The organism is Aldersonia sp. NBC_00410 (genome assembly GCF_026342035.1).
Classification (GTDB): Bacteria; Actinomycetota; Actinomycetes; order Mycobacteriales; family Mycobacteriaceae; genus Aldersonia.
Window position 1 is genome coordinate 56266 of the sequence record NZ_JAPENM010000006.1, and the last position, 57671, is coordinate 113936.

At 67.8% G+C, this 57671-nt stretch carries 56 protein-coding genes (2 of these 56 only partly in view); 32 read left to right on the forward strand and 24 right to left on the reverse strand.

Features of this window, described 5'->3' with window-relative positions:
• Both OG921_RS15105 and lat read left to right on the forward strand, forming a co-directional pair.
• Positions 1-191, forward strand: partial view of an Lrp/AsnC family transcriptional regulator gene (locus OG921_RS15105; RefSeq protein ID WP_266113596.1) — the end only. Its footprint begins 295 nt before the window's first position; 191 of the gene's 486 nt are visible here — the last part of the coding sequence; the start codon falls outside the window, past its left edge; it ends in the stop codon at positions 189-191.
• Between the two features lie 68 nt (positions 192-259).
• Positions 260-1582 (forward strand): L-lysine 6-transaminase, encoded by a 1323-nt coding sequence (gene lat / locus OG921_RS15110; RefSeq protein WP_266113298.1) that lies wholly within the window; start codon positions 260-262, stop codon positions 1580-1582.
• 18 nt (positions 1583-1600) lie between these two features.
• Here the strand turns inward: lat and OG921_RS15115 are convergent, their stop codons facing one another.
• The 15 genes from OG921_RS15115 to OG921_RS15185 form a co-directional block, all read right to left on the reverse strand.
• Positions 1601-1942 carry a hypothetical protein gene (locus OG921_RS15115; protein ID WP_266113299.1) on the reverse strand — a complete coding sequence of 114 codons (342 nt, stop codon included), beginning with the start codon at positions 1940-1942 and terminating at the stop codon, positions 1601-1603.
• Between the two features lie 57 nt (positions 1943-1999).
• Positions 2000-4711 (reverse strand): molybdopterin cofactor-binding domain-containing protein, encoded by a 2712-nt coding sequence (locus OG921_RS15120; protein WP_266113300.1) that lies wholly within the window; start codon positions 4709-4711, stop codon positions 2000-2002.
• Positions 4708-5520: a xanthine dehydrogenase family protein subunit M gene (locus tag OG921_RS15125; protein ID WP_266113301.1), complete on the reverse strand. Its 813-nt coding sequence runs from the start codon at positions 5518-5520 to the stop codon at positions 4708-4710. Before OG921_RS15125 ends, OG921_RS15120 begins: the two co-directional genes overlap by 4 nt.
• 5 nt (positions 5521-5525) lie before the next feature.
• A complete protein-coding gene (locus OG921_RS15130) occupies positions 5526-6872 on the reverse strand; it encodes an 8-oxoguanine deaminase (RefSeq protein ID WP_266113597.1) in 1347 nt (448 codons plus the stop codon).
• A gap of 62 nt (positions 6873-6934) precedes the next feature.
• Complete coding sequence (gene pucL / locus OG921_RS15135) at positions 6935-7855, reverse strand: factor-independent urate hydroxylase (protein ID WP_266113302.1); 921 nt, start codon at positions 7853-7855, stop codon at positions 6935-6937.
• A gap of 2 nt (positions 7856-7857) precedes the next feature.
• Complete coding sequence (gene uraH, locus OG921_RS15140) at positions 7858-8178, reverse strand: hydroxyisourate hydrolase (protein WP_266113303.1); 321 nt, start codon at positions 8176-8178, stop codon at positions 7858-7860.
• A 5-nt stretch (positions 8179-8183) separates the two neighbouring features.
• Positions 8184-8714, reverse strand: a complete 531-nt coding sequence (gene uraD, locus OG921_RS15145) for a 2-oxo-4-hydroxy-4-carboxy-5-ureidoimidazoline decarboxylase (RefSeq protein WP_266113304.1) — start codon at positions 8712-8714, stop codon at positions 8184-8186.
• A 13-nt stretch (positions 8715-8727) separates the two neighbouring features.
• Positions 8728-10632: a solute carrier family 23 protein gene (locus tag OG921_RS15150; protein ID WP_266113305.1), complete on the reverse strand. Its 1905-nt coding sequence runs from the start codon at positions 10630-10632 to the stop codon at positions 8728-8730.
• A 132-nt stretch (positions 10633-10764) separates the two neighbouring features.
• Positions 10765-11703, reverse strand: a complete 939-nt coding sequence (locus OG921_RS15155) for a patatin-like phospholipase family protein (RefSeq protein WP_266113306.1) — start codon at positions 11701-11703, stop codon at positions 10765-10767.
• 230 nt (positions 11704-11933) lie between these two features.
• Complete coding sequence (locus tag OG921_RS15160; protein WP_266113307.1) at positions 11934-13727, reverse strand: acetyl/propionyl/methylcrotonyl-CoA carboxylase subunit alpha; 1794 nt, start codon at positions 13725-13727, stop codon at positions 11934-11936.
• Positions 13728-13904: 177 nt separating this feature from the next.
• A complete protein-coding gene (locus OG921_RS15165) occupies positions 13905-14318 on the reverse strand; it encodes a SufE family protein (protein ID WP_266113308.1) in 414 nt (137 codons plus the stop codon).
• Positions 14315-15214: a sulfurtransferase gene (locus tag OG921_RS15170; RefSeq protein ID WP_266113309.1), complete on the reverse strand. Its 900-nt coding sequence runs from the start codon at positions 15212-15214 to the stop codon at positions 14315-14317. The genes OG921_RS15165 and OG921_RS15170 overlap by 4 nt, the downstream gene beginning before the upstream one ends.
• A gap of 90 nt (positions 15215-15304) precedes the next feature.
• A complete protein-coding gene (locus OG921_RS15175; protein ID WP_266113310.1) occupies positions 15305-15946 on the reverse strand; it encodes a nucleoside triphosphate pyrophosphatase in 642 nt (213 codons plus the stop codon).
• Positions 15943-16275 carry an acyl-CoA carboxylase epsilon subunit gene (locus OG921_RS15180; protein WP_266113311.1) on the reverse strand — a complete coding sequence of 111 codons (333 nt, stop codon included), beginning with the start codon at positions 16273-16275 and terminating at the stop codon, positions 15943-15945. The genes OG921_RS15175 and OG921_RS15180 overlap by 4 nt, the downstream gene beginning before the upstream one ends.
• 129 nt (positions 16276-16404) lie before the next feature.
• Positions 16405-18045 carry an acyl-CoA carboxylase subunit beta gene (locus OG921_RS15185; RefSeq protein WP_266113312.1) on the reverse strand — a complete coding sequence of 547 codons (1641 nt, stop codon included), beginning with the start codon at positions 18043-18045 and terminating at the stop codon, positions 16405-16407.
• A 91-nt stretch (positions 18046-18136) separates the two neighbouring features.
• On the opposite strand from OG921_RS15185, the gene OG921_RS15190 reads away from it, so the two are divergent.
• From OG921_RS15190 to OG921_RS15205, 4 genes are all read left to right on the forward strand, one after another.
• Positions 18137-18958, forward strand: a complete 822-nt coding sequence (locus OG921_RS15190; RefSeq protein ID WP_266113313.1) for a biotin--[acetyl-CoA-carboxylase] ligase — start codon at positions 18137-18139, stop codon at positions 18956-18958.
• Positions 18959-19021: 63 nt separating this feature from the next.
• Positions 19022-19573, forward strand: a complete 552-nt coding sequence (locus tag OG921_RS15195; protein ID WP_266113314.1) for a PH domain-containing protein — start codon at positions 19022-19024, stop codon at positions 19571-19573.
• Between the two features lie 40 nt (positions 19574-19613).
• A complete protein-coding gene (locus OG921_RS15200) occupies positions 19614-20285 on the forward strand; it encodes a response regulator transcription factor (RefSeq protein WP_266113315.1) in 672 nt (223 codons plus the stop codon).
• Positions 20286-20297: 12 nt separating this feature from the next.
• Complete coding sequence (locus tag OG921_RS15205; RefSeq protein ID WP_266113316.1) at positions 20298-21656, forward strand: HAMP domain-containing sensor histidine kinase; 1359 nt, start codon at positions 20298-20300, stop codon at positions 21654-21656.
• Here OG921_RS15205 and OG921_RS15210 read toward each other — a convergent pair whose 3' ends face one another.
• Positions 21657-22184 carry a GtrA family protein gene (locus tag OG921_RS15210; RefSeq protein WP_266113317.1) on the reverse strand — a complete coding sequence of 176 codons (528 nt, stop codon included), beginning with the start codon at positions 22182-22184 and terminating at the stop codon, positions 21657-21659.
• A 138-nt stretch (positions 22185-22322) separates the two neighbouring features.
• Here OG921_RS15210 and OG921_RS15215 point away from each other — a divergent pair, with 138 nt between their 5' ends.
• The 4 genes from OG921_RS15215 (at position 22323) to OG921_RS15230 (ending at position 26115) form a co-directional block, all read left to right on the forward strand.
• Entirely contained in the window at positions 22323-23648 is a 1326-nt protein-coding gene (locus OG921_RS15215) for a 5-(carboxyamino)imidazole ribonucleotide synthase (RefSeq protein ID WP_266113318.1), read from the forward strand.
• A gap of 23 nt (positions 23649-23671) precedes the next feature.
• Positions 23672-24151, forward strand: a complete 480-nt coding sequence (gene purE / locus OG921_RS15220; RefSeq protein WP_266113598.1) for a 5-(carboxyamino)imidazole ribonucleotide mutase — start codon at positions 23672-23674, stop codon at positions 24149-24151.
• A gap of 9 nt (positions 24152-24160) precedes the next feature.
• Positions 24161-24826 carry a TetR family transcriptional regulator gene (locus OG921_RS15225; RefSeq protein ID WP_266113319.1) on the forward strand — a complete coding sequence of 222 codons (666 nt, stop codon included), beginning with the start codon at positions 24161-24163 and terminating at the stop codon, positions 24824-24826.
• A gap of 128 nt (positions 24827-24954) precedes the next feature.
• The gene (locus tag OG921_RS15230) at positions 24955-26115 is read left to right on the forward strand and encodes an acyl-CoA dehydrogenase (protein WP_266113320.1); all 1161 of its coding nucleotides are present in this window, start codon (positions 24955-24957) and stop codon (positions 26113-26115) included.
• Positions 26116-26192: 77 nt separating this feature from the next.
• Here OG921_RS15230 and OG921_RS15235 read toward each other — a convergent pair whose 3' ends face one another.
• The 3 genes from OG921_RS15235 to OG921_RS15245 form a co-directional block, all read right to left on the reverse strand.
• Positions 26193-27026 (reverse strand): DUF559 domain-containing protein, encoded by an 834-nt coding sequence (locus OG921_RS15235; protein WP_266113321.1) that lies wholly within the window; start codon positions 27024-27026, stop codon positions 26193-26195.
• 147 nt (positions 27027-27173) lie between these two features.
• Positions 27174-27887, reverse strand: a complete 714-nt coding sequence (locus OG921_RS15240) for a TIGR03089 family protein (RefSeq protein WP_266113322.1) — start codon at positions 27885-27887, stop codon at positions 27174-27176.
• Positions 27875-29257 (reverse strand): LCP family protein, encoded by a 1383-nt coding sequence (locus tag OG921_RS15245; RefSeq protein WP_266113599.1) that lies wholly within the window; start codon positions 29255-29257, stop codon positions 27875-27877. The genes OG921_RS15240 and OG921_RS15245 overlap by 13 nt, the downstream gene beginning before the upstream one ends.
• A gap of 243 nt (positions 29258-29500) precedes the next feature.
• Here OG921_RS15245 and rfbD point away from each other — a divergent pair, with 243 nt between their 5' ends.
• Genes rfbD through OG921_RS15260 form a run of 3 tightly spaced genes read left to right on the forward strand, consistent with a single transcriptional unit; the run spans position 29501 to position 32358 of the window.
• Positions 29501-30334, forward strand: coding sequence for a dTDP-4-dehydrorhamnose reductase (gene rfbD / locus OG921_RS15250; RefSeq protein ID WP_266113323.1), 834 nt, complete (start codon positions 29501-29503; stop codon positions 30332-30334).
• A gap of 48 nt (positions 30335-30382) precedes the next feature.
• On the forward strand, positions 30383-31273 hold the full coding sequence (locus OG921_RS15255; protein ID WP_266113324.1) for a glycosyltransferase family 2 protein: 891 nt from the start codon (positions 30383-30385) through the stop codon (positions 31271-31273).
• 5 nt (positions 31274-31278) lie between these two features.
• On the forward strand, positions 31279-32358 hold the full coding sequence (locus OG921_RS15260; protein ID WP_266113325.1) for an NDP-sugar synthase: 1080 nt from the start codon (positions 31279-31281) through the stop codon (positions 32356-32358).
• Positions 32359-32510: 152 nt separating this feature from the next.
• On the opposite strand, the gene OG921_RS15265 is transcribed toward OG921_RS15260, so the two are convergent.
• From OG921_RS15265 to cofD, 3 genes are read right to left on the reverse strand one after another with little or no spacing between them, the layout of a single operon-like run.
• Positions 32511-33059: an NUDIX hydrolase gene (locus OG921_RS15265; RefSeq protein WP_266113326.1), complete on the reverse strand. Its 549-nt coding sequence runs from the start codon at positions 33057-33059 to the stop codon at positions 32511-32513.
• Positions 33056-34399, reverse strand: a complete 1344-nt coding sequence (locus OG921_RS15270; RefSeq protein ID WP_266113327.1) for a coenzyme F420-0:L-glutamate ligase — start codon at positions 34397-34399, stop codon at positions 33056-33058. The genes OG921_RS15265 and OG921_RS15270 overlap by 4 nt, the downstream gene beginning before the upstream one ends.
• On the reverse strand, positions 34396-35391 hold the full coding sequence (gene cofD / locus OG921_RS15275) for a 2-phospho-L-lactate transferase (RefSeq protein ID WP_266113328.1): 996 nt from the start codon (positions 35389-35391) through the stop codon (positions 34396-34398). Before cofD ends, OG921_RS15270 begins: the two co-directional genes overlap by 4 nt.
• A gap of 463 nt (positions 35392-35854) precedes the next feature.
• Here cofD and OG921_RS15280 point away from each other — a divergent pair, with 463 nt between their 5' ends.
• Entirely contained in the window at positions 35855-36088 is a 234-nt protein-coding gene (locus OG921_RS15280) for a WhiB family transcriptional regulator (protein WP_266113600.1), read from the forward strand.
• 66 nt (positions 36089-36154) lie between these two features.
• Here OG921_RS15280 and OG921_RS15285 read toward each other — a convergent pair whose 3' ends face one another.
• Positions 36155-36646, reverse strand: coding sequence for a metallopeptidase family protein (locus OG921_RS15285; RefSeq protein ID WP_266113329.1), 492 nt, complete (start codon positions 36644-36646; stop codon positions 36155-36157).
• Between the two features lie 150 nt (positions 36647-36796).
• Between OG921_RS15285 and OG921_RS15290 the strand changes: the two genes are divergently transcribed.
• From OG921_RS15290 to secA, 18 genes are all read left to right on the forward strand, one after another.
• A complete protein-coding gene (locus OG921_RS15290; RefSeq protein WP_266113330.1) occupies positions 36797-37195 on the forward strand; it encodes a DUF3499 domain-containing protein in 399 nt (132 codons plus the stop codon).
• Positions 37196-37279: 84 nt separating this feature from the next.
• Positions 37280-38701, forward strand: a complete 1422-nt coding sequence (locus OG921_RS15295; protein WP_266113331.1) for a phosphomannomutase/phosphoglucomutase — start codon at positions 37280-37282, stop codon at positions 38699-38701.
• A 96-nt stretch (positions 38702-38797) separates the two neighbouring features.
• Positions 38798-39958 (forward strand): tobH protein, encoded by a 1161-nt coding sequence (locus OG921_RS15300; protein ID WP_266113332.1) that lies wholly within the window; start codon positions 38798-38800, stop codon positions 39956-39958.
• Positions 39958-41205: a mannose-6-phosphate isomerase, class I gene (gene manA, locus OG921_RS15305; protein WP_266113333.1), complete on the forward strand. Its 1248-nt coding sequence runs from the start codon at positions 39958-39960 to the stop codon at positions 41203-41205. The genes OG921_RS15300 and manA overlap by 1 nt, the downstream gene beginning before the upstream one ends.
• Before the next feature lie 98 nt (positions 41206-41303).
• Positions 41304-42236, forward strand: a complete 933-nt coding sequence (locus OG921_RS15310) for a cation diffusion facilitator family transporter (protein WP_266113334.1) — start codon at positions 41304-41306, stop codon at positions 42234-42236.
• Positions 42237-42405: 169 nt separating this feature from the next.
• Positions 42406-43902: an amino acid permease gene (locus tag OG921_RS15315; protein WP_266113335.1), complete on the forward strand. Its 1497-nt coding sequence runs from the start codon at positions 42406-42408 to the stop codon at positions 43900-43902.
• A 95-nt stretch (positions 43903-43997) separates the two neighbouring features.
• Positions 43998-45227 carry an alkane 1-monooxygenase gene (locus OG921_RS15320; protein WP_266113336.1) on the forward strand — a complete coding sequence of 410 codons (1230 nt, stop codon included), beginning with the start codon at positions 43998-44000 and terminating at the stop codon, positions 45225-45227.
• On the forward strand, positions 45224-45400 hold the full coding sequence (locus OG921_RS15325; protein WP_266113337.1) for a rubredoxin: 177 nt from the start codon (positions 45224-45226) through the stop codon (positions 45398-45400). Before OG921_RS15320 ends, OG921_RS15325 begins: the two co-directional genes overlap by 4 nt.
• Entirely contained in the window at positions 45397-45579 is a 183-nt protein-coding gene (locus OG921_RS15330) for a rubredoxin (RefSeq protein ID WP_266113338.1), read from the forward strand. The genes OG921_RS15325 and OG921_RS15330 overlap by 4 nt, the downstream gene beginning before the upstream one ends.
• An 18-nt stretch (positions 45580-45597) precedes the next feature.
• Positions 45598-46257 carry a TetR/AcrR family transcriptional regulator gene (locus OG921_RS15335; protein WP_266113339.1) on the forward strand — a complete coding sequence of 220 codons (660 nt, stop codon included), beginning with the start codon at positions 45598-45600 and terminating at the stop codon, positions 46255-46257.
• A gap of 33 nt (positions 46258-46290) precedes the next feature.
• A complete protein-coding gene (ahcY, locus tag OG921_RS15340) occupies positions 46291-47772 on the forward strand; it encodes an adenosylhomocysteinase (RefSeq protein WP_266113340.1) in 1482 nt (493 codons plus the stop codon).
• A gap of 25 nt (positions 47773-47797) precedes the next feature.
• On the forward strand, positions 47798-48451 hold the full coding sequence (locus OG921_RS15345; protein ID WP_266113341.1) for a dTMP kinase: 654 nt from the start codon (positions 47798-47800) through the stop codon (positions 48449-48451).
• Positions 48452-48539: 88 nt separating this feature from the next.
• The gene (gene mtrA / locus OG921_RS15350) at positions 48540-49217 is read left to right on the forward strand and encodes an MtrAB system response regulator MtrA (RefSeq protein ID WP_068270432.1); all 678 of its coding nucleotides are present in this window, start codon (positions 48540-48542) and stop codon (positions 49215-49217) included.
• A complete protein-coding gene (gene mtrB, locus OG921_RS15355) occupies positions 49214-51010 on the forward strand; it encodes an MtrAB system histidine kinase MtrB (RefSeq protein ID WP_323182794.1) in 1797 nt (598 codons plus the stop codon). Before mtrA ends, mtrB begins: the two co-directional genes overlap by 4 nt.
• A complete protein-coding gene (gene lpqB, locus OG921_RS15360) occupies positions 51007-52776 on the forward strand; it encodes an MtrAB system accessory lipoprotein LpqB (protein WP_266113342.1) in 1770 nt (589 codons plus the stop codon). Before mtrB ends, lpqB begins: the two co-directional genes overlap by 4 nt.
• A 31-nt stretch (positions 52777-52807) precedes the next feature.
• Positions 52808-53467 carry a ComF family protein gene (locus OG921_RS15365; RefSeq protein ID WP_266113343.1) on the forward strand — a complete coding sequence of 220 codons (660 nt, stop codon included), beginning with the start codon at positions 52808-52810 and terminating at the stop codon, positions 53465-53467.
• Positions 53468-53644: 177 nt separating this feature from the next.
• Positions 53645-54313 (forward strand): ribosome-associated translation inhibitor RaiA, encoded by a 669-nt coding sequence (gene raiA, locus OG921_RS15370; RefSeq protein ID WP_266113344.1) that lies wholly within the window; start codon positions 53645-53647, stop codon positions 54311-54313.
• A 230-nt stretch (positions 54314-54543) separates the two neighbouring features.
• On the forward strand, positions 54544-57390 hold the full coding sequence (gene secA, locus OG921_RS15375) for a preprotein translocase subunit SecA (RefSeq protein WP_266113345.1): 2847 nt from the start codon (positions 54544-54546) through the stop codon (positions 57388-57390).
• Positions 57391-57412: 22 nt separating this feature from the next.
• Here the strand turns inward: secA and OG921_RS26625 are convergent, their stop codons facing one another.
• On the reverse strand, positions 57413-57671 hold the 3' portion of the coding sequence (locus OG921_RS26625; RefSeq protein WP_323182805.1) for an Rv3235 family protein. It continues 62 nt past the right edge of the window; only the last 259 of its 321 coding nucleotides appear in the window; its start codon lies beyond the right edge, outside the window — the gene reads right to left on this strand; its stop codon occupies positions 57413-57415.

Here is a 57671-nt window from a genome sequence, read left to right on the forward strand (position 1 = left end):
ACAGTCCCGCCAGGCTTGCTCACATCCCGGCGATCGAATCGTGTCACTCGGTGGCCGGCGAGGAAAGCTACGTGCTGATGGTCCGGGTTGCCTCGCCTCAGCACCTCGAACAGCTGCTGCGTGAGATCAGGTCCACTGCGTCGGTGAAGACCCGCAGCACGATTATCCTGCAGACATTTTACGACAGATAGCGAACGTCGCTTAATTGTTCCGGTTGTTGGGTTGTCACGCCGACAATTTGACAGGTATCTTCGCGAGTATGACCGCCGTTGTGCCTGCCACCCCGATCGCTGCGGCGCGCGTCCACGACGTGCTCGCCGCGCACCTCCTCGTGGACGGATTCGACCTCGTTCTCGACCTCACGCGCTCGCGCGGCGTGCGGTTGTTCGATGAACGCGACGGAACCGGCTATCTGGACATGTTCGGCTTCTTCGCGTCCTCGGCGCTCGGGATGAACCACCCCGCGCTCACCGACGACCCGGAGTTCGTGCGTGAGATCGCTGCTGTCGCGATGAACAAGCCGAGCAACTCCGACGTGTACACCGTGCCTATGGCCAGGTTCGTCGACGTGTTCGCGCGCGTGCTCGGCGACCGTCGGATGCCGCACCTGTTCTTCGTCGACGGTGGTGCCCTGGCCGTCGAAAACGCGCTCAAGGTCGCATTCGACTGGAAGAGCAGGCACAACGAGGCGCACGGCCACGATCCCGCGTTGGGCACCAAAGTGCTGCACCTGACCGGGGCGTTCCACGGACGCAGTGGCTACACGATGTCGCTGACCAACACCGATCCGGTGAAGGTCGCGCGCTTCCCGAAGTTCGACTGGCCCCGGATCGAGGCGCCCTTCCTCGCCGATGGACGCGATGTCGTCTCTGCCGAAGCGCGTGCGCTGGCGCAGGCCGAGCGGTCGTTCATCGAAAATCCCTACGACATAGCCTGTTTCATCGCCGAGCCGATTCAGGGCGAGGGTGGCGACCGGCACCTGCGAGCGGAGTTCTTGCAAGCGATGCAGCGGCTGTGCGAACGCTACGACGCGTTGTTCATCCTCGACGAAGTGCAGACCGGGGTCGGGCTCACCGGTAGCGCGTGGGCCTACCGGCAGCTCGGTGTGCGCCCCGATGTCGTCGCGTTCGGCAAAAAGGCGCAGGTGTGCGGAATCATGGCGGGCGGACGAGTGGATGAGCTGCCCGACAACGTCTTTCGGGTGAGCTCGCGAATCAACTCGACCTGGGGCGGCAACCTTACCGACATGGTGCGTGCCCGCCGGATCCTCGAGGTGATCGAGAGCGAGGAGCTGATCCATCGCGCCGCCGTGGTCGGCACACACCTGCTCGACCGGCTCCGGTGGCTCGCCGCGCGACACGACCGGGTCACCGAACCGCGCGGGCGCGGGCTGATGTGCGCGATCACCCTCGACACGGCGGCGCGACGCGATGCGGTCGTCGCGTCGATGCTCGCCGAGGAACACGTGCTCATCCTCGGCACGGGGGAGCGCGGCATCCGGTTCCGTCCGCCGCTGACCGTCACCACCGCCGAACTCGACGAGGCCGTCGCAGCGCTGGACCGGGTGCTCGCGCGGCTATAGTTCGACTGTGCGGGGTGGTCAGCCGGTGACCGTGAGGCCCAGTCCACCCTCGGCGAAACGACGGACGGCGGCGAGCCCCGTGGCCAGTGCCTCGTCCTCGCCCACCCGCGCCCAGGCGGTCAGCACGCCCGTTTGATCGGCGCCGAGGGTCAGCACGATCTCGCCGAGCAGTTCGGCGGTGGTGGGCTCGCAGACCGCCCAGGAATAGTGCGTATCGGCGTCCCACTGCGCGGTGCGGCGGGCCACGTACTCCGGGTCGTCGATGCCGCCGGCAGCAAGTGCGGGGCGGTCGTCGATCCGGTCGTCGGCACGCAGCGCGCGCAGATACCAGGCGCCCGCATTGACCTCGACGGGTTCCATCAGCGGCTCCGGTGGGCGGCATCGATCATGGCGTCACCCTACAAACCACCGCGGCGGCTACGAGCGTCGGTGTGCTCCGTCGATCTCGCGCCACACCCGGTCCGGCGACATCGGCAGCCCGCGCACCCGCACCCCGACGGCGTCGGCGATCGCGTTGGCCAGGGCGGGGGCAACCGGGTTGTACGGCGACTCGCTCATCGACTTGGCGCCGTACGGGCCGAGGGTGTCGTAGGTATCGGCGAAGTAGACCTCGGTTCTGGGCACGTCGGCGAACTGCGGGATGTGATAGTTGCGCAGTGTGTCCGTGACGATCGTGCCCGCGCCGTCATCACGCATCACCTCGAACAGCGCGCTGCCGATCGCCTGCGCCACGCCGCCCTCCACCTGGCCACGACACTGGTTCGGGTTCAGCACCACACCGGCGTCCACCGCCTGGATCGACTGCAGAATCTGCACTCGTCCGGTCGACTCCTCGACCGCAACCCGGAACGCCTGCACGTTGAACGCCAGCGACCGCGGTGAGCCGTCGTGCGCGCCGTCGGCCCGCAACTCACCACCCGCGGCCGCGAGGACCTCGGTCAGTGCGACGAACCTGTCGCCGCACTCCACCCCCTCGGGTCCGAGCCTGCAATCGTCGGGGTCGACGCCGGCGAGGTTCGCGGCGATCGCGACGATCCGCACTGCGAGCGAGGACGCCGCCGAGCCGAGGGCGCGTCCGGCGACGACGATGCCCGCCGACCCGAACGCCCCGGTATCGTAAGCCGCTGTGTCCGTGTCGGATTGGCGGATGATGATGCGGTCGGCACCGGTGCACAGCGCGGTTGCCGCGATCTGGGTGTGCACGGTGGTGGTGCCGTTGCCGAACTCCGCCGTGCCGATGTCGACGCTGTAGCCACCGTCGTGCTCGAGGCCGACCGAGCACTCGGCATAGTGCCCGCGCGGCGGGATGGTGGCGATCATCGCCGCTGCCATGCCTTCGCCGACGCGCCAACCCTGTGGTACCGCAACGTTATTGCCGCGGCGCAGCGCCTCCTGCGCCACATCGATGCATTGGTCGAGGCCGTAGCTGCCGAAGATCAGATCGGGGCCTTCGACATGCGCGGCCACCAACGGGTCCGCGGGCGTCACCACATTGCGGCGGCGCAGTTCGAACGGGTCGATGTCGAGTTCACCTGCCAGCTCGTCGAGTGCGCACTCGATGCCGAAAATCACCTGGCCGAGCCCGTAGCCACGGAACGCACCGGACGGAATGTTGTTGGTGTAGACCGTGCGAGCATCCACGCGCTTGTTCGGACACCGATACAGGGCGACCGATTCCGAACAGCCGTGGAACATCACACCGGGGCTGTGGTTGCCGTACGCACCGGCATCGGCGAGCACGTCGATTGCCATTGCGGTGAGCAGACCGTCCGCGCCCGCGGCGACCGTCACGTCGATTCGCATGGGGTGGCGGCACGGCGCGCGGGTGAACTCGTCGGTGCGGGAGAACTCGTACTGCGCCGGGCGACCGGTCCGCAACACCGCCAGCGCGACGAGATCCTCGGTGAGCAATTCCTGTTTGCCGCCGAATCCGCCGCCGACCCGGGCGGTGAACACCCGCACCTTCTCGGTGTCGAGCCCGAGGATGTGGGCCAGTTCGTCGCGCACGAGGTAGGGCACCTGGGTGCTGGACCGGATGCTGAGCCGACCGGTGTCGTCGAGCCAGCCCATGGCCGCATGCGTCTCCAGGTGGACGTGCTGTACCCGCTGGGTGCGATAGGTGCCACGGACCACGGCTGCCGCGTCCGCGAGCCCGCGGTCGAGATCGCCGGCGCCGCCGTGTAGTTCGGCGACAAGGTTGCGGCTCGGGTCGGCGATGCGAGCGCCCGGACCCTTGTCCCCGTGCACCGTGGGCGCACCCGACGCCAGCGCCGACTCCGGATCGAATACCGCGGGCAGGACGTCGTAGCAGACCTCGATCAACCTGCACGCCTGCTGCGCGATACCCACCGACTCGGCCACCACCGCCGCGACGCGCTGGCCACGGAAGCGCAGCACGGGGTCGAACACCAGCGTGTCGTCCGGGTCGTCGTTGCGGTCCTCGTGTCGCGCCGTCGAGAACGGCGTCGCCGGGCTGTCCTCGTGGGTGAAGACCGTCACCACGCCGGGCAGCGCCAGTGCCGCCGTGGTGTCGATCGCGACGATGCGCGCGTGCGGATGCGGGCTGCCGAGCACCGCGATATGCAGCAGTCCCGGCGGGGCGTGGTCGAGGGTGTAGGGCTCGCGGCCGGTGACGATACGGGTACTCGCGGGCGCGGCGAGTGAGCGCCCGGCCGACGGTGCGTCACCGGCCTTTTCGGTGTTCACGACACCGTGTATCGCATCCTCGATGGCGCGGTAGCCGGTGCAGCGGCACAGGTTGCCCTTCATCCGCTGTGGCAACCGGTCGAGGTCCTCGGGCGCGAGCGCGGCCGCGGTGACCACCATGCCCGCGGTGCAGAACCCACATTGGAATCCGGCGGCCTCGACGAACCGGCGCTGCACCGGATGCGGGTCGTCGGGAGTGCCGAGCCCGGAAACCGTGGTTACCGAGCGGCTTTCGGCGCGGAAAGCGGGATAGATGCAGGAGTGCACCGGCTCGCCGTCGACGAGCACCGAGCACGCGCCACAATCGCCTGCGTCGCAGCCCTTCTTCACGTCGAAGTGGTCGAGTTCGCGCAGCAGCGTGCGCAGACACTGCCCGGGCTGGGGCGTTGCATCGGTGTCGGTGCCGTTGATCCGGAATTTCATGCCAGCTCCTCCCGGATCTGCTGGGCCAGTTCATGGGTCACGTGTGCACGCCAGTCCGGGTCGCCGTGTGCGTCGGCGTGCCAAGCTCCAGGCGGGATGCCCGCGGCGATGGCCTCGCTCAACTCGGCCGAGCCCGGCACTGCCGCGAAGCGCAGTACGTACGGGCGGTCGGTGGCCGCGGTGACGGTCAGCGTGCAGGCCCCATCGTCGTCGACTCGTCCGGCCAGCACGACACCGGAGCGACCGAGCGGAGACAGCGCCAGCTTGCGGAATGCGGTGCGGGAACGCAGTGCCGAGGTCGGCAGGGTGACGCTGCGCAGCAGGTCGCCCGGAGCAAGCACGGTTCGTGCCGCGCCGGTGACGAAATCGGTTATTGCGACGCGGTATTCGGAACCATCGGCGCGCCAGACCAGTGCCTCGCCGTCGAGTGCGGCGCACAGCGTGATCATCGCGCCCGCCGGGAAGGCCAGGCAGATATTGCCACCCACCGTCGCGGTCTTCCAGATCTTGAACGAGGCCAGCAGCGCCGCGGCGCACTCGCCGAACAACGACTGTGCGGTCCATTCCGCCGGGACCTGCCCACTCACGAGTTGTTCGATAGTGGCGGTCGCCGCGATCTCGAGGCCGGTGTCGGTCACCGACAGCGCCGGCCAGCCGAGTCCGGTGAGATCGACCAGCGTGTGCAAGTGATCCTGCGGCTCGGAAAACAGCCACGTCCCACCGGCGAGGAACGCGACACCGGGTGCAGGCCTGTCGATTTCGTCACGGGTGCGGGGCACCGAGACGACACCGATGGTCGGCAGATCCACCGAACTCAGCCGGCCTTCGCGACCAGCGCGGCATGCGCGGCGGCGACCTGAGTGGCCACCGACTCTTCATCGACGGTGCGGACCTCGTCGCGTCGCACGACGGCCTCGCCGCCGACGAGCAGCAACTCGAGCGGCGGCTGCGAACCCAGCACTATCGCGGCGACCGGATCGGTGATCCCCGCATGCGCGGGGCCGTCGAGCCGCCACAGCGCCAGATCGGCGAGTTTGCCCACTTCGATGGACCCGATTTCGTTCTCGCGGCCGAGCACCTTGGCGCCGCCCATGGTAGCCAGCCGCAGGGCCTGACGCACCGTCATCTCCCGCGGGCCGCCCCGAGCGCGCGCGAACAGCACGGCCTGATGAGCCTCCTCGAGCATGCAGCACGACTCGTTGCTCGCGGCGCCGTCCACGCCGAGGCCGACCGTGACACCGGCCGCCGTCATGTCGGCGACCCGCGCGATGCCCGCCCCGAGGCGGGCGTTCGAGGTGGGGCAGTGCGCGGCGGCGGTACCGGTCTCCGCCATGGTCGCGATCGCGGCATCGGAGAGGTGCACGGCGTGGGCGTACCAGACGTCGGGGCCGGTCCAGCCCAGCTTCGCCATGTACTCCACCGGGGTGCAGCCGAACTTCTCCAGGCAGTACGCCTCCTCGTCGAGGGTCTCGGCGAGGTGGGTGTGCAGCCGGACCCCGCGTTCGCGCGCGAGGATCGCGGACTCGCGCAGCAGATCGTCGGTAACCGAGAAGGGGGAGCACGGCGCGAGCGCGATCCGCACCATCGAGTCGAACGAGGGGTCGTGGTGGGCATCGATCGTCGCGGCGCTCGACGCCAGGATCGCGTCGATACTCTCGACCACGCTGTCCGGTGGCAGCCCGCCCGCGCTGTGCCCCAGATCCATCGAACCGCGGGTCGGGTGGAAACGCAGCCCGACGTCGGCTGCGGCGGCGATCTCGGCCCCGAAGACGTCACCGCCCTCGGCAGGCACGACGTAGTGGTGATCGGTGGTCGTGGTGCAGCCGGTGCGGGCCAGCCACGCCAGCCCGCCCGTCGCGGCGACCCGTACCGAGTCGTCGTCGATTCCTGCCCACACCGGATAGAGCGTCGTCAGCCATTCGAAAAGAGTGTTGTCCGCTGCCAATCCGCGGGTGACCCACTGATAGAGGTGATGGTGGGTGTTGACCAGACCCGGGGTCAGTGCGCACCCCGACCCGTCGACGATCGTCGCTTCCGGATCCGCGGGCGCGGGCCCGGCACCGACTGCGGCGATGCGACCGTCGGCGATCACCACGTGGCCCGAACCGAACTCGGTGCCTGCGGCATCCATGGTGACCACAGCGCAGCCGTCGATGATCATGCGGTGCGGACCGGTACGCGGCTTGCGGGGTTGGACCCATTCCGCGAGCCGCGAGCCGGCGCCTACCCCACTACCGAGTATGTCGCCCATGACGGCCCCGCATCCGGTGCATCGCTGCGCTCGACCGTGGCCTGAATCAGGCCGTAGGGACGGTCGTCGGCATTGAACACCTCATTGTTGTTGTCCAAACCAAACTTCGAGAAGTCGTAAAGGAAGTGGTGCTTGTTGGGCGCCGACATGCGGACCTCGGCAATGAACGGATACTTCTCCAGCACCGCGGTACCCATCGCGTACAGCGTTTGCTGCAAAGCGAGTGACTGCAGGTTCGCGAACCGCTCGACCATCGCCTCCTGCACCCCGGTATACACCGAATCGAAGTCGAGATCTGCTGTGGTGTAACGCCATCGGGCCACGAGCGCAGTCGCCATCACCCGATCGTGGGTGGCCTGCAGCGTCGTGTAGGGATCTTCCATGAAACCGGCGAACTCCGAGCCGGTGGATTTGAGCAGGACCAGATCCTTGAAACCGCTGACGATCCAGGACTTCTGCTCGTCACCCGTGCCCTCGACCGACACCGACGCAGTGCGCACCTCCTGCCCCTTACGCAGCCAAGTGTGGTTGTGTTCTTCGCCGTTCACCGTCGCTCGCTCCCACGCGTATTCCTCCAACTCGATCAGCGCCCGCCGGACGGGCGCGATGTCGTCGACGTAGTGCGTTGCCAGGTCGAGGCCGAACTGCTCGATGGTGAGCAGCCCCTTCTCCTTGGCATACGCGTACGCGGTGTTCTTCTGGGTATCGGTCGGTAACACCTTGGCCTGGTCGCCGACGAGGTGCGCATCGGCGAAATCGCCGGTGAGCGCACTGGATACGTTGATGTCGTGGATCTCGTGGCGTGCGGAGTCCCGGTAGATCCGAACGATCCGATTCTCGGCCTTGCCGTACTGGTTGCGACCGAGCACGATGTCGCCGGTCAGTTCGCTCATGATCAACTCCCGCGGTACGTCGAGTAGGAATAGGGGGACAACAGCAACGGCACGTGATAGTGCGCGTCGGGATCGGTCACCGTGAACGTGATCGCCACCTCGGGATAAAAGCCCTGCTGCCCGGTGGCCGCGAAGTACGCACCTGTGCCGAAGACGATTCGGTAGTCGCCGGGGCCTGCCGCATTCGGCAGTAGCGCGCCAGCGCGCCCGTCGGCATCCGTTGTGGCGGTGGATACTTGCGCACCGTTGGGCACGTAGTACAGCGCCACCTCGACACCCGCGGCCGGCACGCCGCGCGCGGCGTCGAGAACGTGCGTGCTCATGCTGCTCAACTGGATTCCTCTCCCTCGGGCCGTGGCGGGTCGCGCAGCAGACGGTCGAGCCGCAGCCGGTTGATCTTGGCGAGCTCGGAACGCATCACCCGCCGTTCGGTTTCCGGATCGTTTTCCAATCGCTCCTCGAGAATCGCGTAGAGCTCCTCGGCCGGACGCCCGCTCGCGCACACCAGGTAGACGTGCCCGAACTTCTCCTCGTACTTGCGGTTTCCGGTCCCGAGCGCTTCGCGGATACCTTCACCTGCGGACTGTACCGCCGCCTGTTCGCGCGAGGAGGTCGAGTTCGCCTCGACCCGGGCGCCGATGCGCGGATGACCGTCGAGAGCCGCGTCGAGCTCGGCCTCCGGCAGCTCCGCGAGCACCCGGTCCGCCCGATCGAACAATGCCTGCGCATCGGCGAACGGGCGGCCCTTCACCACCCGGCGAGCCCAGATCGTCGAGGAACAGATTTCGAACAGCGCATGGACCGCCCGGCGATCGCTCAGCGCGTTGAACCGCTCGATTCCGACACTTCCGTAGGGCACGCGGGCCTCACTCTCAGCCGAGATCGTTCAGTCTGCCGAACACCGCCGCCGCGATGGGGTTGGCATCGGCCACCAGATCATCGAACCGGAAGTTGGCAATCTTCGCGATCTCGATGAGCGCGAACGATTTCTCCACCGTCTCGGAATTGTCCATCCGGGCCCAGCCGTTGCGCAGCACCCGGTCGTAGTGCTCCGTCTCCCGCGCCGAGATGACCAGGGGGAAGCCGAAATGCGCACGGTAGGCCGAGGCGAGTTCGACGACGTTGCTGTGCTCGTCCTCCTCGAGATTGTCGAGCGCCTTGTGATCGACGGTTCGGCTGACACCGGTCTCGTCCTCGGAACCGAGATCGGGGAAGGCCCGGATCAGCTCGAGTTGCTCCTCGGTCGATCCGGTCAGCAACGCGTCCTGGAACGCGCCGCGCAGGTCGTGGGCGTCCGCGAACGGCCGCTGCGCATACGCCCGCTCCAGCACCCAGTCGACGTTCTGCCCCACGCGGCCGAATGTCTGCTTGAACTGGTCCTCGGTCATCTTGTTCACCTCGCCGAGGCTGATGCCGCGGCCGGGTCCACCTGCGACGGTAGGCCCGCGACCGCCGATGTGGAAGAACAGGATATTGAGCACGATCGCGGATACCGCGCCGATGGTGATGCCGCTGCCGAACAGAATCTCCAGCCAACTCGGGACAGCCTGCGAGACTTCCGGGTAGGTGGTCACCCACATGGCGAGCGCCAGGCTGGTGGCCACGATGATGAGATTGCGGTGATCGGTGAAGTCCACTCGCGACAACGTTTGGATGCCGACCACCGCGACGGTGGCGAACAGCGTGAGCGCCGCGCCGCCGAGGACCGGCGGCGGGATTGCGGCGACGACGGCGGCGGCCTTGGGCAGCAGCCCGAGCACGATCATGATGACGCCGGCCGCCGCGACCACCCAGCGGCTCTTCACGCCGGTGAGCCGGACCAGGCCGACATTCTCCGAGAACGCGGTGTAGGGAAACGAGTTGAACGACCCGCCGATGACCGTCGCGACACCGTCGGCCCGCAGCGTCGCGGCGATGTCGTCCTTGCGCACGCGTTTGCCGACGATCTCGCCGGTGGCGAACACGCTGCCGGTCGACTCGACCGCGCAGATCATCAGCACGATGATCATCGAAATACAGCCGACCACCTCGAATTTGGGCGCGCCGAAAGCGAACGGCGGGGTGAACCCGATGGCGGATGCGTCACCGACGCCGGACATGCTGGCGTCGCCGAGAATCAACGCCACGACGGTGCCGACGACCAGCCCGATCAGCACAGCGATGGTGGCCAGGAATCCCCGGAAGAAGCGCTGGATCAACACGATCAGCACGATCGTGCCGAGCGCGTAGAGCAGCCAGCGGCCGTTGGTCGGATCGTGCTCGTGGGTCTGCGGATTGGTGACCGCATCGCCCGCACCGACCGGGAGTAGCGCGATGCCGATGATGGTGAGCAGCGTGCCGGTGACCACCGGCGGGAAGAACCGCAGCAGCCTGCTGTAGACCGGCGCGATCGCGAAGGTGAACACGCCCGCCACGATCACCGCGCCGTAGACGTAGAGCAGGCCGTCCGTGCCGCCGCCGTGCGCGAGCGCGATCGCGATGACGGGGGAGACGCCGGCGAAGGTCACGCCCTGCAGCAGCGGCAGCCGGACACCGACCTTCCAGAATCCGACCGCTTGGATGATCGAGGCGATGCCGCAGGTGAACAGGTCGGCCGTGATGAGCTTCAGCAGCTCTGCCTCGGACAGGCCGATGGCGCCGCCGATGATGATCGGCACCAGGACCGCGCCCGCGTAGAAGGCGACGACGTGCTGGAACCCGTAGGCCGCGAGTTTGGGAACCGGCAGCACGTCGTCCACGGGATGCTTGCGCTTGATGCGAACCGGAGCGGTCGTCATGGAGACACCTCGGCGTGTGCGGACGGCCCCGCCCCGGTGGTATTCGCCGCACCCGGCGGGCTGTCACGCTGCCTCGCTGCAACGCGTCCGACAATGTTCAACTATCTTCGGCGATCCCGCGACCCGAGCGAGTCAGCACCATAATTCGGTGAGCTGCTCGGCGCGGGCTCGGCCTTGTTCGTAACCGGCCCGAGCGGCAGGCGGGCGCAGCGAGAGATCCATCGCATTGGCGCCGAACAGGTGCTCGGAGTTGCTGTCGGGAAAAATGGTCTCGACCCTGCTGCCGCGTGCGCGTAACTCGTCGACCTGCGCCGCGAGCTGCATGCCCCACTCCGGCGGTTGCAGTGACCTGCCGCCGAAGGGTGACAACACCAGCACCCGCGCGTATCCGGTTGCCAGATCGGCATTCTCGTTGCGTCGGTAGCCGCCGTCGATGTACCGGCTGTCCCCGATCCGGTAGGGGAGGCCACTGGCACAGCTGGCGGCGACGGCGTCCGCCAGGTCGACCCCGCTGTCGCGGTCGAACCCGACCGGTTCACCGGTATCGGCGTCGACTGCCGTGATGAGCACCGTTCGTTGCGGCCAGCGCTGACCGGGCAGCCGGGAGGCGACGGTGGCGCGCCATTGTGTTTGCCAGGAGCCGTCCGATGCCGCGTCCATGTCCAGTGCCGCTGCGCCCATTCGGCGGCGCATGTCGGGCGCATCCTCGGCGGAGGCGATGATCTTGTTTATCCGCGTCAAGTGGTCCGCCACCGGCCTGATCGGCACGTGTCCGCGCTCGGTTCCGACCGGACCGGTCCGTTGCTGGGGGGCAGCCGCAAGGATGGCGGCAAGCAGCTCGGTTGGGGTCGCGCCGGCCAGCTGAGCTGCGGCCGTCGACCCGGCCGACGTCCCGACGGTCAGGTCGGCTGTGGTCACGTCCAGCCCGGCATCGAACAGGCCGGCAGCCACGCCGATCAGCCACGCGTTGCCGGTCGATCCGCCGCCGCCGAGGACCACCGCTCGCTCGCCCGCGGCGCGTACCCGGCTGGTGGCGTCGATGTGCAGAGGTGCAGAAGATGAGGTGTTCATGGGAGTCGCCTTTCGCGAATTGCCTGGCGGGCGCTCCCGGTGGCGACTACCTCAGTCGCGCGATCGTGGACTGCGGGGGAGCACCCCTGCCGATACTGCGGTCATGGGTCTCACCTCCTGCCGATTGATCACGATCGCCGAGACGGTAGCACGCCTGCGCCTGGAACGCACCGACAAAAGAACGGGCCGCGCCAGTCCGGCGCGGCCCGTTCTGCGGAAAGCTGGTGCGGCTACTTCAATTCGGCGAGTACGGTGCCCTGCGTGATGGCGGCACCGGCCTCGACGGACAGTCCGGTGACGACGCCGGCCTTGTGCGCGTTGACCGGGTTCTCCATCTTCATCGCCTCGAGCACCACGATCAAATCGCCCGCGGCGACCTCCTGGCCCTCCTCCACGGCGACCTTCACGACGGTGCCCTGCATGGGCGCGGTCACGGCGTCACCGGAGGCGGCACCGCCGGCCGCGCCGCCTCGCTTGCGCGCCTTCGGCTTCTTACGGATGGCGCCGTTCGGACCGGCTGCGGCACCGCCGCTGACCGAGAACTGGCCCGGCAGCGATACCTCGACGCGACGTCCACCGACCTCGACGACGACCTTCTGTCGCGGGCCGGCCTCGTCCTCGTCGATCGGCTCACCGGCGGTGTAGGGCTCGATGGTGTTTTCCCAGTCGTTCTCGATCCACTTCGTGTAGATGTCGAACTTCTCCCCGTCACCCACGAACGCCGGGTTCTCCACGATGTGGCGGTGGAACGGGATGACCGTGGCGAGGCCCTCGACCTCGAACTCGGCGAGCGCGCGGCGAGCCCGCTCGAGGGCCTGCGTGCGGTTCTCGCCGGTGACGATGAGCTTGGCCAGCATCGAGTCGAACTGGCCGCCGATCACGCTGCCGGCCACCACGCCGGAATCGACGCGCACGCCGGGGCCGGTCGGCTCCTTGTAGACGCTGACCGGGCCGGGGGCAGGCAGGAAGTTGCGGCCGGCGTCCTCGCCGTTGATCCGGAACTCGAAGGAATGCCCGCGCGGGGTCGGATCCTCGGTGATCTCGAGGGCCTCGCCGTTCGCGATGCGGAACTGCTGGCGCACCAGGTCGATGCCGGCGGTCTCCTCGGTGACCGGGTGTTCGACCTGCAGGCGGGTGTTGACCTCGAGGAAGGAGACGGTATCGCCCTGCACCAGGTACTCGACCGTGCCGGCGCCGTAGTAGTGCGCCTCGCGGCAGATGGCCTTGGCCGACTCGTGGATCTTGCGACGCTGCTCGTCGGTCAGGAACGGCGCGGGGGCCTCCTCGACCAGCTTCTGGAAGCGGCGCTGCAGCGAGCAGTCACGGGTACCGGCGACGACGACGTTGCCGTGCTGGTCGGCGATGACCTGTGCTTCGACGTGGCGGGCCTTGTCGAGGTACTGCTCGACGAAGCATTCGCCACGGCCGAACGCCGAGACCGCCTCGCGGGTGGCCGAATCGAACAGCTCCGGGATCTCCTCGATGGTGTGCGCCACCTTCATGCCGCGGCCACCACCGCCGAACGCCGCCTTGATCGCGACGGGGACGCCGTACTGCTTGGCGAACGCGACGACCTCGTCGGCGTTCTTGACCGGATCCTTGGTACCCGCGGCCATCGGGGCCTTCGCCCGCTCGGCGATGTGCCGGGCGGTCACCTTGTCGCCGAGGTCGCGAATGGACTGCGGCGAGGGACCGATCCAGATCAGCCCGGCGTCGATGACGGCCTGGGCGAAGTCGGCGTTCTCGGACAGGAAGCCGTAGCCGGGGTGGATCGCGTCGGCACCGGAGCGCTTGGCGGCGTCGAGGATCTTGTCGAACACGAGGTACGACTCGGCCGAGGTCTGGCCACCGAGCGCGAACGCCTCGTCGGCGAGTTTCACGAACGGCGCATCGGCGTCCGGTTCGGCGTAGACGGCGACGCTGCCGTATCCGGAGTCCTTTGCGGCCCGGATGACCCGCACAGCGATCTCGCCTCGGTTCGCGACGAGCACCTTCGTTATGTGCGCGCTGGCATGTGTGGGCACTGAGCCTCCTGTGTTCACGACGTTACTTATCGCCCTTGCAGATACCGTGGATCCGCATTGTGTCGATCGGGCGAAGTGAATGCATTGTCCCGGAGTCTAAGCAGTGTGATTTCGGAAACTGAAACCGGATCCTGTTTGGATATGCCTACTGAGCAGTAGGTTTGGGTTTTCCGAGAGCTATCGCAGGTGGCGCTTGATTCTGGCCAGCATCGCCGACATGCCGCGCAGCCGCAATGGGCTCACCGACTCCGCTAGTCCGAGCGCGCTGTAGAAGTCATCGGGCACATCGAGAATCTCCGACGCCGCGCTGCCGTCGAGCCCCTGATGAAGAATCGACGCGAACCCGCGCGTGGTCGGTGCCTCGGCGGGCGCGCTGAAGTGCAGCCGCACATGCTCGCGGTCACTGGCGTCGACGGCGAGAAACAGCGGCGACTGGCACTCGGGCACGGGCTCCATCGCGTCCTGCTGCAGATGCTCGGGCAGCTCGGGCAACTCCCGGCTGAACTCGAGCAGCAGTTGCAGCTTGTCCTGACCGTCGACCGCCGCGAAATCCGCGACGATCTCGGCCAATGGCGCCGGGAGCGAACTCATCGTGCCGGCGCCGGCGCCGAACCGGGCTCTTCGCCCTTCACGATCGGCACGCGCACGGTGTTGCCCCACTCGGTCCAGGAGCCGTCGTAGTTGCGCACGTTCTCGAAGCCGAGCAGATGGGTAAGCACGAACCAGGTGTGGCTGGAGCGCTCACCGATTCGGCAGTACGCGATCACGTCGGCGTCGGAGGCGAAGTCGGAGTAGATCTCGTCGAGCTCGGTGCGGCTGCGGAAACGGCCATCCGCGGCCGCCGCCTTCGCCCACGGGATGCTGACCGCGGTAGGGATATGCCCGCCGCGCAGCGCGCCCTCCTCGGGGTAATCCGGCATATGCGTGCGCTCGCCGGTGTACTCCAGCGGCGAACGCACATCCACCAGCGGGATGGCGCCGAGCGCGCCGAGCACGTCGTCCTTGAACGCGCGGATCTTCGAATCGTCGCGCTCCACCACCGGGTAGCCGGTCGTGGCGGTGTTCGGCACCTCGAGGGTGGTGTCGCGCTCCTCGGAGATCCAAGCGTCGCGACCGCCGTCGAGCAGGCGCACGTCCTCGTGACCGAACAGCGTGAACACCCACAGGGCGTAGGCGGCCCACCAGTTGCTCTTGTCGCCGTAGATGACCACGGTGTCGTCGCGGGCGATGCCCTTGCGGTCCATCAGCGCGGCGAACTGGGGGCCGTCGATGTAGTCGCGGGTGACCGGATCGTTGAGATCGACATGCCAGTCGATTTTCACCGCGCCGGGAACATGGCCGATGTCGTAGAGCAGGACGTCCTCGTCGGACTCGACGATCTTGATCGCGGGATCACCGATACGCGAAGCGAGCCACTCGGTGGAAACGAGCCGTTCGGGATGGGCGTAGGCGGCGAAACCGGGGTTGGCGTCGACGGGCACGGGCACGGGGCGACTCCTGCGTGGTGGGTACGGCTTACTCGTCGATCCTAGGCGTACCCACCGCCCAGGCCGGCGGCTCGGGCGTAAACAGCGTGGTCAGCGACCGGTCCAGAGATCGGCGACACCGACGCCGACCCGGGCGAGCAGGCTGCGCATCAGCGGCAGGCCGATCCCGATGACGCTGGACGGATCACCCTCGATCCGGTCGACGAACCAGCCGCCCAGGCCGTCGAGCGTGAACGCCCCAGCGACCTGCAGCGGTTCGCCGCTGGCGAGGTAGGCGTCGAGTTCGGCGGCCGAGGGCGACCCGAAATGCACCGTCGTCGTGCTGCACGCGGCAGCGTCGGCGTGCGTGCCCGCACCGTCGGGTCGCAGCACACAATGGCCGGTGAGCAGCTGCCCGGAGCTGCCCGCCATCGACTGCCACCGCTCCCGCGCCGCCGCCGTGGTCGGTGGCTTGCCCTGCAACGTCTGGTGGATGAACAGCATCGAATCGCAGCCGACGATCACGTGATCGGCGCCGAGCGGTCCACTCTCGGCGTTCAGCCGGTCGAGCACGGCACGCGCCTTGGCCCTGGCCAGCTCGGTGACGACCGTCTCCGGTGCGGCGGCCGGACCGAGCGCCCGAGCGACGGCGTCCTCGTCCACGTCGGAGACCCGGACGATCGGCTCGATCCCGGCCGAGCGCAGCACCGCGAGCCGCGCCGGGGAGGCCGACGCGAGGATCAGCCGGATCAATCGCGAATGTTCGAGACGTACGGGTAGGCGTACGGCGAGAACGGCGGGGTACGGCGGTGCAGCAGGGTGGGCAAGCCCCAGTTCTCCGGCGGGCGAGCGGACTGCGGCGAGACCGGAGCAGACGCCGACGCCGCCGCCAGCACGGCAACCAGAGCGGCCAGTTCGACATCGTCCGGGTTGCCGCTCAGCACCTTGATGGTCGTCGCGTCGTCCGCCGCGTCGGACGGCGGTTCGGCGGCGGCATCCGCACCGGCGGCTCCGTCGACGGAGCCGGCCAGTTCGGTGAGCTCGGCGTCACTCAAGGTCTGTTCCTCTACTGCAGCTGTCACCAGCTGGTTCCTTTCGGTTCGCGGCACGCGGGCGAGCCCGCAATCTCACCCTGCCGATGCTCGTTCGTCTCGCGGCGCGCGTAACGGGCCACGTGGTCGGTCGGGATGCGCCGCGAGACTTGTGCATCGTCAGAGTGGAATGTTGCCATGCTTCTTGGGCGGCAGGGTGACCATCTTGCGTTCGAGCAGTCGCAGCGCCGAGACGATCTGGCCCCGGGTGTGCGAGGGCGGGATCACCGCGTCGACGTAGCCACGCTCGGCCGCCACGTACGGATTGACCAGGGTGTCCTCGTACTCGTTCTGCAACTGCAGGCGCAGCGCGTCGACGTCGTCGCCCTTCTTGGCCGCATCGAGCAGCCGCTTGCGGTAGACGAACCCGACTGCGCCCGAGGCGCCCATGACCGCGATCTGCGCGGTCGGCCACGCCAGGTTGACGTCCGCACCGAGGTGCTTGGACCCCATCACGTCGTACGCGCCGCCGTACGCCTTGCGCGTGATCACGGTGATCTTGGGGACGGTCGCCTCGCCGTAGGCGTACAGCAGCTTCGCGCCGCGCCGGATGATGCCGTTGTACTCCTGGCCGGTGCCGGGCAGGAAGCCGGGCACGTCGACCAGCGTCACGATCGGGATGTTGAACGCATCGCAGGTCCGGACGAAGCGTGCGGCCTTCTCCGAGGCGTCGATGTCGAGGCAGCCCGCGAACTGGGTGGGCTGGTTCGCCACAATGCCGACGCTGCGGCCGTCGATGCGGCCGAAGCCGACGACGATGTTCATCGCGCGCTGGGCCTGCACCTCGAGGAACTCGTCGTCGTCGAGCAGCCGGCGAATGACCTCGTGCATGTCGTAGGGCTGGTTCGGGGAGTCCGGCACCAGCGTGTCGAGTTCGAGATCCTCGGCGGTGAGCGACTCCTCGATGGCGCCCTCGATCGGATCGGTGGCCGGGAAGCGCGGCGCCTCGCCGCGGTTGTTGCTCGGCAGGTAGCTCAGCAGCTCCGTGACGTAATCGAGCGCGTCCTGCTCGCCGGAGGCGACGTAGTGCGCGACGCCGGACTTCGTCATGTGCGTGTGGGCACCGCCGAGGTCCTCCATCGTGACGTCCTCGCCGGTCACCGTCTTGATGACGTCCGGGCCGGTCACGAACATCTGGCTGGTCTGGTCGACCATCACGACGAAGTCGGTCAGCGCGGGCGAGTACACATGGCCACCGGCAGCCGGGCCCATGATCAGCGAGATCTGCGGGATGACGCCCGAGGCGTGGATGTTGCGCTGGAAGATCTCGCCGTAGAGGCCGAGCGAGACGACGCCTTCCTGGATGCGCGCGCCGGCGCCCTCGTTGATGCCGATCAGCGGGCGGCCGGTCTTGATCGCGAGGTCCATCACCTTGACGATCTTCTCGCCGTACACCTCGCCGAGGCTGCCGCCGAAGACGGTGACGTCCTGGCTGAAGATGCACACGTCGCGACCGTCGATGGTGCCGTAACCGGTGACTACGCCGTCGCCGAGCGGACGGGTCTCGGCGAGGCCGAAGTTCACGCTGCGATGCCGGGCCAGCGCGTCCATCTCGACGAACGAACCGTCGTCGAGCAGCGCGGTGATGCGCTCGCGAGCGGTCAGCTTGCCCTTCGCGTGCACCTTCTCGACAGCGCCCTCACCCATCGGGTGCTTGGCTTCCTCCATGCGATTGCGCAGGTCGGCGAGCTTTCCCGCGGTGGTGTGAATATCTGGAGCACTCGCCGTACCGGGCGAAGCCTGCTGCTGAACACTCGTCATGGCACCCGATGTTAACCAGCACACTTTCGACCGAATAATCGAGACTCGGCTACTGGCCAGTACGTTTCCGATTCGGTCGTAGGGTTCGGGTATGTACACCGATCTGAATCGGCCTCCGCTCAATGCCGCGGAACTGCGCCGCGGGATGGATTTCTATTCGTCTATCGACGTCGTCGACAAGACCGGCTCCACCAACGCCGACCTCCTCGCGCGCGCCGGCGAACCGGACGCGGACCGCGCGGTGCTGATCGCGGAGTTTCAGGAGCACGGTCGCGGGCGCCACTCGCGCACCTGGGTGAGCCCGCCGCAGGCGCAGATTGCTGCGTCGGTGTTGTTCCGTATGCCCGCAGACGTGGATTCGGCGAGTCTGGGATGGTTGCCGCTGCTCACCGGTATCGCCGTGACCGACGCGCTGCGGACGGTGGCGAAGGTCGACGCGGACCTGAAGTGGCCCAACGACGTGCTGATCGACGGGCGCAAGGTGGCCGGCATCCTCGCCGAGGTCGCGTGGCCGCAGACCGACGGTGTGAAGTCCCCGGCCGTCGTGGTCGGCGTTGGGCTGAACGTGTCCCTGCAGGAGGACGAACTGCCGGTGCCCGAGGCGACCTCGTTGGCACTGGCCGGCGCCGAGGTCACCGACCGCACGACGCTGGCTCGTGCCCTGCTGCGGGCGCTGGCGCAGCGCTGGACCAACTGGGCGGACAACGACTTCTCCGCGGGCGTGCTCGCCGGGGACTACCGCGGGCGGTGCGTGACGCTCGGTGCCCAGGTGCGCGCCGACCTCCCGGGCGGTTCGTCGGTGGTCGGCACGGCCAGCGACATCGACGACAACGGCCGGTTGCTGATCGCCACCGACGGCGAAACGGTGGCCGTGACCGCCGGTGATGTGACCCACCTGCGCACCGCGCAATAGCGGTCCCCCCGCTGCGCGGAACAGCGGTACTGCCTGGCCGCGCAATAGCGGTACTGTCGCGCCATGGGCTACCCGGAGGACGCACTCGCGGCCGACGAAGAACTGCTGCTGCACAGCCATCCGCACTGGAAGATGCTGCTGCTCCCGGCCTTGACGTTCGTACTGGTGACGGCGCTGGCCGGCTTCGCGATCGGTGCGGCGCAGGCCAACCTCGACGGCGATGTGCGGCTCTGGACGGTCATCGCCGTGCTGGTGATCTGGCTGGCGCTGGTGGTGTGGCGCTGTGGTGCCGCGCTGGTGCGCTGGAAGTCGACGCATTTCATCGTCACCGACCGCCGAGTGCTGATCCGGCACGGGATCCTCACCCACACCGGCATCGACATCCCGATGGGCCGGATCTCGAATGTGCAGTTCCGGCACGGTCTCGTCGACCGGATGCTCGGCACCGGCACGCTGATCATCGGGTCCGCGTCCGAGGACGACCTCGAATACGACGACATTCCCCGGGTGCAGAAGGTGCACTCGATGCTCTATCACCAAGTGTTCGATGCGATGCAGCTGGACAGAAGCGAATCGGACCGACCCGATCGCGACTGGGACGACCGCCGACGCTAACTCCCGTTCGCGCTGCGTTCGCACTCCGTACTCTGGTTTCGTGACGGCTGTACTGCTGGCGGAGGACGACGAGGCGATCGCAGCGCCATTGTCGCGCGCGCTTGGACGCGAGGGTTACACGGTAACGGTGGAGCTAACCGGTCCGGCCGCGCTCGGCCGAGCCCTTGCGGGCGAGCACGATCTGCTGATTCTCGATCTCGGATTGCCCGGTATGGATGGCCTCGAGGTCTGTCGGCAGGTGCGGGCGAGCGGGCGGGATCTGCCCGTCCTGATGCTCACCGCGCGGGCCGACGAGGTCGATTTCGTAGTCGGTCTGGATGCGGGTGCCGACGACTACGTCGGGAAACCGTTCCGGCTTGCCGAATTGCTGGCCCGGGTCCGTGCCCTGCTGCGCCGCGCCGCACCCACCGATGACCCGGTCGTCGAGGTGGGCGACATCCGGCTCGAACCGGCCGCGCGGCGGGTACTGGTGAGCGGCGCAGAGGTGGCACTGGCGAATAAGGAGTACGAGCTGCTCAAGGTGCTGCTCGAACGGGCGGGCCAGGTGGTCGAGCGCGAGACGATCCTGCGCGAGGTCTGGGGCGACGCCGACCTGCGCGGCTCCAAGACACTCGACATGCACATGTCCTGGCTGCGCCGAAAGCTCGGCGACGACCGCACCGGCCGCATTGCGACGGTGCGCGGCGTCGGGTTCCGGTTCAACGTGGATTAGCGCAGACCAGCCGTGCGCCGCCGCATCCTGCTCTCCATCCTGGCCGTCGTCATCCTCACGACGATGGTGCTCGGCCTGCCGCTGATGTACACCGCGTGGCTCTGGGTCGAGGACATCACGCGCAACGACATGCAGGATCGGCTCGACCGGATGGCGGACGTCATCATCGCGCAGGAAGGCGCGAACGGGATGGTCGAAGGGCCGCTCGACACGCGTGGTGTGGAGCCGCTCGTGCCCGACGGCGGGCACCTCGTCGTCGTCTATCCAACTCCGCCCGACCGGGTGACCCGGCTCGACCTCGGGGTCCCCGAGGTGACCGATCCGCTCATCGAATCGCTGTCGATGGGTACCTCGGGCTCGCTGCGGCTCGAGCAGCCGCCCACCGAGATGCGCTCCCTGCAGTGGCGCGCCGTCGGCGCGGTTTCGCTCTTGGTCGTGGCGTCGATGGCAGCCGGAACGTCAGTTGCGGTGGTGACCGCCAAGCGGTTGTCGGACCCGTTGCGCGATGTCGCCAAGCGCGCCGCACGGCTCGGCGAGGGCGACTTCCGGCCCGATCCGCGCCGGCACGGCATCGCCGAACTCGACCGCGTTTCCGACGTGCTCGATTCGGCAACCGTGGAGATCGCGAGCCGGTTGCAACGCGAGCATCTGCTCGCCGCCGACGTATCGCACCAACTGCGCAGCCGGCTGACCGCGGTGCGATTGCGTCTCGACGAGCTCGTCGAGCATCCGGATCCGGACGTCGTGGAGGAGGCGCAGGCCGCGATGGCGCAGGTCGACCGGTTGACCGCCGCGATCGACGAACTGGTGCGCGCGTCGCGCGAGGACGAGGCGAATCCCGCCACGGTGGTTTCGGTGCTCGACGAACTGCGTCCGGTGGTCGCGGAGTGGGAGCGCCCGTTCGAGGAACGAGGCCGGCGAGTGCTGATCTACGGCGACGCCGCACTGCGCTCGCCGGTGACCGGTCCGCGGTTGCGCGAAGCGGCGGCGGTGCTGATCGACAACGCGCTGGTGCACGGCGGCGGTACCTGCTCGGTGCGGGTGCGCGACGCGAAGGTGGCCGGCCGGGCGCCGCGGATCTGCGTGGAGGTGTCGGATCAGGGTGCCGGGATCAGCGATGACCTGGCCCCGCATATCTTCGATCGGGGCGTGTCCGGAGCCGGTTCCACCGGTGTGGGGCTTGCACTCGCGCGGGCCCTCATCGAGGCCGACGGTGGCCGGCTCGAGTTGCGCCAGCGCAAGCCGGCCCTGTTCGCGGTCTTTCTCACCGCCGCCGAAAACGGGTCCGGCGCGACGATGGCGGGGCGCACTGCGGTCGAGCCGGGGCTACCTGTCGTCGGCGCCCGCCCACGGGTGGGCGAACCGCGCTGATCAGCGCCCTTTGAACTCCTCTTCGAGCTCCTCGATTTCGCGTTCGAGTTCGTCCGGGAATACCCAGCGGCGAAATGCCCAGAACCGGAATGCCATCTGCAGCAGGTTCCCGATCACGTAAGCGCTGATGAAATCCGCGATGTTTTCTGTGGCGAGACTCACGTCGGGTACGCGCAAATCGAACACATAACTCGAGATAACGAGCGGGATAAAGCTCAGAATGACGCCTATTCCGCTGACCACGAAGAAGAGCAGTGCCTCTTGGTCGCGGCGGCGACCACCGCGGGATTTGAACGACCATTCACGGTTGAGGACGTAGGAAACGAGCACCGCGATCACGCCCGAAATAATCTTCGCGGTGACCGGCTTGGTGTCGAGAACCGTCAGCTTAAGGGTGTAAAAGATGCCCGAGTCGATGATGAACGTGGTACCGCCGACGATCGCGAACTTGATCAGCTCGTTGTACTTGATGAGCAGATCTCGCAACGGTTGGGGGACGCGGTCTACCGCGTCGTCGACTACTGACACAGCGGCAAGTGTACGAAAAGCAACGAAATACTTGCCAACCGACGAGCGTGGCGTTGATTCGTGTCACGACGTCCGCCGTGCTTGTTCGACCGCCCGGGTGGGCATGCGACCCGGGCGGGCATGACACCATTGACACTCGTGACCGCCGGTTATTCCTCCTCCGATACCGACACCGCCGCACCGCCCGCGCCCGATCGCCCATCGATTTCGGGCGCACAGCTGCCCACCGTGACGATGATCGGCGGCGGTCAGCTCGCGCGAATGACGCATCAGGCCGCGATCGCACTGGGTCAGCGGCTGCGCGTACTGGCCGAGCAGCCCGACGATCCCGCCGCTCAGGTGAGTCCCGATGTCGTGCTCGGCAGCCACACCGACCTGGATGCCCTGCGCCGGGCCGCGAGCGGCGCACATGCGCTGACGTTCGACCACGAGCACGTGCCGACCGAACACCTCGAGGCGCTGGTGGCCGAAGGCGTGAACGTCGCACCGCCGCCGCAGGCACTGGTGTACGCGCAGGACAAGTTCGCGATGCGCCGCAAACTGGCCGGCCTCGGCATCCCGGTACCCGCATTCCGCACCGTCTCCGCACCCGCCGATGTCACCGAATTCGGTGCCGAGCACGGCTGGCCCGTCGTGGTCAAGGCGGTGCGCGGCGGATACGACGGACGCGGCGTGTGGATGCCCGAGGACGCCGAATCGGCGGCACACCTGGTCACCGAACAGCTCGGCAAGGGCGTCTCGCTGCTCGTCGAGGCCAAGGTGGCGTTGCGCCGTGAACTGTCCGCGATGGTCGCGCGCTCGCCGTTCGGTCAGGGCGCGGCGTGGCCGGTGGTGGAGACCGTGCAGCGCGACGGACAGTGTGCGGTGGTGATCGCCCCGGCGCCCGGGCTGGACCGCGACCTGGCGACGGAGGCGGAGGGCCTGGCGCTGCGACTGGCCGCCGAACTCGGCGTGGTCGGCGCGATGGCGGTCGAGCTGTTCGAGATCGACGCGGACAGCGCCGTGCCCGGCAACGGCTTCAGTGGCCGGGTGCTCGTCAACGAACTTGCGATGCGACCACACAACTCCGGGCACTGGGGCATGGACGGCGCCCGGACCGGGCAGTTCGAACAGCATCTGCGGGCCGTGCTGGACTACCCGCTCGGCGACACCGCGCCGCTGGCGCCGGTGACGGTGATGGCGAATATCCTCGGTGCCCCGGCGGCGCCCGACATGACGATGGACGAGCGGCTGCATCACCTGTTCGCGCGCATGCCGGACGCCAAGGTGCACCTGTACGGCAAGGGCGAGCGGCACGCCCGCAAGATCGGGCACGTCAACGTGCTCGGCGATGCGTACGGCTCGATCGACGACCCGAAGTATGTCGCGGCGGTCCGGCGGCGGGCCGAACTCGCCGCGCACTGGATGTCGCATGCGGACTGGGCCGACGGCTGGGATCCGCACGAGGGGGGAGAGGCAAAGTGACCGGTGTTGCTGTAGGTCTGATCATGGGCAGTGACTCCGACTGGCCCACCATGTCCGCCGCCGCGGAGGCGCTCGCCGAATTCGGCATCCGCTTCGAGGTGGGCGTCGTCTCTGCACACCGCACCCCGCAGCGGATGCTCGACTACGCCCGGGACGCGGCGGGACGCGGCGTGCAGGTGATTATCGCGGGCGCCGGGGGAGCCGCCCATCTGCCGGGCATGGTCGCCTCGGCCACCCCACTGCCTGTGATCGGTGTGCCCGTACCGCTGAAGTACCTCGACGGGATGGACTCGCTGCTGTCCATCGTGCAGATGCCCGCCGGGGTGCCGGTGGCGACGGTGTCCATCGGCGGGGCACGCAATGCGGGACTCCTGGCTGCGCGGATCCTCGGCGCACACGACCCGGCGCTGCGCGGGCGGATGGTGGCGTTCCAGGCCGGGCTGGAGACGATGGTGCTGGAAAAGGACGAAGCCCTGCGCAATCGGCTGCTCGGCGAGGAATAGGCGGACACCGTGCCCGACGACGACGCCTTCCGGTTGACGGTGGTCGGGAACGCCCTGCGGCTGTTCTCCGAACAGGGCTACGAAGCGACGTCGGTGGACGAGATCGCCGATGCCAGCGGGATCTCGCGACGCACGTTCTTCCGGCAATTCCGCTCGAAGGAAGACGTCGTCTTCGCCGATCACGAGATCCTGCTCGCGCAAGCGGAGAAATTTCTCGCCGCCGACCACGACGATCCGCTTTCCGCGGTCTGCGATGCCGCGATGCTGGTGTTCGAACGTTTCGCGCAGTGGCGCGACATCGCGAAGCGGCGGTACGTGGTGGTGCGGGCGGTGCCGGCGCTACGCGATCGCGAGATCGTCACCGAGTTCCGCTATCAGCGGTTGTTCGGCGACTATCTGCGTGCCGCGCTGCCGGACGAGTCGGACCTGGACCTGGTGCAGTTCGCCGCGGTGGTGACCACGACGCACAACTACCTGCTGCGCCGGATGGTCCGCGACACCAGCCGTGCCACCGCAACCGACCTCCGCGACGCACTGGCCGCATTGCGGCGGGGTTTCGCTGGGGCGCAGACGGACGCCGGCGACGAGATCGTCGTTGCGGTGTTTCCGCGCGGCACGTCGGCGCGACGGATCGCGGAAACCGTGCGAGAACGTCTCGCCGCGGATGCCGACTAACCAGGCAGTGACACTCGGTGCCATTCGGTGGCATCAATCACCTGCGCATATCGCCACCATTCCGGTATGATGGACCTATCAATGGCACTCAGTGCCGCACCCCCATCCGATTTCGCAGGAGCACAACTATGGCCGGGAACCCGAACTTCGACCTGTTCAAGCTCGCCGATGAGCACGACGAACTCCGGGCCGCGATCCGCGGGCTGTCCGAGAAGGAGATCGCGCCGTACGCGAAGGACGTCGACGAGAACGAACGGTTCCCGCAGGAGGCGCTGGACGCGCTCGTCAACTCCGGCTTCAACGCGATCCACGTTCCCGAGGCCTACGACGGCCAGGGCGCCGATTCGGTTGCCACCTGCATCGTGATCGAGGAGGTGGCCCGCGTCTGCGGTTCGTCCTCGCTGATCCCCGCCGTGAACAAGCTCGGCACCATGGGCCTGATCCTCAACGGTTCCGAAGAGCTCAAGCAGCAGGTGCTCCCGTCGCTCGCCGCCGGTGAGGCGATGGCCTCCTACGCGCTCTCCGAGCGTGAGGCGGGGTCGGACGCCGCCGGCATGCGCACGCGCGCCAAGGCCGACGGCGACGACTGGATCCTCAATGGCTCCAAGTGCTGGATCACCAACGGCGGCAAGTCGACCTGGTACACCGTGATGGCCGTGACGGACTCCGACAAGGGTGCCAACGGAATCTCCTCATTCATGGTCCACAAGGACGACGAGGGCTTCGTCGTCGGACCGAAGGAAAAGAAGCTCGGCATCAAGGGCTCGCCCACCGCGGAGCTGTACTTCGAGAACTGCAAGATTCCGGGTGACCGGATCATCGGCGCGCCCGGCACCGGCTTCAAGACCGCGCTGCAGACCCTGGACCACACCCGTCCGACCATCGGCGCCCAGGCCGTCGGTCTGGCGCAGGGTGCGCTCGACGCCGCGCTCGCTTACACCAAGGACCGCAAGCAGTTCGGCCGCGCGATCGCCGACAACCAGGCCGTGCAGTTCATGCTCGCCGACATGGCGATGAAGGTCGAGGCCGCTCGACTGATGGTCTACACCTCGGCCGCCCGCGCCGAGCGCGGCGAGCCGAACCTCGGCTTCATCTCCGCGGCGGCGAAGTGCTTCGCCTCCGATGTGGCGATGGAGGTCACCACCGACGCCGTGCAGTTGTTCGGTGGCGCCGGCTACACCACCGACTTCCCGGTCGAGCGGATGATGCGCGACGCCAAGATCACCCAGATCTACGAGGGCACCAACCAGATTCAGCGCGTCGTGATGTCGCGCGCGCTGCTCAAGTAGCGGCTGCACGCAGCGCCCACTTTTCGGTCGATCACGCGGGATCCCACGCGAGGCGCCGAAAAGTGGGCGTTTCTCGTTCAGCGACGAGCAGCGCGGCGTCGGCGCGCGACGGCGATGATCTGCTCCGCCACGCGCGCCGGATCCTGCAATACGTCGGCCGCGGCATAGCGCAGTACCAGCCAGCCGCGTAGCTGCAGGTGGTTCTGTCGACGCCGGTCCGACCGGAACGTTCCTGGTTCGCTGTGGAATTCGCGTCCGTCGACCTCGACGACGAGGCGTGCGCGCTCATCGAGGAAGTCGACGGTGTAGCCATCGGTGCGAATGTTCGACTCGAGAGCGAAATTGCGCTCGTTGAGGGCACGCGCGAGTAGCCGCTCCGGTTCCGATGCGACGCCGACCGCCCGTTCGCGCAGCTGTTGCCGCAGGGCCGGTGCGCCCCGGCGATGGAAGTTCTTTGCGCAGGTCAATCGCATCGCCGCGCCGTCCACGTCGCCACCGACGCAGCGGTCGACAAGGCGGTCGCGCTCATCCCCGTCCAGGACGCTCATGCAGTCGAATAGCGCCTGCTCCCTCGTGACCATTGGCATTGTCGCCCCGGTCGCAAGGTGCAGCGGATCGATCCGCCGCCGGTGCAGCCGCAGCCAATCCGGAACCCGCACCCGCACCTCCGGCGGAACGGTTGCCTCGATCACCTCCGGGATGGGTAGCCAGCCGTACAACCATGCCGCGGTGCGGTGGCTCAGCACGGCCCGCGGCTGCCATACGGTGACCGCGAAACAGCGCGCGAGCGGTGTCGGTGCCGTTACCGCATAGATCCTTGGCAGGATGCGGTGATACTTGCGCGAGATGGTGCCGGGGCGGATGCCCGCGGCGAGTAGCTCTGCGCGGGTGCGTATCCCATGGTCGTACACGTGCTCAGCGTTGCACGGGCAAACGACGTCGGACCGCGAGCGACGGGTGGCTGTGGATAACTTCGCGCTCGGATACGGAACACACCGCCCACTTTTCGACGCGCCGCGCGGGATTCCGCGCCTAACGCCGAAAAATGGGCACTGGTGCTACCGCTGAACCGTCACCTTCTCCGTTTGCACTCGCCGCTCGACGAGCGCCGGATCGGGATTCGCCACCTGCACCAGCGAGGCGCCCACCGACAGCGGCGCGAGCAGGCCATCGACCAGGCCGCTCGCGGTGTCCCACTCGCCGCTCGACAGCACCCGATCGGTCGCCGAAATACCCTGGGCAGCAGCCGATTCGCGAGCGAGATCGGCGATCTCGGTGGCGGACATGCCGTTCAGGGCCGGGCCGGTGCCGCGGGGGCGGAACGCGTCGCCGTGCATCCGGACCGAGGTTGCGTAGTCGGTGATGCCGGGCGGCAGGCCGGGGACCGGCGCGCCGAGCGGATCGAGGGAGAGCACCGCGATCTCGGGCGCATTGCTTACCGCGTCGAGCCCGGCATTCGTCACCAGCGCGAGTTCCGCGTCGTCGTCGGGGCCGAGCACCACTTCCGTTCCCGCCCACCAGCAGCCGAGCAGGACCGCCGCCGTCTGCCAATGTGCGGGCAGCAGCACCGTGACGCGGGCGCCGTGGCCGAGGCCGAATTCGTCGCAGATCAGGTTCGCGGTCTTGGCCGCCCAGTTGGCCAGGGTGGCGCCGGACAGTTCGATTCGGGCGCCGGTCGCGTCGTCGTAGAAGGTGATCCGCGGCGATGCCGGATCCCGGTCGAGGATCGGTCCGAGCAGTTGATCGGTCAATGTGGTTTCTAGTTCACGCATTTCGGTCCGTTCTGGCCCGCGTTGATCGGCGGGGACACCTGTTCGGTCGAGGTTCCCGTGGATTGGGAGGCGGCGGTGGTCGATGCCGGCGCGGACAATGATCCCGGCCCGCTGTAGTCACCGGCGAGCAGCACTTTCACCGTGCCGTCGGGGGTGCCGGAATCCGATTCCACGGGCAGTCCGCCGAGTGCCTTCGCCACCGCCTTCGCGCCGCTGTCCTTGGCCGAGGAGGCCAGCACGGCGCTGTGTGGCACCGTCGCACCGGAATTGTTGCCCACCTCGCCCTCGACGTAACCCTGCTCGGACAGTGCAGACGAGACGCGGGAGGCGAGGCCTTCCACGCCGCTGTCGTTGGCGACGTCCACCGTCACGGTTTGCGGATCGATCGAGTCGTCCTTCTTGTCTTCCTTCTTGCCTGCGAGACCGGCGACGAACGTCTGCACCGTGTCCGGGTCGACGCGCACGACGGACTCGCCGTCGTCGGTCTCACCAGCGAGATCGGTCACCGGGATCGTCTCGAACCGCACCTGGCCGCCTGCGAGGTTCTGCAGGTTCCGCGCGAAATCGAGGAGGTCCCAGTCCGAATCGAGTACCACCGACCGGGTGATCGCGTCCGCGAGCTGGCTCAGTTTGCCCGGATTGCTGAGTGTCTTCGCGCTGAGCACCTTGCTCACCAGCGACGCCATGAAGACCTGCTGCCGCACAATGCGGTCGAGGTCTCCGCGCGGCAGATCATGTCGCTGGCGCACGAAACTGAGTGCGTTCGAGCCGTCGAGAGTCTGTTCGCCGGCCGGAAAGTTTGCGCCCGAGCGCCATTCGTCCACAGCGTTGTTGAGGCACACGTCGACACCGCCGACCGCGTTGGTGAGCAGGACGAAGCCGAGCAGTCCGACCTCGGCATAGTGGTCGACGGTGACACCCGTGAGATCGGCAACCGCACCGATCAACGCCTTGCGCCCGTCCTCGGTGGATTGCTGGTCGGCGTCCTCGTCGGATTCGCCCGCCTCGACCAGCTCCATGCGCTTGGTCTCCTTGGTGGCCCCGTACGCGGCATTGATCTTCGACTTGCCGATCCCCGGGACATCCACGTACGAGTCGCGGGGGATGGAGATCGCGGTCGCCGAGTGGCCGTCGTTCGGTACCCGGATCAGCACGATCGTGTCGGTATTCGAGGCGACGTCGTCCCCGGCGCGCAGCGAAGCGAGTTCGTCCTCCGAGAGGGGGTTGCCGTGTGCGTCGGTGCGACTGTCGGTGCCGACGAGCAGGATGTCGACCGCGCCGTCCTTGCCGCCGCCGAGCGCGAGCCCGCCCGCCGTCGCGACATTCGAGCGCAGGGTGTCGACGCCGTACCAACCGAGCCCGGTGACCATCAGGACGATTGCGGCAACGCCGAGTACTGCGGCGCGCACGGTCCCCAGCCGGAACCGGGCCGGTGGTTCCGGCGCGGCCGACTCACGTGGCGAACGCCGCTCGGCTTGCGGCTGTGGCAACGACATCCCTTTCTCCTAGCCGCGCCCTGCAACCGAACGGCGCGGGCGCAGAACGCGCTCCAGGCTACTGGTCGAACCGGACTCGTCGGCGCAAGCGAAGACCGGCGTGCCAGACTGAGCCGCGTGCGAATCACGGTCACCGGGGCGGCGGGACAACTCGGCCGGGCACTCGCTCGGCGGGCGCGGGACGTGGAGTTACGCGGCCTGGGGTCGGGCGAGCTGGACATCACCGACGGGGACGCGGCGACACGTGTGCTGCAGGGCAGCGACGTGGTGATCAACTGCGCGGCCTACACCGCGGTGGATCGGGCCGAGACCGACGAGGAACGGGCGTTCGCGGTCAACGCCCTAGGCGCCCGCGCGCTCGCGGCGGCCTGCGCGCGGGTGGACGCGCGGCTGATCCACGTCTCCACCGACTACGTGTTCGACGGCACCGCGACCGACCCGTACGAGACGGACGGCACGACCGGACCGGCGACGGCCTACGGCCGGACCAAGCTGGCCGGTGAGCTGGCCGTGCACGAGGAGCTGCCGAGCGCGCATGTCGTGCGTACCGCGTGGGTGTACACCGGCGAGGGCACGGACTTCGTCGCCACGATGCGCCGGCTCGAGCGCGAACGCGACACCATCGACGTCGTCGACGATCAGCTTGGGTCGCCCACCTATGCCGACGATCTCGCGGACGGTCTGCTCGAACTCGCGGAGCACCCCGAGGCGCCGCCGCTGCTGCACCTGACCAATGCCGGCGTGGCGAGTTGGTACGACCTGGCTCGCGCGACGTTCGAACTCCTCGACGCCGACCCGGCGCGGGTTCGGCCCTGTACCAGCGCCGAGTTCGTCCGCCCTGCGCCGCGCCCGGCGTACTCGGTGCTGTCCAACCGGGTGTGGACCGATGCCGGGCTCACCCCGCTGCGGGACTGGCGGGCGGGGCTGCGCGCGGCGCTGACCGGCGACTGAGCCGCACGGGTCGAGGAGCGCCGCTGGGGGACCGATACGATTCCGGACGTGAGTCCGCAGTTTGCCGTCGTGACGGTCACCTATTCGCCCGGCGACCATCTGCATCGGTTCATCGACACGCTGGCGCACGCCAGCAGCGAGAAACCGCAGGTCATCCTCGCCGACAACGGCTCGACCGACGGCGTTCCCGAGGCCGTGGCCGAGGCGAATGCGCACGTTCGGCTGCTGCGCACCGGCGCCAATATCGGCTACGGCGGCGCGGTCAATCGGGCGGTGGCCGAGATCGACGGCGACGTGGAGTTCGTCGTGGTAGCCAACCCCGACATCGAATGGGGTAGCGAGGCGATCGACCGTCTGCTCGACGCTGCGCAGCGCTGGCCGCGGGCCGGTTCGCTCGGCCCGCTCATCCACGAGCCGGACGGGAGCATCTATCCGTCGGCGCGTGAGGTACCCGGTCTGCTCGGCGGGGCCGGGCACGCCGTGCTCGGCACGGTGTGGGCGGGCAACCCGTGGACCCGGCGCTACCGGCAGGAGAACGAGGCGGTCAGCGAGCGTCCGGTGGGCTGGTTGTCCGGCTCGTGCTTGCTGCTGCGCCGGGTCGCGTTCGACTCGGTGTACGGCTTCGATTCGCGCTACTTCATGTACATGGAGGACGTCGACCTCGGCGACCGGCTCGGGCGGGCAGGCTGGCGTAATGTCTACGTCCCGGCGGCCGAGGTCACCCACGACAAGGGGCACGCGGCCGGACGGCGTCCCGAGCTCATGCTCCCCGCTCATCACGAGAGTGCCTACCGCTTCCAGGCGGACCGGCATCCACTGTGGTGGCAGGCGCCGATGCGACTGGGGCTGCGGGTCGGTCTGGCGGTTCGGTCGCGAATCGCAGTTCGATCAGCACTGAAACAACGCGACAAGACTGCTCCCGAGAAGACGAGGATCTGAGATTGATGGCGGAGAACGCATCGACCGACGCGGTCGTGCTCGTCGGTGGCCAGGGCACCCGGCTGCGGCCGTTGACGCTCTCGGCGCCCAAGCCGATGCTGCCGATCGCGGGAGTGCCGTTCCTCACCCACCTGCTGCACCGCATCGCGGAAGCCGGGATCAACCACGTGGTGCTCGGCACTTCGTTCAAGGCCGAGGTGTTCGAGGAGCATTACGGTGACGGCTCGGATCTCGGACTCGAACTCGAGTACGTGACCGAGACCGAACCGCTCGGCACCGGCGGTGGCATCCGTAACGTGCTCTCGAAGCTTCGCGCGGACAACGTGATGATCTTCAACGGTGACGTGCTGAGCAGCACCGAACTCGGCGCGATCCTCGACACCCACGAGTCGACCAAAGCGGATGTGACGCTGCACCTCACCCGGGTGAGCGACCCGCGTGCGTTCGGCTGCGTCCCGACAGATGCCGACGGCCGGGTGACTGCGTTCCTGGAGAAGACGCAGGATCCGCCGACGGACCAGATCAATGCGGGTTGCTACGTGTTCCGCCGCGAGTACATCGAGAAGATCCCGACCGGTCGTCCGGTGTCGGTGGAACGCGAGGTGTTCCCGGCGCTGCTGCACGAAGGGGTGCGGATCTTCGGGCACGTCGACACCGCGTATTGGCGAGACATGGGCACACCGGAGGACTATGTGCGCGGCTCGGCGGATCTGGTGCGCGGTATCGCGACCTCGCCGGCACTGCCCGATCAGCGCGGCGAGTCGTTGGTGCATGCCGGTGCGGGCGTCGCGCCGGGCGCACTGGTGATCGGCGGCTCGGTGGTCGGCCGCGGGGCCGAGGTCGGCGCGGGCGCTCGCCTGGACGGTGCCGTGCTGTTCGACGGTGCCCGGGTCGAGGCCGGTGCCGTGGTGGAGCGCTCGATCATCGGATCCGGAGCCCGGATCGGTCCGCGCGCGCTGGTTCGCGACGGCGTGATCGGCGATGGAGCCGAGGTCGGCGCACGGTGCGAGTTGCTTCGTGGAGCGCGGGTGTGGCCGGGTGTGAAGATCCCGGACGGCGGGATCCGCTTCTCCACCGACGTCTGACTTAATCCCACGCCGTTCCCACATTGTGAACGGAAGATCCGTCGCGTTAGCCGGAGTGAACGGAATCGTTCACTCCGCTCAACGCAACAAATCTTCCATTCATGGAGGACCGGTGGGCGGGAGCCCGTGCCCACATTGTGAGATGGCGACGGTCAGCGGGCGTGGGCCAGGGCGATCAGGCGGTCGAGGGTTTCGGCCTCGGCACCGGCAGGCAGCTGGTCGATCGGCCACCAGCGCAGGTCGACCGACTCTTCGCTGCGCACGGCGATGGCATCGTCCGGTGCGCGGACCAGGAACTGCAGATCCAGGTGCCGCGTCGGTACGCCGAGCGAGCAGGTGATCGCATGGGTGTGCGCGGACAGCAGCCGCGGGTCGATGCGCAGCCCGGACATCCCCGATTCCTCGGTGGCCTCGCGCAGCGCCGCGTCGGCGATCGTCTCGTCGCTCTCTTCGCAGTGCCCGCCGAGCTGAATCCAGCGGCCAACCCTCGGGTGCAGGGTCAGCAGCACGTTGCGACCGGATTCGTCGAGGACCAGCGCGGAGGCGGTGATGTGTCCGGGCACGTGCTCGCGCAGGCAGCCGCGCGGCGCGGAGCCGAGGAAGGCGAGCAGCGTTTGGCGCAGCGCCTCGTCACCGCGCTCGGCGGGCGCCCAGGCCTCGAGCACGTCGATGGACGAGGTGCGCAGGCTGTCCGCGCTCACAGCTCCACCAGCCCGTCGCCCGGGTCGGCGACCGACCGCGGGGTGAGCTCCTCGGGCGGGTAGCCGATCGCCACCGCGCCGAGCGGCTGCCACTCGGCGCCGAGACCGAGCTCGGCGCGCACCACGTCGGCGGCGAAGATGGTCGAACCGATCCAGCAGCTGCCCACGCCCTTGGTGGCCAGCGACACCAGCAAGCCCTGCACCGCCGCGCCGACCGCCACGGTGAACATGGTCGACTCGGCGGCTTGCCGCGGCCGGTCGGGGTAGTCGTGTGCACCATCCGGAACGCAGAACGGCAGGACCACCTCGGGGGCGTCGAAGAGGATGTCGCCCTTGGCGAGTCGGCGCTCGATCCGCTCGTCGGTGAGCCCGTCGCCGGCGAGGTCGCGGCGCCATTGATCGCGCATGGCACCGAGCAGCCGGTCGCGCACCTCGCGGTTGCGCAGCCAGACGAACCGAACCGGACGGGTGTGGTGCGGCGCGGGTGCGGTCAAAGCCTCGCCGACGGCGGCACGCAGCAACGTGGCAGGCACCGGTTCGGCGGCGAAGTGACGCACCGAGCGGCGCAGTAGCAGCGCCTCGCCGCGGCCGCGCTCGATCGCCTCCGCGGTGCCGAGCCAGAACAGGTCGTCCGCGCCACCGCGCAGCAGTGCCTTCGCGCTGGTGCCGTCGTCGTGCGGTTCGAGTCCGCGCACCACGGCGACCGGGACCCCGCGCAGCTTGCCTTTCACCAGATCACCCGCGGCGGCCAGTTCGTCGACGATTGCGACCTCGGTGACCTGCAGTTCGTTGCCCTGGCCGTCGACGGACCCGGCGTAGCCGTGCAGTACCGCGATCCCGGCCGAGCCGATCGCGGCGTCGGTCTGCCCGTTGCGCCACGCTCGGCCCATCGTGTCGGTGACGACGACGGCGACGCGGACACCGAGCAGTTCGCGCAGTCGGTTGCGCAGCAGCGCGGCGCTCGCGTCGGGGTCGACGGGCAGGAGCGCCAGTTCGGCGGAATCGACGTTCGAGCCGTCGACACCCGAAGCGGCCTGCACGATGCCGAGCCGGTTCTCGGTGATCAGCGTGCGGCCTTTGCGCGCGAGCACACGCACTGCTTCGTCGTCGATCAGGCGGCGCCGTGCGGCGTCGCGCTCGTCCGGGTCGGTCGGCGCCGCGACGATGCGGCCCTCCGCCTTGGACATGATCTTGCTTGTGACCACCAGCACGTCGCCATCGGCCAGCCACGGCGCCTGCCGCGCAAGGTGTTCGGCGACGTCGTCGCCCGGGCGGAATTCGGGCAGACCCTCGACGGGGAGGATCTGCAGCCCCGCCGGTGCAGCATGGTCCGGTGTCACAGCTGCACTCCGCCGAGAGCGATTGCGGTGCGCGCCATCTCGGCGGTGGTCGTCGGGTTGGTCATCAGTAACGGAACACTGCGCACCTCGATACCGGGTACATGGGCGGTATCGGTCGAGTGCACCAGCCAGCCGTCCAGGATGCCGTTCCCGCTGCGCGCGCCGTAGTGGGCGGCGATGGCTTCGGCGGTCGTCGGCACCCCGATCACGGACAGGCACTCGTCGGCCATTCCGCGCAACGGTTTTCCGTCGATCACCGGCGACAGGCCGATTACTTTCGCGGAGGTGGTCCGTAGCGCGCCGCGAATTCCGGGCACCGCGAGAATTGCCCCGATACTCACCACCGGGTTCGACGGTGCGAGCAAAATCACATCAGCCGATTCGAGCGATTCGGACACACCGGGCCCCGGTTTGGCTTGGTCGGCGCCCACATTGGCGAAGCTGTGCGTCTCGATATTCGCGCGGTAACGGACCCACCACTCCTGAAAATGAATGGCGCGCCGGTCCCCGGTTTCGGGATCGGTGACAACGACGTGGGTCTCGCTGCGGTCGTCGGTCACCGGCAGCAGGCGTACTCCCGGTTGCCACCGGTTGCACAGTGCTTCGGTGACGGCGGACAGGGGGTAGCCGGTGCGTAGCATCTGGCTGCGGATGAGGTGCGTGGCGATGTCGCGGTCACCGAGCCCGAACCAGTCGGGCATCGCCTTGTAGGCGCTCAATTCCTCTTTGGCGTGCCATGTTTCGCCGATGTGACCCCAGCCGCGCTCGGGATCGATGCCGCCACCGAGGGTGTACATACACGTGTCGAGGTCCGGGCAGATGCGCAATCCGTGCATCCAGACGTCGTCGCCCACGTTGACGATCGCGGTGATTTCGCCGCGCCCGTCGAGGAGTTCGCGCACGCCCTGAAGGAACCGAGCGCCACCCACTCCGCCGACCAGAACGACGATGCGGGGCCCGGCATTTTCCGCCTTTGTGCTCACTTCACTCACGACCGAACAGCCTAGGCGTGCAATTCTGGGAGTTGGTCACCGGTCCAGAAAAGAGCCAAAAAGATTTGGATAGTAGTGGATTTCGGATGTCGACTTGACCACCTGCGCGCCCGGCGTGTCTAATCACAGCTATGTCATTCCACTCACGCAGGACGAGTGTTCCTGCGGTGGCGAGTGATTCGAATGGGTGTTCGATATCGTGCACCTGGCCGCGTTCCGTTCGGAAGGCAACAGACAGCAATCCTCGTACGCGCCAATTCGGCGCGGTGGACCAAGCACTTCTGCGCTATCGAAGTTGAGGAGGCGGAGCATGGCCGGCTTGCACGACGAGTACGAAACTCTCGAGCGCGTGTCCGACGAACCGCACACCGATTCCGTAGCGGGCGCAGCGTATGGCGTCTGTGACGACGAGGCAGCCGGGGATCGTCCCCGACTCAGCCTGGTGGTCAACGGTTTCGAAGAAATGTTCGATTCGGTCGAAGAGCAATGGCAAGAGCGCGCCCTGTGCGCGCAGACCGATCCCGAGGCGTTCTTTCCCGAAAAGGGCGGCTCCACCCGCGAGGCCAAGCGCATCTGCCTGGGCTGCGAAGTCAAGGACGAGTGCCTGGATTACGCGCTCGCGCACGACGAGCGATTCGGCATCTGGGGCGGGTTGTCCGAGCGGGAGCGGCGTCGCCTCAAGCGCGGCATCATCTGAGCCGCACCGGGATCCGGTAGCGCAGCCAGTAGGCCGTGCGATCGGGCCGGATCCTCGGCCGTGCGTTCAGGCCGGATCCTCGGGTGGCTCCGGGTCGATGACGTCCGGGTCGACACCAAGGTATGTCGCGACTTGTTGCACGAGTACTTCGTGCAACAAGTCGACGAGATCGTCGGGATCCTTGGCGCGCATCTCGATCGGTCGGCGGAACAGTACGACGCGAGCGCGCGTCGCCTCCCCACGCCGGTCAACGCCGGCCGGAATGAGCCGAGACAGCGGCACCGGCCCGTCCGCGACCACCTCGTCCGGCCAGGTGACCGACTCCGGATCGAGCGGGCGGATCTTGGGCACCTCGTCGACCGCGATATCGAGCTTCGTCAGCCGTTCGTGCCAGTCCGCATCCACCGGGGCGAATGCCTCGAGCACCAGCAGATCGAACTTCTCGCCGCGGGTCCGCCACGCCGGTACCGAACGCGGCAGCACCGGGCCACGCAGGCCCCGCCCGCGCCGGGTCGCCGAACGGGCCGTGACGGGGCGACGGTTGCGCGCGCGTGCCATGTTCAGCAGCGTAGAACCTCACGCCCTTTGGATCGATTCGAGGTGGCCGCCGGGTCCATGCCCGCAGCGGCGGATTTCGAGACCGGATCGTGGCTCGACTCCGGTGTGTCCGAATAGGTCCGGGGTACTCGTCGGGCTACGCTCCACTCCGTGAGAGCGTCGCGTCGCTGCTGCAGACCAGGGTGCAAGAACCCCGCCGTTGCCACGCTGACCTACGTCTATTCGGACTCGACCGCGGTGGTCGGACCGCTCGCCACCGTCGATGAGCCGCATTCGTGGGATCTGTGTGAATTGCACGGTTCGCGCATCACCGCGCCCAAGGGCTGGGAGATGGTTCGGCACGAGGGCGCTTTCGCGTCCCGCTCACCCGACGAGGACGACCTGACCGCACTTGCCGAGGCGGTGCGCGAAGCCGGCCGGCCGGATCGCGGTGACCCCGCGCCGCGCGGCTACTCCGACTACGGTCTGCCGCCCGCCACGCCCGCACAACCCGCGCCGCGCACGGGTCGACGCGGGCATCTGCGGGTGCTGCCGGACCCGCCGGACTGACCGTTCGGCGCCGGCCATGCTCGTGCCCGAACCCATGTCGGCATGGTGTCGGACCGGTGCAACCGGGGCATTAGGGTGTCTTTCATGACAGGGGCTCGTTCCGCCGAACTCGTGGCCGCAGTGATCAAGGCATACGACGTGCGCGGTGTGGTGGGGGATCAACTCGATACGGAATTCGTGCGTGACGTCGGCGCATCGTTCGCGCGCCTGGTGCGCGACGGCTCCGCAGGCTTCGCGCCTGGCTCCGATGGGCGCTCCGCAGGCTTCGCGCCTGCAAAGCGAATCGCCGTCGGCCGGGACATGCGCGATTCTTCGCCGGCACTGTCGCACGCGTTCGCCGAAGGAGTCACCGCGCAGGGACTCGACGTCGTCGACATCGGCCTGGCCTCCACCGACCAGCTCTACTTCGCGGCGGGCTTCCTCGACTGCCCCGGCGCGATGTTCACTGCGAGCCACAATCCGGCCCGCTACAACGGAATCAAGCTGTGCCGGGCGGGCGCGAAGCCCGTCGGGCAGGAAACCGGGCTGGCCACGATCGCCCGGGAAGTCACCGACGGGGTACCCCCCTTCGACGGCCCGGCCGGGCAGATCACCCAGCTCGATGTGCTCGACGACTACGCCACCTATCTGCGCAGTCTCGTCGATACCAGCGGCATGCGTCCGCTGCGAATCGCTGTCGACGCGGGCAACGGCATGGGGGGACACACCGCGCCCGCTGTGTTCGGCCCGCTCCCGGTCACTGTCGAGCCGCTCTATTTCGAACTCGACGGCACGTTTCCCAATCACGAGGCCAACCCGCTCGATCCGAAGAACCTCGTGGATTTGCAGAAGTTCGTCCGCGATACCGGCGCCGACATCGGGCTCGCCTTCGACGGCGATGCCGACCGATGTTTCGTTGTGGACGAGCGCGGTGAGCCCGTGTCACCGTCGGCAATCGCGGCTTTGGTCGCCGAGCGCGAACTCGCGCGCGAGACCGGCGCCACGATCATCCACAACCTGATCACCTCACGCGCGGTGCCGCAGTTGGTGACCGAACTCGGCGGGACGCCGCTACGTACCCGCGTCGGCCACTCGTTCATCAAGCAACAGATGGCCGAGACGGGCGCCATTTTCGGCGGCGAGCACTCTGCGCACTATTACTTCAGGGATTTCTGGGGTGCCGACTCCGGCATGCTCGCCGCGTTGCACGTGCTCGCCGCGCTGTCCGCAACGGACCGGCCGCTGTCGCAGCTGACTGCGTCCTTCGAACGCTTCGCCGCCTCCGGTGAGATCAACTCGACGGTGTCCGACGCCCGCGCGCGCACACGTGCCGTGCTGGAGGCCTTTCGTGACCGCACGGTCGCGATCGACCGGCTCGACGGGGTGACGGTCGACCTCGGCCAGGACGCGTGGTTCAACCTGCGCGCCTCCAACACCGAGCCGCTGCTGCGGCTCAACGTCGAGGCGCGAACCACCGAGCAGGTGGACGCCCTGGTCGCGGAGATTTTGACCATCGTCCGCGGATAGCTGGGATAGTGGAGGAGTCCTCCGTCCCCGAGAAAATCCAGCCCGCCGATCCGGTGGAAGTCGCGTCAGTACCGAGTCGAAGGAAGGACGGTCCCGATGACCGCATTCTCCGTGCTCGACCTCGATGACGCGGCATCGCTGCAAGCCGCCGACACGGACGGCCGGCTGCGCGCCGCGGCACTCGGCGGCGCGCAGGTACGTTCGGTTGCCGCCGCCGTGCGGGAGGACGCGCTCGCCCGGCTCGCCGGCCTGCAGCCGCGCACGCTGCTGTTCGTCACCGCGCCCGGTCGTGCGACGCGAGCGGCCGCACTCGTGATCGCCGCACTCGGCGATGGCGCGGGGCTGCCGATCGTGCAGGTCGCTGCCACACCGCGCTGGGTCGGACCGCTCGATGTTGTGGTGGTCGCCGGCGACGACGCCGGCGATCCGCGGCTCGTCGACTCCGTCGCCCAGGCGCTGCGCCGCGGTGCCGAGGTGGTCGTTGCCGCCCCGGACGAGGGTCCATTGCGGGCTGCGGGAGCCGGCCGCGCCATCGTCTTGCCACCGCGGATGCAGGTGCTCGACCATCACGCGATGCTGCGCTATCTCGCGGTGTGCATCGCCGTCCTGGCCGCAGTCGACCGGACCGCGAGCGGCCGGGCGGTCCCCGATCTCGACCGGCTCGCCGATCTGCTCGATGCCGAAGCAATACGGGACCACCCGACGAACGAGGTGTTCCACAATCCGGCCAAGTCGCTGGCCGCGCGGATGCAGAACCGTCGCGTGGTGCTCGCCGGCGACGGCCCCGCCAGCAGTGAGGTCGCTCGGCACGGTGCGGAAGTGCTCCTGCGCGAAGCCGGAACCGCGGCGAGTGCCGCGAATCTGCCCGACGCTGTCGCGACCGCGGAATTCGGCCATGCCAAGTCGCACGCCGGTCCCGGGTACGACCCGTTCTTCCACGACGAGCAGATCGACGGGCCCGCCCTGCAGTCTCCGCTGCGGGTTTTCGTGTTGAGCACGGAAGCGAATCGGCGGGCGGTCGAGCTACGATTCGCCGCGCTGAGCGACGCCGAACTCGTGACCGCGGAACCGGAAGAGGCACCGGAGGCGGCGGGGGACGCGCCCGGCGGCGCCGGACCGGGACCTGGCAGAGTGATCGAGCAATTGGCTGTATTGGCGGTCCGATTGGAGATGGCCGCCGCGTATCTGAGATTGATTTCCGGAGCCGGCGAATGGTCTATCGTGCCGGGAGCGGAGAACGAGGAGGAGTCCGTCTAGTGCGCCTACTCGATGGTGCGCTGCGCTCCTACGCGTGGGGCTCGCGGACGGCGCTCGCCGAGCTGTGTGGTCGTCCGTCGCCGTCGGCGCATCCCGAAGCCGAGTTGTGGTTCGGTGCGCACCCGGCGGACCCGGCCTGGGTCTCCTGCGGCGAACGCAGGACCTCGTTGCTCGACCTGATCGCCGACGACCCCGAGGGCCAACTCGGTCCGAGCGTGGTTCCGCGGTTCGGGAAGCGGCTGCCGTTTCTGATCAAGCTGCTCGCCGCCGAGGAACCGTTGTCGTTGCAGGCCCATCCGAGTGCGGCGCAGGCCCGCGAGGGGTTCGAGCGGGAGAATCGTGCCCGCGTCCCGATGGACGCGCCGGTGCGCAATTACAAGGACGAGAGTGCCAAGCCCGAGGTAGTGGTCGCGCTGGAGCCATTCGACGCGCTCGCCGGGTTCCGCGACCCGCACACGACGGTCGCGCTGCTGCGTGGGCTCGACGTGCGCGCACTCGACACCTACGTCGCGCTGCTCGACGGACAGCCGGACGCGTCCGGTTTGCGCGCGCTGTTCACCACCTGGATCACGCTTCCGCCGCCGGCACTCGCGTCGCTGCTCGACGATGTGCTCGACGGCTGCGTGCGGTATCTCTCCGGTGGCGATTCGCGATTCACGGCGGAAGTGCAGACTGCACTCGAACTCGCCGCCGCGTACCCGAACGATGCGGGCGTGCTCGCATCGCTGCTCCTCAACCGGGTCCACTTGCGGCCGGGTGAGTCGATCCATCTCGCAGCCGGAAACCTGCATGCCTACCTGCACGGGGTCGCCGTCGAGGTGATGGCGAACTCGGACAACGTATTGCGCGGCGGTCTGACGCCCAAGCACGTGGACGTCCCGGAGTTGCTGCGCGTGCTCGACTTCGAGCCGACGCCGATGACGGCGTGCCGCAGCGTCCCCGCCGCGCAGGGGTGCGGCGGTCGCTACCTGGCCGACGTCGACGAATTCGCGCTGACCTGCCTCGAATTGGACGATGCGCAGCCGGTTCGGATCCCCGCCGACGGCCTGCCCGCCATCATGGTCTGCACCTCAGGGGCGGTCGAACTCGCCTGGGCGGCCGATGCGCCGACCGACCCGGGCCGGGCCGGTGCCGGAGCGGTATGCCTCGACCGGGGTTCGGCGGCGTGGATCTCCGCGTCCGACCCGGACATCGTGGTGACTGCGCAGGTCGCACCGGCGCAGATCTTTCACGTGACAGTCGGCTAGCGCACCGAACCGCCCGGCACCGGCCGGAGTTGGCTAGTCTCATCGCGTTTCACGCGCATTCGTTTCGAGAATGACTTTCGACAACCACGGAGGGGACCATGTCGGCGGAAGGGAGCAAGAAGGCCATTCTTGCGGCGTTGGCGGCAAACGCGGGGATCGCGGTGGCGAAGTTCGTCGGCTTCTTGGTGACGGGATCGTCCTCGATGCTTGCCGAGTCGGTGCACTCGGTCGCCGACACCTCGAATCAGGGGTTGCTGCTGTTCGGGCAGAACCGGGCCGCCCGGGACGCCACCCCACTGCACCAATTCGGGTACGGCCGCAGCAGATACTTCTATTCGTTCGTCGTCGCGCTGGTGTTGTTCTCGCTCGGTTCGCTGTTCGCGATCTACGAGGGCATCCACAAAATTCAGCACCCCGAGGAACTGACCTCGCCGATGGTCGCCGTGGTCATCCTGCTCGTCGCCGTCGGACTGGAAACCTACAGCTGGTTCACCGCGGTGCGAGAGTCCCGCCCGCTCAAGGGTTCCGCGTCGTGGTGGCAGTTCATCCGCAACTCGCGCAGCCCGGAACTTCCGGTGGTGCTGCTCGAGGACTCCGGCGCGCTGATCGGGCTTGTGCTCGCGCTCGGCGGTGTCGGCCTCACGGTGGTCACCGACGACCCGATCTGGGACGGCATCGGCACCTTGGGGATCGGCATTCTGCTCGGGCTGATCGCCATCGTGCTCATCGTCGAGATGCAGAGCCTGCTGATCGGCGAGGGTGTCACCGCCGACGACGAGCAGAGGATCCGTGCGGGTCTGACCGACGGCACGGAGATCGAGCAGGTCATCCACCTCAAGACGCAGTACCTCGGCCCGGAGGAAATCCTCGTTGCCGCAAAGGTCGCGATCGCCCCCGGCTTGGATATCGCCGCGGTCGCCGCGGCCATCGATGCCGCCGAGGCTCGCGTGCGGACGGTCCTGCCGGCCTGTCGAGTCATCTACATCGAGCCCGACCTGTACCGGGCGCAGCCCCAGCAGGCGCCGAACTGACCGAACGCTCGGTGCGGGATTACCGCGCACGCCGATTGGGCATGAGTAGCGATACCACGCTCATCGTGCGTCTCAGGCGCATACGCTCGTCACAGTGCTGAGCAGGCTCGACCCGAGCGTGGTGACCGCTCGAGACGAGTAGACGCCCCGACGCGAGGAGGCTGCCGCCGTGACAATCGAGGGATCCGAGGTAAGCAGGTCGCGAAACTCGCTGTTCCGCCGCAAGTCGGTCGAACAGTCGATCGCCGACACCGATGAACCGGACTCGAAGCTGCGCAGGGACCTGACCGCCTGGGACCTCACCGTTTTCGGTGTTGCCGTGGTGATCGGCGCGGGCATCTTCACCCTCACCGCACGGACGGCCGGCAACGTGGCCGGCCCCGCGGTGTCCGTCTCGTTCGTGCTCGCCGCAATCGCATGCGGATTGGCGGCGCTGTGCTACGCGGAATTCGCCTCGACGGTGCCGGTCGCGGGCAGTGCCTACACGTATTCGTACGCGACCTTCGGTGAGTTCGTCGCCTGGATCATCGGCTGGGATCTGATCCTCGAGTTCGCGCTCGCCGCATCGGTCGTCGCGAAGGGCTGGTCGCTCTACCTTGGCGAGGTGTTCAGCGGCATCTCCGGCACCGTCGAGATCGGCGGGGCCGACGTCGACTGGGGCGCGGCATTGATCATCGCGGTGCTCGTCACCCTGCTCGCCACCGGCACCAAACTCTCGTCTCGGGTATCGGCAGTGATCACCGCCATCAAGATTTCGGTCGTGCTGCTCGTCATCGTGGTCGGGATCCGCTACATCGACACCGCGAACTACAGCCCGTTCATTCCGGCATCGGAGCCCAGCGAAGGCAAGCAAGGCTTCGACGAGACGGTGTTCTCCTGGCTCACCGGCGGCGGCAACAGTTCGTTCGGCTGGTACGGCCTGCTCGCCGCAGCGAGCCTGGTCTTCTTCGCGTTCATCGGTTTCGACATCGTGGCCACCGCTGCGGAGGAGACCAAGAATCCGCAGAAGGCAGTGCCGCGCGGGATCTTCGCCTCGCTCGCCATCGTCACCGTGCTCTACGTGGCCGTGACGTTGGTGCTCACGGGCATGGTGCCCTATACCGACCTCGCCGGCGAGGATGCGACGCTGGCGACGGCGTTCGCGCTGAACGGCGTCGATTGGGCGAAGAACATCATCTCGATCGGAGCGCTGGCCGGGCTTACCACGGTGGTGATGGTGTTGCTGCTCGGCCAAACCCGGGTGCTGTTCGCGATGTCGCGCGACGGGTTGATGCCGCACGGGCTGTCACACACCGGCAAGCACGGCACGCCGGTGCGGATCACGCTGCTGGTCGGCGTGGTCTGCGCGGTGCTCGCCGCGCTGGTGCCGATCGGCGAGCTCGAGGAAATGGTCAATATCGGCACCCTGTTCGCGTTCGTGCTGGTCTCGATCGGCGTCATCTTGCTGCGCCGCAACCGGCCCGATCTCGAGCGCGGCTTCCGGGTTCCCGCGGTGCCATTGGTCCCGATTCTTTCGGTACTCGCCTGCTTCTGGCTGATGATCAACCTGTCGATCCTGACCTGGGGTCGCTTCGTGCTGTGGATGGCGATCGGGCTGATCTTCTACTTCGCCTACAGCCGGTCCCATTCGATTCTCGGCAGGCGCGAGGCCGGATTTACAAAATAGCGGTCGTTGTCTAGACGATCGACAAATTAGGAAGTATTGTCCACGTCGAAAGTGTTCCGGCTCACATGCAGCCGGCCGTTCGATGGGAGGGCAACATGTCCACGCGCACCGACGCGGACCAGCCGGGAACCATCGCGCCGAACTGGCGCGACCCGAAGCGGTATATGTGGCTATGGGGGCTGTTCGCGCCCACCGCGCTGTTCATCGCGCTACCGCTGGTGTGGGCGCTCAACGCAGTCGGGCTCGACGCGCTCACCCATGCTCTCTGGTGGGTCGGGCCGATCCTTATCTACGTGCTCATCCCGATCGCGGACGTGTTCTTCGGACCGGACGGCAACAACCCGCCCGACGAGGTCATGGAGTACCTGGAGAACGACAAGTACTACCGCTACCTGACCTACGCGTTCGTGCCGCTGCAGTTCCTGTCCCTGGTCATCGGCTGCTACCTGATCACCGCGTCGGACCTGAGTTGGCTCGGGATCGACGGCGGTCTCGGCACGGTCGACAAGATCGGTTTGGCGATCAGCATCGGTTGCATCGGCGGCATCGGGATCAACACCGCGCACGAGCTCGGGCACAAGAAGGTCGATCTGGAGCGCTGGCTGTCTCGGATCACGTTGGCGCAGACCGCGTACGGCCATTTCTATATCGAGCACAACCGTGGTCATCATGTGCGCGTCGCCACTCCGGAGGATCCCGCGAGTTCCCGTGTGGGCGAATCGTTCTGGGCCTTCTGGCCGCGCACGGTGTGGGGCGGGCTGCGGTCGTCGTGGCGGCTGGAGCGCCAGCGTCTGGAACGGCTCGGCAGTGGGCCATGGACGCTGCGCAACGAGGTGCTTTCGGCCTGGTTGATGACCGTCGTGCTGTACGCGGCACTGCTCGCCGTCTTCGGCATCGGGCTGGCGCCCTACCTGGTGTTGCAGGCGGTCGTGGGGTTCAGCCTGCTGGAGGCGGTGAACTACCTTGAGCACTACGGGCTGCGGCGGGAGAAGACCGCGAGCGGACGCTACGAACGGCCCGCCCCGATGCACAGCTGGAACAGCGACCACATCGTCACCAACATCTTCCTCTACCACCTGCAGCGGCACAGCGATCACCACGCGTACCCGACCCGGCGGTATCAGACGCTGCGCAGCTGGGAGGGTGCGCCGAACCTGCCCGCCGGCTACGCCAGCATGATCCTGCTCGCCTACTTCCCGCCGCTGTGGCGCCGGGTGATGGACAAGCGGGTCCTCGCGCACTACGGCGGTGACATCACCAGGGCGTCGATCCATCCCGCCAAGCGCGATCGCGTGCTGGCCCGTTACCCGGTGCCCCAGTCGTGAGCGCGTACCGCTGCCCGGTGTGCGAATACACCTACACCGAGGCGAAAGGTGAACCACACGAAGGATTTCCGCCCGGAACTGGCTGGGATCGGGTTCCCGACGACTGGTGCTGCCCGGACTGCGGTGTACGGGAGAAGGTCGATTTCGAACAGGTACGGGAGAATGTGCAATGACCGAGTACAAGCTGTTTCAATGTGTGCAATGCGGATTCGAATACGACGAGGCCCTCGGCTGGCCGGACGACGGCATCGAGCCGGGCACCCGGTGGGACGACATTCCCGACGACTGGACGTGCCCGGACTGCGGTGCTGCGAAGGCGGACTTCTTCATGGTCGAGATCGAACGGTCCTGACATGAGTGCGGTGCCGGCATGAGTGCTCCGGTGAGCCCGGCACGTGGCGTATATCAAGAGGCGACCCGGGTGCTGCTGCGTGACTCCGTTCTCGACGCCGTGCGCGAACTGCTCACCGAGCGGGATTGGTCGCGGATCAGCCTCACCGATGTCGCGAAGCACGCTGGGGTCAGCAGGCAGACTCTCTACAACGAGTTCGGGTCGCGTGCCGGGCTCGCCCAGGGTTACGCGATCCGGTTGGTCGACCGGCTGGTCGACCATGTGGACGGCGCGATCGAGGCGAATGTCGGCGATGTCGACGCCGGTCTGCGCGATGCATTCGGTGCGTTCTTCGTCGACTCCGCGGCCGATCCGCTGATCCGGTCGCTGCTCACCGGGGAAGCCAAACTCGACCTGCTGCGCCTCATCACGCTCGACAGCGCGCCGGTTCTCGATTGGGCGACGACCCGGCTCACCGACGTCTTCCGGAACAGCTGGGTGGCCGCCCCCGCCGCGGAATCCGCGATCCTCGCCCGCGCCGTGGTGCGGCTGGCGATGAGCTACGTGTCCGTCCCGCCCGAGCCCGAACACGATGTGCCGGCCGAGTTGGCGATGCTGCTCGCGCCCTACGTCGCCGTGGTGCTCGCGCGCCGCGACGCCGCCACGGGCGGCGACCACGGTGGCACGCAGACCGGCTAGCCTTGCCGAGTAGCCCCCGATCAGGAGAGGTAGATGACTTCCGTCGCTTCCGATAGCCAGCTCCAAGCCGACCACCGCAACGGCATCGATTTCAAAGTTGCCGATCTGTCGCTCGCCGAATTCGGCCGCAAGGAGATCCGCCTCGCCGAACACGAGATGCCGGGTCTGATTTCGCTTCGCCGCGAGTACGCCGAGGTCGCGCCGCTCAAGGGCGCTCGCGTCTCCGGCTCGCTGCACATGACCGTGCAGACCGCGGTGCTGATCGAAACGCTGACCGCACTCGGCGCCGAGGTCCGTTGGGCCTCCTGCAATATCTTCTCCACCCAGGACCACGCGGCCGCGGCCATCGTCGTCGGCCCGCACGGCACCCCCGAGCAGCCGCAGGGCACACCGGTGTTCGCCTGGAAAGGCGAGACACTCGAGGAGTACTGGTGGGCCGCCGAGCAGATGCTGACCTGGCCGGACGCCGACAAGCCGGCCAACATGATTCTCGATGACGGTGGCGACGCCACCATGCTGGTGCTGCGCGGTGCGCAGTTCGAGAAGGCCGGGGTGATTCCGCCGGACGAGGACGACCACTCGGCCGAGTACACGGTGTTCCTGAACCTGCTGCGCGAGCGGTTCGAGACGGACAAGGGCAAGTGGAGCGCCATCGCCGAGTCGGTGCAGGGCGTCACCGAGGAGACCACCACCGGTGTGCTGCGGCTCTATCAGTTCGCCGCGGCCGGTGAGCTGACGTTCCCGGCGATCAACGTCAACGACTCGGTCACCAAGAGCAAGTTCGACAACAAGTACGGCACCCGGCACTCGCTGATCGACGGCATCAACCGCGGCACCGACGTGCTGATCGGCGGCAAGAAGGTGCTGATCTGCGGCTACGGCGACGTGGGCAAGGGCTGTGCGGAGTCGCTGGCCGGCCAGGGCGCGCGCGTGCAGGTCACCGAGATCGACCCGATCAATGCGCTGCAGGCGCTGATGGACGGCTTCGACGTGGTCACCGTGGAGCAGGCGATCGGCGCTGCCGACATCGTCATCACCTCGACGGGCAACAAGGACATCATCCTGCTCGAGCACATGAAGGCGATGAAGAACCAGGCCATCCTGGGCAACATCGGCCACTTCGACAACGAGATCGACATGGCCGGCCTGGAGCGCTCGGGCGCCACGCGGATCAACATCAAGCCGCAGGTCGACGAGTGGACCTTCGACACGGGCAAGTCGATCATCCTGCTGTCCGAGGGCCGACTGCTCAACCTGGGCAACGCGACCGGCCACCCGTCGTTCGTGATGAGCAACAGCTTCTCGAACCAGGTCATCGCACAGATCGAGCTGTGGACCAAGCCCGACGAGTACGACAACGAGGTGTACCGGCTGCCCAAGCACCTCGACGAGAAGGTCGCGCGGGTGCACGTCGAGGCGCTCGGCGGTGAGCTGACCAAGCTCTCCAAGGATCAGGCCGAGTACATCGGCGTCGACGTCGAGGGCCCGTACAAGCCGGACCACTACCGGTACTGAGCACCCACCGCGCTAGCCTTCCGACGTGGGCATCCTCGTCACCATCGAAGGTCTCGACGGCGCGGGCAAGCGGACGCTGGTCGACGTACTCGTCACCGAACTCCAGGGTCGCGGCGCGCGCGTCGCGACCCTGGCGTTTCCCCGCTACGGCGATTCCGTGCCCGCCGACCTGGCCGCCGAAGCGCTGCAGGGCGAGCATGGCGACCTGGCCGGCTCGGCCAACGCGATGGCATTGTTGTTTGCCCTCGACCGTGCCGGCGCCGCCGATGACCTGCGCGAACTCATCGCGACACACGATCTGGTCATCCTCGATCGCTACGTCGCCTCCAATGCCGCCTATGGTGCCGCGCGCCTGCACGAGGGTGCCTCGGGTGACTTTTCCGATTGGGTCGGTAAGGTGGAATACGACCGGTTCGGATTGCCTACCCCGGACGTTGTGCTGTTGCTCGACGTTCCGGTGGACCTGGCAGCCGAACGCGCCCGGTATCGCGAACAGCAGGATCGCGCCCGGGCGCTCGATGCCTACGAACGGGACGCCGGGCTACAGAAGCGCACAGCCGAGGTGTACCGGGAGCTTGCCGAGATCGGCTGGCGTGGCACCTGGTGGGTTGTGGGCCGGGACGACGATCCGGCCGCGCTCGCCGCTCGGATGGCATCGTTGCTGGAGTCGAACGGCTGACGTGGTCGTGCCGTGCGACTCGACCGATGCAGGCACATCCTCCGGCGTGCCGACCTGCTACGGCGCTCGAAGGTGACACGATAGAGACATGAAACCAAGGATTCTGGTAGTCGACGACGATACGGCTCTCGCGGAGATGCTGACCATCGTGTTGCGCGGCGAAGGATTCGAGCCGTACGTGGTTGGTGACGGGACCCAGGCACTGTCCGCAGTGCGCGAAACCCGCCCGGACCTCGTGCTGCTCGATCTGATGCTGCCCGGGATGAACGGCATCGACGTATGCCGGGTGCTGCGCGCAGACTCCGGCGTGCCGATCGTGATGTTGACCGCGAAGACCGACACGGTCGACGTGGTGCTCGGACTGGAATCCGGTGCCGACGACTACATCGTCAAACCCTTCAAGCCCAAGGAACTCGTCGCGCGGGTCCGCGCCCGGCTGCGCCGGACCGAGGAGGAGCCGGCCGAGTTGCTGTCCATCGGTGACATCGTCATCGACGTGCCCGCGCACAAGGTCAGCCGCGGCGAGGAACTGATCTCGCTGACGCCGCTGGAGTTCGATCTGCTGGTCGCTCTGGCGCGTAAGCCGCGTCAGGTGTTCACCCGAGAGGTTCTCCTCGAGCAGGTCTGGGGCTATCGTCATGCCGCGGACACCCGCCTGGTGAACGTGCACGTGCAGCGGCTGCGCGCGAAGGTCGAGAAGGATCCGGAGAATCCCGACGTGGTACTTACGGTGAGGGGGGTCGGCTACAAAGCCGGACCGCCGTGATCCTTAGTTCTCGTCCGCGGCGGCGACTGGAAAGGTACACCGCCGCGTTGTTGCGCTGGTTCCGCACGATCAGCAACTCCCTCGGCCATACGTGGCGCAGATCCCTGCAGCTGCGTGTGGTCGTGTCGACGCTCACCCTGTCCCTGATCGTGATCACCATCCTCGGTGTCGTGCTGACCAGCCAGATCACCGACCGGATGCTCGAGGCGAAGATCAGCGCCGCCACCGAGGAGATGGATCGCGCCCGCGCCACCGTGCAGGGGCAGCTCGCGGGTGCCGACGACGGCAACACGCTGAGTAGCCGGCTCGACGGCGCCCGCTCCGCACCATCCAATCAGGAGCGCGACAACACGCAGAGCGCAGGCGCCGCAGGCACTTTCGACTCCGTGCTCATCGTGCCCGGTGACGGCCCGTTGCCGCCCACCGTGAGCGGGCCTGCCGACCAGGTGCCCGATTCGTTGCGCAGGTTCGTCCAGCAGGGGCAGGTCAGCTACCAGTTCGCGACCGTGTCGGACCCGGACGGCTACAGCGGACCCGCGCTGATCGTCGGCAGCCCGACCACCTCCGACATCTCCACCCTGGAGATGTACCTCATCTTCCCGCTCGCCAGCGAGGAACGCAGCCTGTCGCTGATGCGCAGCACGATGCTGATCGGCGGCGCCGTGCTGCTCGTGCTGCTCGCCGCGGTGTCCATGCTCGTCGCCCGGCAGGTCGTGCTGCCGATCCGGTCGGCCTCGCGGATTGCCGTGCGATTCGCCGACGGCCGGCTCAAGGAGCGCATGCCCGTTCGCGGCGAGGACGACATGGCCCGGCTGGCGATGTCGTTCAACGAGATGGCCGAGAGCCTGTCCAAGCAGATCACGCAGCTCGAGGAATTCGGCAACCTGCAACGCCGGTTCACCTCCGACGTCAGCCACGAGCTGCGTACACCGCTGACCACCGTCCGGATGGCCGCCGACCTCATCCACGACTCGAGCGAGGACCTCGACCCCGCACTGCGTCGGTCCTCGGAACTGATGGTGAACGAGCTCGACCGGTTCGAGTCGCTGCTCAACGACCTACTCGAGATCAGCCGCCACGACGCGGGCGTCGCCGAGCTAGCGGTGGAGAAGCTGGATCTGCGGATGTGCGCACGGGCGGCGGTCTCGACCGTTCGCCACCTCGCCCGTGCCTCGGCCACCGAGCTGATCGTCGACGTGCCCGAAGAGCCGGTCACCGCCGAGGTCGACCCACGCCGAGTCGAGCGGATCCTGCGCAACCTGCTCGCCAACGCGATCGATCACGGCGAAGGCAAACCCGTGCTGATCCGGATGCGCGCCAACGAGGACGCGGTGGCGGTCGTCGTGCGCGATCAAGGCATCGGGTTGCGGCCGGGTGAGGAGAAGCTCGTGTTCAACCGGTTCTGGCGCTCGGATCCTTCGCGCGTGCGTCGGTCCGGCGGCACCGGGCTCGGCCTGTCCATCAGCGTCGAGGACGCGCACCTGCACCACGGCCGGCTCGAGGCGTGGGGCGAGCCCGGGGTGGGGTCGTGCTTCCGGCTGACCCTGCCGCTGGTGCGTGGCCGCAAGATCTCCGGTAGCCCATTGCCGCTCAAGCCGTCGAGCCGCAGGCACGTGCAGGGCAAGCCACCCGAAGGCGAGGGTGTCGAATTCGCCGAGGCCGACGTGCGCCGCAGCGATCCTGCACCGGCCGCGCCGATCGCGGTACCGGAGCCGTACAGCGCGAGCAGCAACGTGTTCGACGAATCGCACCGCACCGTCGACGTCTCGCGCGCCGATCGGGGCGCCGAATGAGCGCCGGTGTGATCCGCATGCTTCGGTTCGCGGTCTGTCTCGTGGTCGGCGCGACGGTGGTGTCGGCGTGTGCGAGCCTGCCCGACACCTCGACGCCGGAGGCGATCGGCACCATCGACCGCGTGCCGGCCAGCCAGAGCCAGCCCGAACCGTCGCCCGGCCGCGAACCGGATCTGCTGATCCGCGACTTCTTCAAGGCCAGCACCGCCCCCGCCGAGCGGCACCGCGCCGCCAGACAATTCCTCACCGCGTCGGCGTCGCAGCAGTGGGACGACGCGGCCAGCGCCACCATCGTCGACAAGGTCGACGTGCTGCCCGAATCGCGGACCGCGGATCGCGCGACCTACCTCATCCGCGCCAACCGGACCGGGCAGCTGCAGCCCGGCGGCGCCTACCAGGCCGAGGATGGCACCTTCGAGACCAAGGTCTCGCTGGCACGCAACGACGGGGACTGGCGGATCGACAACCTGCCCGCGGGCGTCATCATGGACCGTTCGCAGTTCCTCAACGCCTATCAGCGCAAGTCCCTGTACTTCGTCGATCCCACCGGGACCTCGACCGTGCCCGACCCGCGCTGGATTTCGTCCGGTCGCGAGCAGCACGCGACCGAGCTGATCGGACTGCTGATTCAGGGCGCCGCGCCCGCACTCGCGCCGGCGGTGCGCAACGAGCTGGAGAAGGTCTCGATCCGAGGCCCGATCACCAAGGCCGACGGTCGCACCAGTTCGGTCGGCGTCGGGCTCGGCGGTATCCGTGTCGATTTCGCCGGCGTCGATCGGCTGGATCGGCAGGCTCGCGAACTGCTCGCCGCGCAGGTGGTGTGGACGCTGGCGAACGCCGAGATCTCCGGGCCCTACGTGCTGCTCGCCGACGGCAACCCCCTCGACGGTCGCTACGCAGACGGCTGGACGACGGCCGATGTCGCTGCGCTGAATCCGGTCGCGGGTGACAGCACCGACTCCGGCCTGCACGCGGTGAGTGACGGCGTGCTCGTCGACGTCAACGACACCGGTGTCGTGCCTGCTCCCGGGTACTTCGGCACGGTGAACAACATGCGCACTGCGGCGCTCTCCCGCGACGGCAACTACGTCGCGGCGGTGGTCGATTCCGGCCGTCCCGCACCGGCGAGCGCGCTGATGGTCGGTTCCTACGGTGGCGGCGCGTTCCCGGTGGCCGAGGGCGGCACGATCACCCGGCCGAGCTGGGCGGCCGACGACGGATCCGCGTGGGCAGTGCTCGACGGCACCCGCGTGGTGCGGGCGGTGCGCGACCGCGACACGGGACAGGTGTCGCTCAACGATGTCGACGCGAGTGCGGTCAACGGACTCGGCCCGATCAGCGAGTTGCGGCTTTCCCGTGATGGCGTGCGCGCCGCGATGATCGTCGACGGCAAGGTGTACGTGGCCGTGGTGGTGCCGCAGCCGAACGGCGCGCCTGCGCTGCGCAGCCCGCAATTGATCGCCGTCGGGCTCGGCAGTCCCGCGTTGTCGCTGGACTGGAGCACCAGCGAGATGCTCGTGGTTGCCCGCGCGACACCCGACACGCCGGTGGCGATGGTGGCGGTCGACGGGTCCCGGTTCGACACCCTGCCCGGTCGCAACCTCACCGCCCCGGTGTCCAGCGTGGATGCCTCCGCGATGATCGAGTACGTCGCGGACGCGCGAGCGGTCTTCCAGCTCAACAACAACGACCCTGAGACCGATCGGTACTGGCGTGAGGTGCCGGGCCTGTCCGGTCGGCGCGCGGTGCCGGTCCTGCCCGGCTGAGGTTGTCGGTAGCACCGGCAAGACTCGGTGCGTGCGGGCGCTACTCGATCTGATCCTGCCTTTGGAGTGCGGTGGCTGTGGGCTGCCCGACGCCGGGTGGTGCGCCGCGTGTGCCGACGAACTGGATGCCGACCCGGTCGCGCTGCGTCCACGGGTGGACCCAGGGGTGCCGTGCTGGGCGCTCGGGGCTTACACCGGCCCGCGCCGCACCGCGATCGTTGCGGCCAAGGAACGTGGCCGGCGTGACCTGGCCGAGCCGCTCGGCGCGGCGCTGGCGGGCGCACTCGCCCGGTTGCGCGAGGACGGTGAACTCGACCCCGCGCCGCTCGCCGAGTTGGTGCTGATTCCCGCGCCTACCCGGGCACGTGCAGCCCGGCGCCGCGGCGGCGATCCGGTGACGGCGATGGCCCGCGCAGCCGCCCGCGGGCTGCCCGGTTGCCGGGTCCTGCGTGGGTTGCGGCTGGCTGCGGGTGCCCGTGATTCGGTCGGTCTTTCGCCCGCCGCGCGGCGCGCAAATGTCTTCGGGCGCGTAGCGTCGGCCGTGTCGAGCACCGATGTCGACGCGGGTGCGAACGTCGTGATCGTCGACGACGTACTCACCACCGGAGCCACCGCAGCCGAGTCCGTTCGAACACTTTGCCGGGCAGGAGTGCGAGTGAGCGGAGCAATCGTCGTTGCAGCTGCGGGATGAGGCGAAATTCTGGTGAACAGTGGCACACGGCGCATCGACGGACTAGTTTCGAACCACGTCCCGAACCCCGATGACCAGCGGAGGTGATGCCTCGGAAACCTGGTGCCGGGCGGAACCCCCTCGGCACTGAGCCACAACATGGCGCGCTGCGAGGCGCGGATGAATCGGGAGGTAGGCGTGACGACTGCTGAACAGTCTTCGGCATACGACGACAAGATCGATCCAGAAACCACCCCCACAAGAGCCGACGTTGTAGTCAAAGGGCGAAACGTCGAAGTACCCAACCACTTCCGCATATACGTTTCGGAGAAGCTCGCACGAATCGAGCGCTTCGATCCATCCCGGTACTTGTTCGATGTAGAGCTATTCCACGAACGCAACCGCCGGCAGCGTAAGAATTGCCAGAAGGTCGAGATCACCGCTCGAGGTAAGGGCCCGGTCGTACGGGCCGAGGCATCCGCGGACAGTTTCTATGCCGCGCTCGAGTCCGCGACCGCCAAGCTGGAAAATCGGATGCGCCGGACCAAGGACCGCAAGAAGGTCCACTACGGCGAGAAGCGTCCGGTGTCGGTCGCCGAGGCGACGGCGGCGCTGGCCGCGGTCAAGGCCGCAGAGCGCGCGGCCGAGGAGCGCCGCGCGGAACTCACCGAGACCTATGACGACGGCCCCGGCCAGATCGTCCGAACCAAGGTGCACTCGGCGAAGCCGATGAAGGTGGATGACGCGCTGTACGAGATGGAACTGGTGGGTCACGACTTCTTCCTGTTCCACGACTCGGCCACGGATCGTCCATCGGTGGTGTACCGCAGGCACGCGTTCGACTATGGCCTGATCAGGCTCGCCTGAGCGGTGTGATCGGGCTCGCCCGAGCCACGCGAACGAACGTCGCGGCCGTCGCCGGCCGCGGCGTTCGCTTGTGCCGTCCGCCGGATTCGCCCGTTCGTGGCGACCGTTCGGGGTAACGCCGCGGAACCTCGCAAAGACCAGCGCATACCATGGACGGTGCCGGGGACTCGGGCCAAGCGCCATGCCCTCGGGCCGCCACATGTTGCCGACGATTGAGGACGTACGAAACCGTGCCGACGCTGTCTTTCGCGAAACTGCTCCGGATTGGTGAGGGTCGCACCATCAAGCGACTCGATCGCCTCGCCGCGGAGGTCGACAGCCTCGCTCCGGAGTACGAGAACCTCACCGACGACGAACTCCGTGGCAAGACCGCGGAGTTCAAGGAGCGCTACGCCAATGGCGAGACGCTCGACGAGTTGCTTCTGGAAGCGTTCGCGGTTGCCCGCGAGGCATCATGGCGGGTGCTGTCGCAGCGACACTTCCGCGTCCAGGTGATGGGCGGTGCCGCGTTGCACATCGGCAATATCGCCGAGATGAAGACCGGTGAGGGCAAAACGCTCACCTGCGTGCTCCCCGCGTATCTCAACGCGATCTCGGGTGACGGTGTGCACGTCGTCACGGTCAACGACTACCTCGCCAAGCGCGACTCCGAGTGGATGGGCCGTGTGCACCGCTTCCTCGGCCTCGAGGTCGGCGTGATCCTGTCCGGCCTGACCCCCGCCGAACGGCACAAGGCATACGCCGCCGATATCACCTACGGCACGAACAACGAGTTCGGCTTCGACTATCTGCGCGACAACATGACGCACTCGCTCGCGGATCTGGTGCAGCGCGGGCACAACTTCGCCGTCGTCGACGAGGTTGACTCGATCCTCATCGACGAGGCCAGGACGCCGCTGATCATCTCCGGGCCCGCCGATGCGTCGAGCAAGTGGTACGCCGAGTTCGCGCGCATCGCACCGCTGCTGAAAGAGGACCTGCACTACGAGGTCGACATCAAGAAGCGCACCATCGGCGTGCACGAGGCAGGTGTCGAATTCGTCGAGGACCAGCTCGGCATCGACAATCTTTACGAGGCGGCGAACTCGCCGCTGGTCAGCTACCTCAACAATGCCGTCAAGGCCAAGGAGCTCTACCACCGGGACAAGGACTACATCGTCCGCGACGGCGAGGTGATCATCGTCGACGAGTTCACCGGTCGCATCCTGGTCGGACGCCGCTACAACGAGGGTATGCACCAGGCCATCGAGGCCAAGGAAAAAGTCGAGATCAAGGCCGAGAACCAGACGCTGGCCACGATTACGCTGCAGAACTACTTCCGCCTCTACGACAAGCTCTCCGGCATGACCGGCACCGCCGAGACCGAGGCGGCCGAGCTGCATCAGATCTACGGCCTCGGCGTGGTGCCGATCCCCACCAACAAGCCGATGGTTCGCGCGGACCAATCCGACCTGATCTACAAGACCGAAGAGGCGAAGTTCTCCGCGGTGACCGACGACATCGTCGAGCGCCACGAGAAGGGCCAGCCGGTCCTGATCGGTACGACCAGCGTCGAACGCTCGGAGTACCTGTCCAAGCAACTCACCAAGCGCGGCGTCCCGCACAGCGTGCTGAACGCGAAGTTCCACGAGCAGGAAGCCCAGATCATCGCCGAGGCGGGCCGCTCCGGTGCGGTCACCGTCGCGACTAACATGGCCGGCCGTGGCACCGACGTCGTGCTCGGCGGCAACCCCGACATTCTCGCGGACATCGCGCTGCGCAAGCGTGGCCTCGACCCGATCGCGACGCCCGAGGAGTACGAGACCGCCTGGGAACCCGAGTTGGAGAAGTTCAAGGCGGAGACCGCGGAGGACGCCGAGAAGGTCAAGGACGCGGGCGGGCTCTACGTGCTCGGCACGGAGCGTCACGACTCGCGCCGGATCGACAACCAGCTGCGCGGCCGCTCCGGTCGCCAGGGCGACCCCGGCGAGTCGAGGTTCTACCTCTCCCTCGGTGATGAGCTCATGCGCCGATTCAATGGCGCGGCACTCGAGTCGATCATGACCCGGATGAACCTGCCCGACGACGTGCCGATCGAGGCCAAGATGGTCTCGAAGGCGATCAAGAGCGCGCAGACCCAGGTGGAGCAGCAGAACTTCGAGGTCCGCAAGAACGTCCTCAAGTACGACGACGTGATGAACCAGCAGCGTCTGGTGATCTACGACGAGCGCCGCCGCATCCTCGAGGGCGAGGACATGGAGGGCCAGGTCGAGCAGATGATCACTGATGTGGTCACCGCTTACGTCGACGGTGCCACGGCCGAGGGCTACGTCGAGGACTGGGATTTCGAGCAGCTGTGGACCGCGCTCAAGACGCTCTACCCGATAGGGCTCGATTACCACGAACTCACCGGTCAGACCGAGGTCGGTGAGGCGGGCGACCTGACCCGGGACGAGCTGCGCGAGGCGGTCCTGCAGGACGCGCACGAGGCATACAGTCGTCGCGAGGCGGAGATCGACGCGATCGGCGGCGAGGGTGCGATGCGCAATCTCGAGCGCCAGGTGCTCATGCAGGTGCTCGACCGCAAGTGGCGCGAGCACCTTTACGAGATGGACTATCTGCGCGAGGGCATCGGTCTGCGTGCCATGGCGCAGCGCGATCCGCTCGTCGAATACCAGCGCGAGGGCTACGACATGTTCATTGCGATGCTCGACGGGCTGAAGGAGGAGTCGGTCGGCTTCCTGTTCAACCTGCAGGTCGAGGCCGCGCCGGTACAGCCGGCGGGGGTTTCGGTCGGCCAGGGCCTGCGTTCCCCGGTCGGCGCGGGCGCGCCGGCCAGTGGCACGCAGCCTGCCGGTGGGGCACCGGCCCAGGAAGAGACGCCGGCGCCGAGTGCGCTGCGCGCAAAGGGCCTTGCCGAGCGGGAAGAGGGCCGGCTCACCTACTCCGGACCGTCCGAGGACCCGACCGGAGGTGTCAGCCGGCGCAGCGAGGGCAACGGTGATGGTGAGGGCTCCGCGGTCGCGACCGGGACTCGGCGCGAGCGTCGGGAGGCCGCGCGGCAGCAGGCAAAGGCGGGCAAGAAGAAGCGCGACTAGGACCGGGCGCGGTGCCGGTCGGTCAGCCGATCTGCACCGCGCTGACCCGCCACCCCTGCGCCCGCAACGTCACTTGCGCGGCGAGCGCGAGCACGCGCGGGCCGCGTTGGTAGGTGCCGAACACCTCCGCGGTGTGCGGGTCGATGAGGCGCACGTGAATCCGTTGCAGGCGTGCGGCGCCGAGCCCGCGGGCCGGGGCCGAGGACTTCGCGAATGCCCGGACAACGTCGATGAGCGCGGCGTCGAGCACCGGGCGAAGCTGCGCGGGTGGGCGACGATGG

Bases quoted from the DNA above. Each gene is read 5' to 3' on its own strand.
- lat (WP_266113298.1), top strand. From the start codon at position 260: ATGACCGCCGTTGTGCCTGCCACCCCGATCGCTGCGGCGCGCGTCCAC.
- OG921_RS15115 (WP_266113299.1), bottom strand. From the start codon at position 1,942: ATGGAACCCGTCGAGGTCAATGCGGGCGCCTGGTATCTGCGCGCGCTG.
- OG921_RS15120 (WP_266113300.1), bottom strand. From the start codon at position 4,711: ATGAAATTCCGGATCAACGGCACCGACACCGATGCAACGCCCCAGCCC.
- OG921_RS15130 (WP_266113597.1), bottom strand. From the start codon at position 6,872: ATGATCATCGACGGCTGCGCTGTGGTCACCATGGATGCCGCAGGCACC.
- pucL (WP_266113302.1), bottom strand. From the start codon at position 7,855: ATGAGCGAACTGACCGGCGACATCGTGCTCGGTCGCAACCAGTACGGC.
- uraH (WP_266113303.1), bottom strand. From the start codon at position 8,178: ATGAGCACGCACGTTCTCGACGCCGCGCGCGGCGTGCCGGCCGCGGGT.
- OG921_RS15150 (WP_266113305.1), bottom strand. From the start codon at position 10,632: ATGACGACCGCTCCGGTTCGCATCAAGCGCAAGCATCCCGTGGACGAC.
- OG921_RS15155 (WP_266113306.1), bottom strand. From the start codon at position 11,703: ATGAACACCTCATCTTCTGCACCTCTGCACATCGACGCCACCAGCCGG.
- OG921_RS15165 (WP_266113308.1), bottom strand. From the start codon at position 14,318: ATGAGTTCGCTCCCGGCGCCATTGGCCGAGATCGTCGCGGATTTCGCG.
- OG921_RS15185 (WP_266113312.1), bottom strand. From the start codon at position 18,045: ATGACGAGTGTTCAGCAGCAGGCTTCGCCCGGTACGGCGAGTGCTCCA.
- OG921_RS15190 (WP_266113313.1), top strand. From the start codon at position 18,137: ATGTACACCGATCTGAATCGGCCTCCGCTCAATGCCGCGGAACTGCGC.
- OG921_RS15195 (WP_266113314.1), top strand. From the start codon at position 19,022: ATGGGCTACCCGGAGGACGCACTCGCGGCCGACGAAGAACTGCTGCTG.
- purE (WP_266113598.1), top strand. From the start codon at position 23,672: ATGGGCAGTGACTCCGACTGGCCCACCATGTCCGCCGCCGCGGAGGCG.
- OG921_RS15230 (WP_266113320.1), top strand. From the start codon at position 24,955: ATGGCCGGGAACCCGAACTTCGACCTGTTCAAGCTCGCCGATGAGCAC.
- OG921_RS15240 (WP_266113322.1), bottom strand. From the start codon at position 27,887: ATGCGTGAACTAGAAACCACATTGACCGATCAACTGCTCGGACCGATC.
- OG921_RS15245 (WP_266113599.1), bottom strand. From the start codon at position 29,257: ATGGTCACCGGGCTCGGTTGGTACGGCGTCGACACCCTGCGCTCGAAT.
- OG921_RS15260 (WP_266113325.1), top strand. From the start codon at position 31,279: ATGGCGGAGAACGCATCGACCGACGCGGTCGTGCTCGTCGGTGGCCAG.
- OG921_RS15280 (WP_266113600.1), top strand. From the start codon at position 35,855: ATGTTCGATTCGGTCGAAGAGCAATGGCAAGAGCGCGCCCTGTGCGCG.
- OG921_RS15285 (WP_266113329.1), bottom strand. From the start codon at position 36,646: ATGGCACGCGCGCGCAACCGTCGCCCCGTCACGGCCCGTTCGGCGACC.
- OG921_RS15295 (WP_266113331.1), top strand. From the start codon at position 37,280: ATGACAGGGGCTCGTTCCGCCGAACTCGTGGCCGCAGTGATCAAGGCA.
- OG921_RS15300 (WP_266113332.1), top strand. From the start codon at position 38,798: ATGACCGCATTCTCCGTGCTCGACCTCGATGACGCGGCATCGCTGCAA.
- OG921_RS15310 (WP_266113334.1), top strand. From the start codon at position 41,304: ATGTCGGCGGAAGGGAGCAAGAAGGCCATTCTTGCGGCGTTGGCGGCA.
- OG921_RS15320 (WP_266113336.1), top strand. From the start codon at position 43,998: ATGTCCACGCGCACCGACGCGGACCAGCCGGGAACCATCGCGCCGAAC.
- OG921_RS15330 (WP_266113338.1), top strand. From the start codon at position 45,397: ATGACCGAGTACAAGCTGTTTCAATGTGTGCAATGCGGATTCGAATAC.
- OG921_RS15335 (WP_266113339.1), top strand. From the start codon at position 45,598: ATGAGTGCTCCGGTGAGCCCGGCACGTGGCGTATATCAAGAGGCGACC.
- ahcY (WP_266113340.1), top strand. From the start codon at position 46,291: ATGACTTCCGTCGCTTCCGATAGCCAGCTCCAAGCCGACCACCGCAAC.
- mtrA (WP_068270432.1), top strand. From the start codon at position 48,540: ATGAAACCAAGGATTCTGGTAGTCGACGACGATACGGCTCTCGCGGAG.
- lpqB (WP_266113342.1), top strand. From the start codon at position 51,007: ATGAGCGCCGGTGTGATCCGCATGCTTCGGTTCGCGGTCTGTCTCGTG.